Raw genomic sequence first — 55,444 nt, forward strand, 5'->3', positions numbered from 1 at the left:
GTATGCCCGTCACTGTCATGCGCTGGTGGCGGTGGCGCAGGAGGCGGACTCCATGATCGCCGAGCGGCGCGGCAAGGTGAGCGGGGTGCTCCATCTCGGGGTGGGCCAATCATTTGGTCGTCTGCACGTGATTCCTCATCTCAAGGCGTTTCAGGATCGCTATCCCGAGCTGGAGCTGGAGGTCTCGCTGTTCGACCACAGAACCAATCTGGTGGATGAGGGGCTGGATCTCTGGCTCACCACCTATGAGGACAAGCCGGAAGGGCTGGTGGGACAGCGGCTGGCCGACATCGGCTTCGTGGTGGCGGCTTCGCCGGATTACCTGCTGAGCCACGGTACGCCGCTTCATCCCAAGGATCTGGCCCAGCACAACTGCATCACTTACCAGAGTCGGGAGCGGCGCTATCACCAGTGGTCGTTTCGCCAGGGCAAGGAGCGCCAGACGGTGCAGGTGGCGGGCAACTATCGGGTGGATATGGCGGAGGCGGTGCGGGATGCTGCACTGGCCGGGCTCGGCATCGCCTATATCGCCAACTACTTGCTGGACAAGGAGTTACAGAGCGGCAAGCTGATCCCGGTGTTGCCAGGGTGGCGACCGAACCAGCAGATGGCGGTACACGCCGTTTATGCCCGTCGCGAACATCTGGATCCCAAGATCCGTCTCTTCATCGATTTCCTCAAGGCCCGCTTTGGCCCCGAACCCTATTGGGAGCAGCGACTGGCCCCCTGGCTCGGGGGTAAATTGTCCGGCGGTGAGGAATGATTGTTTCCATATAAGAACTCTCGATTTCTCCTGATACTAAAATCGAACCAAATCAGCCAGTTGGCGCAACCGATATCGTGCAAACGTTTTTTCTAACAGGGTTGTAACCAAGCGGACTTGCAGTGACGGGGTGAGAGGCGCAGAATCCGCGCCCATCTTTTGCCCCACCTGATGGAGTCCCTATGATTGCCCTGCTCGGCATCCTGAGTATCCTGGCGCTTGCCGTCATCTGCTCTGATAATCGTCGTCGTATCCCGTTGCGAACAGTTGGCCTTGCCCTCTGCCTGCAAATCATGTTTGCCGGTCTGGTGCTCTGGTTGCCTGCTGGTCAGCATGTGCTGAACGGGGTCAGCGAGAGCGTAAGCAGCGTGATCGGTTATGGTCAGGAGGGGATCGCCTTCCTGTTCGGTGATCTGGCCAAGTTCAAGTTGGGCTTCATCTTTGCCTTCAACGTGTTGCCGGTCATCATCTTCTTCTCTGCGGTGATCGCCATCCTCTACCACATCGGTATCATGCCGCGGGTAATCGCCCTGCTGGGTGGTGGCTTGCAGAAGCTGCTGGGTACCGGCCGTGCCGAGAGCCTCTCCGCGACCGCCAACATCTTCGTCGGCATGGTGGAAGCGCCGCTGGTGGTCAAACCCTACCTCTCCAAGATGTCCGATTCCCAGTTCTTCGCTGTGATGAGCTGTGGTCTCGCCTCCGTCGCCGGTGGCACCCTGGTGGGTTATGCCAGCCTAGGGGTTGAGCTGAAATACCTGATCGCGGCAGCCTTCATGTCGGCCCCTGCCGGTCTGGCGATGGCCAAGATCCTGGTGCCGCCGGGAGCTGAAGAGGTCGATCACCATCAGGATGTAGAGATCCCCCGCGCCACCAACGTGATTGAGGCGGCGGCCGATGGTGCCATGTCCGGCCTCAATATCGCGGTGGCAGTCGGTGCGACCCTGCTGGCCTTCGTTGGGGTGATCGCCATGCTCAATGGTCTGCTGGGTTGGGCTGGCGGTCTGGTGGGGCTGGATCTGAGCTTCCAGATCATTCTGGGCTGGCTGTTTGCCCCCGTCTCCTGGCTGATCGGGGTACCCTGGGATCAGGCGCAAGCCGCTGGCGCCCTGATCGGCACCAAGATCGTGGTCAACGAGTTTGTCGCCTTTATCGGTCTGGTGCAGGATCAGACCCTGAGCGAGTCGAGCAAGGCCATCGTGACCTTCGCCCTGTGCGGCTTTGCCAATATCTCCTCCATGGCGATCCTGATCGGCGGTCTGGGCTCCATGGTGCCGGAGCGCAAATCCTTCATCGCCCGTTACGGCATGCGCGCCATTCTCTCCGGCGTGCTGGCGAACCTGATGAGCGCCTGTCTGGCCGGTCTGTTCCTCGCCCTGTAACAGTCGCGGTACGGAATAGATGTAACAAGGGCGCCCTCATGGCGCCCTTGTCATATGGATAAAATGAAGCCCCGACCTTGATCGGGGCTTTTTGTTGGTGCTCAGTCTACGTAGAAGGTCTGCTGGAAGCTGAGGTTCTGTTGCTGCCCACCGCCCATGATCTTCAGGGTGAACTGATAGGTGTCTTCGTTGCGGTAGGGGAGGGTCGCCAGATAGTAGATGGCATCCCCCTCTTTTACCTCCTGAAAGTTCAGGGTGCGGATGGTGCCGGTCAGGTTCTTGGCCTCACCGGTGATCCCCACGGCTTGCGCCACTTTCTGCTTGTCCTGTACCGCGATATTGATGATGGCGTTGTAGCGGCTGCGCTCCAGTCCATACGCCTTGGCGACTTCTGGTGTAAGGAAGCTGGAGTTGAAGGCGTTGTAGTGCACCAACCAGGGCCCCAGCTCCTTCATCTGTTCTGCCTTGAGCGGCAGGGTCATCAGCAGTGCCAGCAGGCCACTCATCCAGGCTGTTTTCATCTGTCATCCCTCTCATATCTACGGTTGGCGCAGGCCGATTCATTCAGCCTTGCGTGTCATTCAGCAGCGCACTCACTTCTTGCGGCAACTGTTTGGGGCTGTCGATGGCGACGGTTTTGTGCCGCCCCAGTTCGCCCCGCACTATGGTTACCTGGCCCTTGGCCACCTTGAACTGCTTGGCCAGAAACTTGATCAGATGGCTGTTGGCCTGGCCATCAACCGGCGGCGCCGTGATGGCCACTTTCAGCTCTTCACCATGCAATCCGATGATCTGATCCCGACTCGCCTTGGGCTGGATCACCAGATGTAGTACCAGTTCATCCCCTTGTTGCAGGACGGCTGGCATCAAATCATCCACCACAGCTGGCCGAACAGGTCACCCAGCAGGTAGTTGATGGCTTGCAGGCCGATAAAGGCGACCAGCACCGAGAGATCCAGCCCGCCCAGTGCCGGCAGTACGCGGCGGATAGGGGCGAGGAATGGTTCGGTCAGCTGATGCATCACGTATTCGATGGGGTTGCGGCCCTGGCTGACCCAGCTCAGGATGGCGCGGATCAGCAGTACCCAGAAGATCATCGAGCCCGCTTTCTTCAGCACGGTCAGCGCGGCAAACAGGCTGATGCTGAGCCAGTCCGCCAGCAGCACGTTCATGCTCTTGAGCAGGGCCAGCTTGAGGAAGGCGACAGCCAGCGCCAGCACCACGGAGGCGAGATCGATGCCGCCAAAGCCAGGGATAACGCGGCGCAGCGGGATCACCAGCGGATTGGTCAGCTTGACCACCATCTGGCTCATCGGGTTGTAGAAGTCGGCACGGGCCCACTGCAGCCAGACGCGCAGCAGGATCACCATCAGGTAGAGATCGAAAACGGTGTTAATCAGAAAGTAAGCAGTGTTCATCTGGGCTCCTGTTAGAAGAGGGTTTCCATTTCGGTGGCGCGAGCAACGGCCGCCTGCATGGCTTGCGCAGTCAGCGGCATCAGCCCCTGCTGCTGGAATGTCTTGATGGCTTCGGCTGTGGTGCCGCCCTTGCTGGTCACCTGCTCACGCAGGGTCTGCAGCGCTAGCTCCGGGTTTTGCTCCACCATGGCGGCTGCGCCCAGCGCGGTCTGCTGCACCAGCAGGCGTGCCTGATCGGGCGAGAAACCCATCGCCTCCGCCTCTTCGGCGATCGCCTGCATAAAGAGGAAGAAGTAGGCCGGAGCACTGCCCGCCGCGGCGATGACGCCGTTGATGCCGGACTCCTGCTCCACCCAGAGGGTCTTGCCGACCGCCTGCATCATCTGCTCGGCAAAGTCGCGATCCGCGGCGGCAATATGTTCGGGTGCATAGAGACCGGTCATGCCCAGACCCAGCAGGGCAGGGGTATTGGGCATGGTGCGGATGATGCGGTCGTGGCCACCGGCCATCTCGCCAAGGCGCGCCACCTTGATACCGGCCGCGATGGAGATGAGCAGCTTGCCTTCAAGGGAGCCCAGCTCTTCAACCAGTGCTGCCAGCATGCCGGCCATCAGCTGCGGTTTGACCGCCAGCACGATCACCTCGGCGCCTCGGGCCGCCTCGGCATTACTCTGGGTGATGCGAATGCCATGTTCGCTCGCCAGCGCCTCCAGCTTGGGTAGACTGGGGTTGGCAGCAGTGATCTGCCCGGCGGGATAACCCGCCTTGACCAGTCCGGCGATGATGCTGCGGCTCATGTTGCCCGCGCCGATAAAGGCCAGCGTTCTATGCTGCATCAGATGCTCCTGTAGCACATGGGGTCGCGGCGGGGTGGGTGCTGCCTGCACCACCAGACGCCAGAATTCGGTGTTCCATCAAACGCTCCTGTTGATGAAGTCGCGGCAAGAGGCGGACGTATGGGTTATCCGCGGGCCTTGCCTATGAGTAGTCACGGGCGCCGAAGATGGCGGTGCCGACCCGCACCATGGTGCTGCCGTGGGCTATCGCCAGTTCAAGATCCTCGGTCATGCCCATCGAGAGGGTATCCACCGTGGGGTATTGTCGCGCAAGCTCGGTGAACAGAGTCTGCATGCGGGTCATTTGGGCGGCCAGTACGCTCTCGTCACTGGTGTGCTCGGGAATGGCCATCAGTCCCCGCAGCACCAGTCGCTCACTTTGAGAGACCTGCTCGGCAAGGCGGAAAATCTCTTGTTCCGACGTTCCGGATTTACTGCTCTCTCCGCTAATATTGATTTGCAGACAAACATTTAGCGGTGCCATTGTAGTTGGGCGCTGGTTGTTGAGGCGGTCGATCAGCTTGTCCCGATCCACGCTCTGCACCCAGTCAAACCGTTCGGCGACCAGTTTGGATTTGTTCGATTGCAAAGGGCCGATAAAGTGCCACTCTATGTCGCTATATTCCGGCTGCTGGCGCAAGGTATCGATCTTGGCCGCTGCTTCCTGAGCGTAGGATTCGCCAAAGCAGCGCTGACCTGCGGCATGGGCGGCCATGATGGCCTCGACAGGCTTGGTCTTGCTCACGGCCAGCAGGCGGATCTGCTGTAGGTTGCGGCTCGCCCGTTCGACGGCCTGGGCAATACGTTCCTTTACCTGAAACAGGTGCTGGGCAATCTGGTTCATATTTCGTTAGTGATCTTGTGATGGGAGAATGACAAGTCTATGGATATCACAGAGTTATTGGCTTTCAGTGTAAAGCATAAAGCCTCGGATCTACACCTCTCGGCCGGGGTTCCCCCGATGATCAGGGTTGATGGTGAGGTTCGCAAGATCAATTTGCCCGCCCTGGAACACCGGGAAGTGCATGCCCTTATTTACGACATCATGAACGACCATCAGCGCAAGGAGCTAGAGGAGAACTTCGAGGTCGACTTCTCGTTCGAGGTACCCAATCTGGCCCGTTTCCGGGTCAACGCCTTCCAGCAGGCACGCGGCTCGGGCGCGGTATTTCGTACCATCCCCAGCACGGTGCTGAGCCTCGAGGATCTCGATGCGCCGGAGATCTTCCGCAAGATCGCCGAGTTCCCGCGGGGTCTGGTGTTGGTGACCGGCCCGACCGGCTCGGGTAAGTCGACCACTTTGGCGGCCATGGTCAACTACATCAACGAGAACTTCCATCACCATATCCTCACCATCGAAGACCCCATCGAATTCGTCCACGAGAACAAGCGCTGTCTGGTGAACCAGCGGGAAGTGCACCGCGATACCAAGAGCTTCAGCAATGCTCTGCGCTCGGCACTGCGGGAAGACCCGGACATCATTCTGGTGGGCGAGATGCGCGACCTTGAGACCATTCGTCTGGCCATGACCGCCGCCGAAACCGGCCACCTGGTGTTTGGCACCCTGCACACCTCGTCGGCGGCCAAGACCATCGACCGTATCATCGACGTCTTCCCAGGCGCGGAGAAGGACATGGTGCGCTCCATGCTCTCCGAATCCCTGCGAGCGGTCATCTCCCAGACCCTGCTCAAGCGCATTGGCGGCGGCCGGGTGGCGGCCCACGAGATCATGATGGGCATTCCGGCGGTGCGTAACCTCATCCGGGAGGACAAGATTGCCCAGCTCTACTCGGTGATCCAGACCGGGATGACCCACGGCATGCAGACCATGGATCAGAGTCTCAAGCAGCTGGTGAGTCGCGGCGTAGTGGCATCCCTCGATGCTAAGGCCAAGGCCGTTGATCCCAACAGCATTTAAGCGACTCGCACCCAGGGAGGGATAGATGATGAATCTGGATGATCTGCTGAGCGAGCTGGTCGAGCGAAAGGGATCGGATCTGTTTGTGACGGTGGGCTCGCCGCCCACCCTCAAGGTGAATGGCCATCTTGTGTCGCTGGGGGGGGAGGCGCTCGACAAGAAGGGGGCGCTGACGCTGGTCAGGGATACCCTCAGCAGCGATCACTTCGAGCGCTATATCCGCACCAAGGAGGCCAACTACGCGATCTATCGCGAAGCGCTTGGTCGTTTTCGGGTCAGCGCCTTCTGGCAGCAGGAGCTGCCCGGCATGGTGGTGCGGCGTATCGAGACCCGCATTCCTACCTTTGAAGATCTGCAGCTACCCAAGATCCTGCAAGAGGTGGCGATGGCCAAGCGGGGGCTGGTGCTGTTTGTCGGCGCCACCGGGGCGGGCAAATCGACTACCCAGGCGGCGATGATCGGCTATCGCAACCAGCATGCCGATGGCCACATTCTGACGGTGGAAGATCCGGTGGAGTTCGTCCATCAGCATGGTCGTAGTCTGGTGACCCAGCGAGAGGTGGGGATCGACACCGAGTCGTTCGATGTGGCGCTAAAAAGCTCACTGCGTCAGGCGCCGGACGTGATCCTGATCGGCGAAATCCGAAGTCAGGAGACCATGGAGTTTGCCCTGCAGTTCGCCGAGACAGGCCACCTTTGTCTCGCCACTTTGCATGCCAACAATGCCAACCAAGCGCTGGATCGCATCCTCCATCTGGTGCCGCAAGACAAACACCGCCAGTTCCTGTTCGATCTCTCTTTCAACCTCAAGGCTATCGTCGCCCAGCAGCTGGTGCCGAGTATGGATGGCAAGCGGCGCTGCGCTGCGTTCGAGATCCTGCTCAATACCCCGCTCATCACCGACATTATCCGCAAGGGAGAGATGCATCGCCTCAAGGAGGTGATGACCAAATCCACCGAGCTGGGTATGCAGACCTTCGATCAGGCGCTTTTCAGCCTGTTCTGCGCCGGCCAGATTGGCTACAGTGAGGCCCTCGCCCACGCCGACTCGGCCAACGACCTGCGACTGCTGATCAAGCTCTCCGGTCGCGAACGGCTCGGCACCGGTACGCTGGACAATGTGACGCTGGATGAATGAATCATGGGGCCGCTCTGCCGTTCGGCCCCTCGCCATAAAGGAACGTTATGCTGATTGTGGTTTCCCCGGCCAAGACGCTGGATTACGAGTCACCGCTGGTGACACCCCGTTTCACCCAACCCGAGCTGCTGGATCACTCCGCCGAACTGATTAGCCGTGCCCGCCAGCTGAGCCCTGACCAGATCGCCACTCTGATGAAGATCAGCGACAAGCTGGCCGGTCTCAATGCCGCCCGTTTTGCCGAGTGGCAGCCAGATTTCACCCCCGCCAACGCCCGTCAGGCGCTGCTGGCCTTCAAGGGGGATGTCTACACCGGTTTGGCGGTAGAGGATTTCAGCGAGGCCGATTTTGACTTCGCTCAGGCACACCTGCGGATGCTCTCAGGCCTCTACGGCGTGCTTCGCCCCCTCGACCTGATGATGCCCTATCGACTGGAGATGGGGACCAAGCTCGACAATGCTCGCGGTAAGGATCTCTACCAGTTCTGGGGGGAGGTGATCACTCACCACCTCAACGACGCGCTGGCAGCGCAGGGGGATGAAGTGCTGATCAATCTGGCCTCCGACGAGTATTTCAAGTCGGTACGACCCAAGAGCCTGAAAGGGCGGATTGTCACGCCGGTGTTCAAGGATGAGAAGAACGGCCAGTTCAAGATCATCAGCTTCTACGCCAAGAAGGCGCGCGGCATGATGGCTCGCCATATCATCAAGCACCGTCTGACCGAGGTGGAGCAGCTGACCGGTTTCAACGCCGAGGGCTACTACTTTGTGCCGGAAGAGTCGGACGCCAATACCCTGATGTTTAAACGCGCCGAAAATTAATTACAAAAAGAGGGAACCAATCTTTCGACCCGCGGGTCTGAATATGTGAATCCTCTGTTGTAAGCACTTTTTATTCGCCGACGTTTGATACGTCGGCTTTTTTATTGCCGTTTTTATTGTCCATCGATTGCCTTCGCCGGGACTATGTGGTTCAGATAGACTCAAGACAGGGAGCGAGTCGTCGTGAGGTGAATATGGAACAGAAAAATGCCATTCGGCAGGTTGCCGTACCTTGGGCTCCGTCCCGCCAGCTACCGCCCGGTCTGGTTGTGGCCGAGCTGCATCAGGATCTCTGGAGCGACTCTCTGACCATCATGCTGGGGCGGGCACGCAGCATCGATCTGCCCCCGCAAATCCTCTGCCGGGTCTATTTTCGCCATATCTACGCCCTGCGGGTCATCGAAGATTGCGATCTGGCCGAGGGGAAGGATAGTCATGCCATCGAAGAGCAGATCCAGCTCATCACTCCATCCCGTTTTGCCAGCTGGTTCCATCAGGAGTCGGACGGCCTGCATCTGGATGAAGATCTGCAGCACTATCGCATCTCGACCTGGGATTATTGCGCCGATGTGCTGACCTCCTCGGCGCCGGAATTGCAGTTCCTGCCTCAGAGCGAGTAGCCAGCTGTTACGTCAGAGGCGAAGGATGATCCTTCGCCTCTGGGTTTTTGGGCGGGTGCAGATTTTGTGGCGCTCAGGCCACTCAAGCCGGGTGGTGGCCTGTTGTGTTGCACAAAAAAAGCGCCTCAGAGGAGGCGCGGGGAAAAAGACAGATTGGAAGCGTCACATGGGTGCTACTTGAATCAGCGAATGAGCCGTGCCATTCAAGTATGGAGCCATCATGCCAAGCTCAATCTGAAGTAGTTCTGAGGCGATTCTTCATTTTCTGTTCATCTTGTCAGCAAAGCGTGGTCACTGACTGAAAGCCTTTTCATTTTGGCCACGATATTGTCCCGTCCCTCTCCGAGGCGCTCATCGTCTCATGGGGCCAGTTCGAATGCTGTGCCTACCTGTTCCAGTGCCAGCAACCAGCGCTTGATGGGAATGCCGCCAGCATAGCCGGTCAGCTCGCCGCTGCGTCCGATCACCCGATGGCAGGGCACTATGATGCTCAGCGGATTGCGGCCATTGGCAGCGCCTACCGCCCGCACCGCCTTGGGATTGCCGATAGCCCGGGCAATCTCGAGATAGCTCACGGTCTCGCCATAGGGGATATCACACAAAGCGTTCCACACCGTTTGCTGGAACGGGGTGCCCTTCGCTGCCATGGGCAGATCGAACTGCTGTAATTTTCCGGCAAAATAGGCGGTGAACTGCTCGACGAAAGGAGCAAGAGCCAGGTCATCACGCTGCCACTCATCGGTCGGAGTTACCGGCTGCTCCCCCCGCACGAACTCCACATAGCGCAGACCATCCTGATTGATGGCAATGAGCAGGGGGCCGCGGGCGCTGTCGCAAAAACTGTATCTCATCGGCTGGCATCCTTTGGGGGCTGGGGGTTGGCTCAGTCCAGAACCGGTTTGCCGCGGGCGGACTTGATATCCCCCTTGCGCTTCTTGGCATCGACCCGTTTGCGCTGGGAGCTGCGGGTCGGCTTGGTGGCATGGCGAGCTTTGGGGCGCCAGGCTGCTTTCTTCAGCAACTCCACTAGACGGCTCATCGCCTCCTTGCGGTTCATGTCCTGGCTGCGATGGCTCTCGACCCGGATCAGGATAAAGCCATCGTGTACCCGGCTGTCGCTCAGCTTGTCGAGACCCTCCTTGTAGAGGGGCGTCAGGCTGGGAGAGTTGCGGTAATCGAAGCGCAACCAGACGGCGGAGTCGGTCTTGTTGACGTGCTGTCCACCGTTGCCCTGTGCCCGCATGGTCTGAAATTGCAGCTCATGCCAGGGAATCGTGACGCTGTTGGAGATAACTAACATGCTGTTTTGCTCTTGTTTGGTGCATACCCGCTGACCGCTGCAGCATGGTGCCTCATTATGGGGCGTGCTGGCCAGTTATGGGGATGTGCCTGGCGAATGGCGCCGAGATTAAACTCTATCTATATGAAATAAAACAATAAAAATACTTGGCATAAGAATTGAAACCCGATTCATGACACACCATGGATTGGGAGCAACCAGATGAAGCTGATTAGTGCGATTATCAAACCGTTCAAGTTGGACGATGTCCGCGAGGCTATTGCCAACCTGGGGGTGGAAGGGCTGACCGTGTCCGAGGTCAAGGGATTTGGCCGCCAGAAGGGACACACCGAATTATACCGGGGAGCCGAGTATCAGGTCGACTTCCTGCCCAAGGTGAAGCTGGAGATTGCCACCGCTGATGATAACGTGGAAGGGGTGATCGAGGCGATCTGCAAGGCGGCCTATACCGGCAAGATCGGCGACGGCAAGATTTTTGTCTACGACTTGCTGCAAGCGGTGCGCATCCGCACCGGCGAGAGTGACGACGAGGCGCTGTGATGAACCGCATCCGTGACGTACAGATCTGTTGACCTCCCGATCTCGGGGAATCCCGATGTCGTGAGCGCTTATTGAAGCCTGATCAACATAACGTTTTGCTCAGAAGAGGTCGAATGGGATTCCATCCGGCCCTTTTCATTTATGGGCGATTAAATATGTGATGTGGCGACGGCGAGCTTTCTTGATCCGCTTATAAGATGTATGCAGAATGCAAACGGAAATCGTTATCACTCTGTATAGCTAATCAAGGAATGGATGATGAAAATGAAGATGTTGGCACTGGCTTTCTCTGCGTTGGCAGCTCAGTCGGCATTGGCGGCCGGGGAAGTGAATGTCTACTCCAACCGGCAGGATGAGCTGATCAAGCCCATCATCCAGCAGTTCGAGAAGGAATCTGGCATCAAGGTGAACGTGGTGTTCGCCAAAGAGGGGTTGAACGAGCGTCTGGAGCGGGAAGGCAAACTCTCTCCGGCCGACCTGATGCTGACCGTCGATATCAGCCGTCTGACCGATCTGGTGGACAAGGGGCTGGTGCAGCCGGTAGACAGCAAGATCCTGCAGGAGAACATCCCCGCCATCTATCGTGATCCGGAGAATCGCTGGTTCGCGCTGACTACCCGGGTTCGCGCCATCTACTCCAGCAAGGATCGCCTCGGCAAGCTCGATACCATCAGCTACGAAGATCTGGCCAAACCGGAATTCAAAGGGAAAATCTGCACCCGCAGCGGCAAGCATGAGTACAATGTGGCGCTGGTCTCCTCGATGATCGTCCATCACGGCATGGCTGAGACCAAAACCTGGTTGGAAGGGGTCAAGGCCAACCTGGCGCGCAAGCCGCAGGGTAACGACCGGGATCAGGTCAAGGCGATCAAGGATGGTATCTGTGACGTGTCACTCGGCAACAGCTACTATCTGGGCGCCATGTTGAAAGATCCTGCGCAGAAGTCCTGGGCGGATGCGGTCTATATCAACTTCCCGAACCAGGCTGACCGCGGTGCACACGTCAACGTGAGTGGCGTGGCCATGACCAAGTATGCCAAGAACAAGGCCGAGGCCCAGAAGCTGATGGAGTTTCTGGCTGGCGACACCGCCCAGCACATGTATGCGGACGTGAACGCCGAATATCCGGTCAAGGCCGGAGTCGAGCCTTCCGCCATGGTCAAGTCCTGGGGCAGTTTCAAGTCTGACGCACTACCGGTCAGCGATTACGCCAAGCACCGCAAGGACGCCTTGCAGTTGCTGGATGAAGTGAAGTTCGACTTGTAATCAGATGGGGCCAACGGCCCCATCAACATCTGTGGTCTCATGAAAAATTTTGGATGGATGACCGGCAGCTGGGCTACCGCCCTGCTGCTGGGTTTACCGGTTATAGCCCTGCTTTTCTCTGCCTTCTCGGCTGAGGGGGCGCTGTTTCGCCACCTCGCCGATACCGTGCTGCTCAATTATTTGGGCAATACCCTGGGGCTGGTGGTCGGCGTGGTGCTGCTCAGCCTGCTGTTTGGCGTACCCACCGCCTGGCTGGTGGCCATGTGTCAGGTACCGGGGCGCCGTGCCCTGCAGTGGGCTTTGATGCTGCCAATGGCCATGCCCTCCTATATCGTCGCCTACGTCTATACCGACCTGCTCGACTATTCGGGCCCCCTACAGGCCGGGTTGCGAGCACTCTTTGGCTGGAACAGTCCAGCCGATTACTGGTTTCCGGCCATTCGCTCCCTTGGCGGCGCCGCCTGGGTGCTGGCGCTGGTGCTGTTCCCCTATGTCTATCTGCTGACCCGCGCCTCTTTTCTCGAGCAGTCAGTCAGCCTGATCCATTCCAGCCGCCTGCTCGGTTGTACCCCGTGGCAGAGCTTTCGTCGTCTCAGTCTGCCGCTAGCGCGCCCCGCCATCATGGTGGCGGTATCGCTGGTGGCCATGGAGACGCTGGCCGATTTCGCCACCGTCCACTTCTTTGCCATCAACACCCTGACCACGGCGGTCTACGACACCTGGCTCGGCTACGGTAGTCTGGCCACCGCGGCCAAACTCTCCTGCCTGATGCTGCTGGCTGTGGTGCTGCTGATCGCGCTGGAGCGCCGCTCGCGCAGTCGGCAGCAGGTGTTCCAGAAGTCCATGGGCCATGAGCAGCCGCTGCGCTATCCGCTCAAGGGGATGAGTCGCGCTCTGGCCGGTCTCTGGTGCTGGGGGCTGGTGCTGGCCGGTTTCGGCCTGCCGTTTGTCATCCTGCTCGATTACGGGGTGCGCTACTTCGAGTTGTCGTGGACACCGGAGTTCGTTCGTTTTGCCGGTAACAGTTTGCTCATCTCGGCGTTGACCGCCCTGCTGGCGATGGGCATCGCCCTGCTGCTCGGCTTCTTCCGCCGTCTCGATGGCGGGATAAAGAGTCTGCTGCCGCTGCGCATCGCCGCCATGGGCTACGCCATGCCGGGTACCGTGCTGGCCATCGGGGTGCTGGTGCCGCTCACCGCCCTCGACTTTGCCATCAACGATCTGGCCGAGTGGCTCGGGCGTCAGGGGCCGGGCTTGCTGCTGACCGGCACCATTACCGCCATCGTGTTCGGCTATTTGGTGCGCTTCGTGGCCATCGCCATCGGCTCGGTGGAGAGCAGCATGGGCAAGATCTCCCCCAGCCTCGACATGGCGGCCCGCTCCCTGGGGCAGGGGGATGGCGGCATGCTGCGGCGGGTCCATCTGCCGCTGGTGCGCCGTGGCCTGTTTGCCGGTGCCATGCTGGTATTCATCGAATCCATGAAGGAGCTGCCCGCCGCCCTGCTGCTGCGGCCGTTCAACTTCGATACTCTGGCGACCCACGTCTACCAGTTTGTCTCGGACGAGATGCTGGAGCGCGGCGCGCTGGGGGCCATCGTCATTGTGCTGGTGGGGCTGTTGCCGCTGATCTGGGTCAACCGCACTCTGGACAGTCCGGGCCACTGAGTCGCCGCGTCGGTCAATGAAATTGCATGCGGTGTGCTGAACCGAAAGGCAGCGCGTCGCCAGAAACGAGAGGAAGTCAGCCTTGTCCTGTTTGCAGGTTGAAAATGTCAGCTGCCGTTACAACGGCCGCAATGTGCTGGAGCAGCTCTCCCTGACGGTGGCAGACAACGAGATCGTCTGCCTGCTGGGGGCCAGTGGCTGCGGCAAAACCACGCTGCTCAAGGCCATCGCCGGGCTGCTGCCGCTGGCCGATGGCTCGATTCGCCTCGGCGATACCCTGCTCGACGGCCCCGGTGCCAGCGTGCCGCCCGAGGCGCGCAACATTGGCATGATCTTTCAGGATTACGCCCTCTTCCCCCACCTGACGGTGGCCGACAATGTTGGCTTTGGCCTGACCAAACTCGATCGCCGTGCCCGCCAGCAGCAGGTGGACGAGGCGCTGGCGCTGGTCAATCTGCAGGGGCTGGGGGATCGTTATCCGCACCAGCTCTCCGGCGGCCAGCAGCAGCGGGTGGCTATCGCCCGGGCGCTGGTGTGCAAGCCGCGGCTGATGCTGTTGGATGAACCCTTCTCCAACATCGATAGCCAGGTGCGGATGAAGCTGATCCTCGAGATCCGCACCCTGCTCAAGCAGCAGGGGATTGGCGCCATCTTCGTCAGCCATAGCAAGGAGGAGGCGTTCGCCTTTGCCGATCGGCTGGCGCTGTTTCGCGCCGGTCACATCGAGCAGGTGGGCCAGCCGGAGCAGCTCTATCGCCGCCCGCAAAATCGCTTCGTGGCGGAGTTTCTCGGCGGGGTCAACTATCTGGCTGCCGAGGTGGTGGACAGCCACTGCGTGCAGACGGCGCTCGGGGTCATCTGTGGCAGCGAGCCTCATGGCCGCGCGGTGGGCGAGCCGTTGCAGCTGATGCTCAGACCCCAGCAGTTGTTGCTGGAGAGCGCCGCAGATGGGGAGCTCAAGGTGGTGGAGCAGCAGTTCCTCGGCCACCACTGCCGGGTGCTGTTCGAGTGTGGCGATCTGCAGCTGGAGGCGAGCATTGGCGAGCCCCTTGATGGGATGCGGGCACGGATCAAGGTCGCTCCCCATGGATTGGTGTTGTTTGACCCTTTGCCCTGAACGCGTGATATCGTCGTGAAATCAAAGAACTGGATCCACTCTGGTTTATAATCGCGCAACGCAAATAGCCCGTAACGCTAACGCCTATTCAGGGGAGAGATATATGAAAGCCCAAGCCGGGATCTGCGCAGAGCCGAATCTGCACGCCCTCTATCTGATGTTCAATCGCACCGGCGACGCCGCCGAACTGGTCGGCCGTCTGGCCAAACTGCCCGCCCTGTGGCAGGCTGTGGCCGCCGATTTCCCCGATGCCGGGTTCAGCGGTCTGGTTGCCGTTGGCGCCGATGCCTGGGATGGTCTCTACCCTGCCGCCCGTCCGCCCCAGTTCCGCAGCTTTATGGCGCAATCCGCCAACGGTCAGGAAGCCCCCAACACCCCGTTTGATCTCTTTATTCAGCTGCGCGCCGATCGGGTGGATGTGCTGCACCACGCCGGTCACCGTGTGATGGCGCTGCTGGCCGGACTGGTCGAGCTGGCCGAAGAGGTGCGCGGTTTCCGCAATCTGGATTTCCGTGACCTGACCGGTTTCGTTGACGGCACCGAGAACCCGCAGGATGAACACCGTGCCGAAGTGGCGCTGGTGGCCGATGGCGAGTTTGCCGGTGGCTCCTACATTCATGTCCAGCGCTGGGTACACGCCATGAGCGACTGGGAGAAGCTGGCGCAAAAAGAGCAGGAAGACATTATCGGTCGCACCAAGCCCGACAACATCGAGTATGAATCTGCCGCCAAGCCGCTGACCGCCCACATCAAGCGGGTCAATCTCAAGACGCCGAAAGGGGAGTCCATGGAGATCCTGCGCCAGAGCATGCCCTGGGGCACCATGACCGAGCAGGGGCTCTACTTCATCTCCTGCTGCCGCACTCCGCAGCACTTCAACGCCATGCTGGCCAGCATGTACAAGGGGGAGGGTAGCCACTTCGACCACCTGCTGCGCTTCACCAAGGCAGTTACCGGCGCGGCTTTCTTCGCCCCATCGGAGGGTTTTCTGATGGCGCAGGGCAAATAAGCCCGCCTGACGAAGCTACCGAAAACAAAAATCCCGGCCTTGGCTGGGATTTTTCGTTCTGGCGTGACCGCTATGACGCGGTAGCGGCCATTACGGCGTCTGTTCGAACAACTCGAGGGCGGAGAGGTAGAGCTCTTCGATATCGGTGTCGCTGGTCGGGGTGATGAAGATGGTGTCATCACCGGCGATGGTACCGAGGATCCCCTCTGCCTTGCCGAGGGAGTCGAGCAGGCGGGCGATCAGCTGGGCTGCGCCCGGGCTGGTGTGGATCACCACCAGTGCGCCGTTGTGATCGACGTCCAGCACCAGATTCTTGAGCGGGCTGGAGGTGGTGGGCACGCCCAGTTCCACTGGCAGGCAGTAGACCATCTCCATCTTGGCATTGCGAGTGCGAACGGCGCCGAAGCGGCTCAGCATGCGCGATACCTTGGACTGGTTGATGTTCTCAAAGCCCAGCTCTTGCAGGGCGGTGACGATTTCTGCCTGGGAGCCAAAGCGCTCTTCTTTCAGCAAGGCTTTAAAGGCCTTGGCCAGTTTTTCTTGCTTGTCGTTGTGTTTCATCTTGGTCTCACGAATGAGGAGGTGTGGCGGCCTGTGCGATACAGGCGGCAGATACGAACAGCGAGGCCATTTTGCATTCATATGCCGTTTTTTGCAAGGAAGCGGCGCTTGTTCTGCATATTGATTCAAAAATGGCTTGCATCAACCTTTATTAGGGATAGAATCGGGATGAAATTTTGAAAACTTATTCAATTGGGCTGTATGGGTATTGAATTAATAAGCATCGAGAAGTCCTGGCACAAGGTGCCGGTTCTGCAACAGGTCAGCTTTCGGACGTCTCCCGGTGAAACCTTGGTGTTGCTGGGCCCGAGCGGTGCTGGCAAGAGTTCCCTGCTACGGATGATGAACCTGCTGGATACCCCAGATGCGGGTGTTCTGCGGATTGGTGAAAGTGAATTTTCTTTCCCGAACTCCCTCTCTGCTGCCGAATTCAACCGCCAGTCCCAACTGCTGCGTCGCAAGGTGGGCATGGTGTTCCAGCAGTACAATCTCTGGCCACATCTCACTGTGATGGAGAATCTGATTGAAGCGCCGGTCAAGGTGCTCGGCATGAGCAAGGAGGCCGCCATCGAGAAGGGGGCCTACCTGCTGGCCCAGCTGCAACTGGCCGACAAGCGCGATGCCTGGCCGGCACGTCTCTCCGGCGGTCAGCAGCAGCGGGTGGCCATTGCCCGTACCCTGATGATGGACCCGGAAGTGTTGCTGTTTGACGAGCCGACTGCTGCCCTCGATCCCGAGATCACCAAGGAGGTGGCTGAGATCATCCGCAACCTGAGCCAGACCGGCATTACCCAGGTGGTGGTGACCCACGAGGTCGACTTTGCCCGCAAGGTGGCCAGCCAGGTGATTTATCTGGAGAAGGGGCGGATCATCGAATCCGGCACCGCCGCCATTTTCCAATCCCCGCAAACCAGCCGGTTTGCCGAATTCTTGATGCATTGATATTGAATCGATAAGGAAGCTGTCATGAAAAAGAGTCTGTTGTTGGTTGCTGCCATGGGCCTGTTGAGTACCTCCGTCATGGCCAAAGAGATCAAGTTCGCCACCGAGGCCACCTACGCACCGTTCGAATACCTGGATGACAAGAACGAGTTTCAGGGTTTTGACATCGATCTGGCGCGCGCCATCTGCGAGCAGGCCAAGCTGGAGTGCAGCTTCCATAACCAGGCCTTTGACAGCCTGATCCCCAGCCTTAAATTCCGTCGCTATGATGCAGCCATCGCCGCCATGGACGTGACCCCGGAGCGCTCCGCTCAGGTCGATTTCTCTGACATCTATTACGAGAACTCGGCAGTATTCGTCGCCAAGAAAGGGGCCTTCAAGGGGCCGGAAGAGATGGTCGACAAGACAGTCGGTGTGCAGAATGGTACCTCTCACCAGTCCTATCTGGTGGATAACTGGGTGAGCAAGGGCCTGCTGACCGTGCCGTACGCCAGCTACCAGAGCGCCTTCCTCGACATGATGAATGGCCGTACCGACGGTGTCTTTGCCGATACCGCCGTTGCTGCCGACTGGCTGAAGCAGCACAAGGAGTATGCGGTGGTGGGTGCGCCGGTGACCGATGCCAAGTACTTCGGTACCGGCTTTGGCATTGCGGTCGCCAAGGGCAATCAGGAGCTGCTGACCCAGCTGAACAAGGGGCTGGCCGAGATCAAGGCCAACGGCACCTATCAGAAAATCTTCGACAAATACTTCGCGCAGTAAGCCATGTTGAGCCTGTTGTTGGATGCAGCCTGGATGACCCTCGGGCTGGCCTTGGCATCACTGGTCGGGGGCATGGTATTGGCACTGGCGTTCAGCGCCGCCGAGCTCAGCAAGCAGCGTGCATTGGTGTGGCCGGTGGCCACCCTGACCACGCTGATCCGTGGCCTGCCCGAGTTGCTGGTGGTGCTGTTCATCTACTTCGGCTCGACCCAGGTGCTGTTCCTCATCACCGGTGAGTATGTGGAGTTCAGTCCGTTCGCCTGTGGCGTGCTGGCACTCTCCCTGCTGTTCGCCAGCTATGCGACCCAGACCCTGCGGGCGGCGCTCAATGCGGTGCCTTCAGGTCAACGGCTGGCGGCGCTGGCGCTGGGGTTGAGCAAGAGCCACATCTTCTTTCGCATCGTGTTGCCGCAGGCGTGGCGTCACGCCCTGCCGGGCCTCGGCAACCAGTGGTTGGTATTGCTGAAAGATACCGCGCTGGTGTCGCTTATCGGGGTGAACGAGATGATGCGTCAGGCGCAGATGGCCTCGGCCAGTACCTATGAGCCTTTCACCTGGTATGCCGCCGCGGCCCTCATCTATCTGGCCATCAGTCTGGTGAGTGAATATGGCCTCGGGCTGGCTGCCCGCTACACCCGCCGCTACGGAGGCTAACTGATGCAAGAGTATCTCGTTACGTTGCTGGGCGGTCTTGTCACCACGCTGGAGCTGACCCTGTTCAGCCTGCTGCTGGGGATTGTGCTGGCGGCCCTGATGACCTGGGTGCTGGAGCTGCGCCTGCCGGTAGCGACCCAGCTGGTGCAACTGTGGGTGCTGCTCTTTACCGGGACGCCGCTGCTCATTCAGATCTTCCTGATTTACTATGGGCCGGGCCAGTTCGAGTGGCTGAAAGCCAGCCCGCTCTGGCCGTTGCTCAAGCAGCCCTGGTTCTGCGCCGTGCTGGCGCTGGGTCTCAACACCGCGGCCTACTCCACCCGGTTGTTCAAGGGGGCGCTCGATGCTATCCCGGCCGGTGAAGTAGAGGCGTGTCGTGCGCTTGGCTTTAACGGCCGCCAGACCTTGTGGATGAAGGTGCGCCACGCCGCCCGTCATCTGGTGCCTGCCTACTCCAACGAGGTGATCCTGGTGCTCAAGGGGAGCTCCCTCGCCAGTACCATCACCATCATGGACATTATGGGGCTGGCGCAGGGGTTGAACGCCCAGACCTACGATACCCTGGCTGTGTTCGGGGTCGCTGGCGGGCTTTATCTGGCGATGAACGGATTGTTAACAATTGGTTTTCGCTGGTGTGAAAAACGGGCGTTGGCATTCCAATCCTGAGACCTTCAAACCTACCTCTTTATGGTAAGGAGAAGTGTAGAAAAACTGTGCTTATCCTCCAACTTTTTGTATTTCCCTCCAATTTTTGCTCCCGCATGTTTCGTGGCTCACAGAACCCGTGACTGCAACTGTTATCAGATTGTTTTTTATAGGGGGATCCATTAAGGTTGGGCGCACAACAACAAACAACCTTAAACCTACGCTTAAACATGGAGTTGATCATGAAAGTTGCCGTTCTGGGTGCCGCTGGTGGCATCGGTCAAGCCCTCGCTCTGCTGTTGAAAAACCGTCTGCCGGCTGGCTCCGAGCTGAGCCTGTATGACATCGCCCCGGTTACTCCGGGTGTGGCCGTTGACCTCAGTCATATTCCTACCGACGTCGCCATCAAGGGCTTCTGCGGTGAAGATCCGACTCCTGCGCTGGTTGGGGCCGATGTGGTGCTGATCTCCGCCGGTGTGGCACGCAAGCCGGGAATGGATCGCTCCGACCTGTTCAACATCAACGCCGGTATCGTCAAAAATCTGGTCGAAAAGTGCGCGGCCACTTGCCCGAAAGCACTGATCGGCATCATCACCAACCCGGTCAACACCACTGTGGCTATCGCCGCCGAAGTGCTGAAGAAAGCCGGTGTCTATGACAAGCGTCGCCTGTTCGGTGTCACCACCCTGGACGTGATCCGCGCCGAGACCTTCGTGGCCGCTGCCAAAGGGTTGAACATCGACAAAGTACGCGTCAATGTGATCGGTGGTCACAGTGGCGTCACCATCCTGCCGCTGCTCTCCCAGATTGAAGGCGCTTCCTTCACCGCTGAAGAAGTGGCAGCCATGACCAAGCGCATCCAGAATGCCGGTACCGAAGTGGTGGAAGCCAAAGCCGGTGGCGGTTCTGCGACCCTCTCCATGGGTCAGGCGGCTTGCCGTTTCGGTCTCTCCCTCATCAAGGGTCTGCAGGGCGAAGCCAACGTCATCGAGTGCGCCTACGTGGAAGGCAACGGCGAGCACGCCACCTTCTTCGCACAGCCGGTACTGCTGGGCAAGAATGGCGTCGAAACCGTACTGGATTACGGCAAGCTGAGCGCCTTCGAGCAGGAAGCGATGGAAGGCATGCTGGCTACCCTGAAAGCCGATATCCAGCTGGGTGTCGATTTCGTCAAGTAAGCGGGTCAACCGTGCCAACAAGGGAGCTTCGGCTCCCTTTTGTATTGATGAGAGCCACCCGGCAGGCTAAGGGGATGGGGCTTGGTGCCGATAACAGAGTGCAGCAGGAGATCCTTATGATGAAACCCCTTACCCTTCTCGTTCTTGTCGGTGCATTCACCGCGCCCCTCTATGGTGCCGAGGCGGTATCGGCTGCCGTATCGAGCGATGCGCCTGCAGCAAGTGCATCGGCACCGACCGCAAGCAGTGCTGCGGTGGCAACGGCCCCTGTCTCTGCTACGTCTGCGCCCTCTGAGGCCGTCCCCGTCTTGCTTCCGGCCGAGCCAGTCACGCCTGTTGCCAGCAGTGGCGAGGGGGCCGCACCGCTGCCAAAACCGGCTGAACCTGCTGCTGTGGTGGCGCCTCCCGTGCCACTGGCCGCTGGCGAGTTGCAGGCGGTGCCGCTCTATCGTCAGGACGAGCTGCTCAACTGGATTGAGCAGGGGCGCCACCTCACTCAGGTGAAGCAGGATCGCTGTCAGCTGACTCAGGATATCGAAGCACGTGCCTCGGTGATGAAGATCCCGGCCTATCAATTCCTCTGGGGGGATATGCTGGCGTGGGGTGTCTGCACCAAGTCCAATGCCGAGCTTGGCGTGCAATATATGTGGGAGGCGGCCAATCAGGGGTTGGCACCGGCGCTGGAGCAGCTGGGTCGCTACTACTGGAAAGGAACCCTGGTGCAGAAGGATCTGGTGCGAGCCGAGACCCTGATGCGCGAGGCAGCCAGCCTCGGTTTTCTGCGGGCTCGCATCGAGTGGGTCGAGATGCTGTTGCAGGGGATGGGCAGTCCGCTCGATTATGAAGACGCCTATCGTTGGCTCCATGGCGCTGTCATCGGTGACAAGGCGCTGCACCAGAAGGCGGCGAGTCTGCTCAGCCGTCTTGGCAACAGGATGCCGGCCAACGTGGTGGCCCGCGCCAAGGCGATGCACTGATCCAAAAAAAATGACCCACAGATCTGCACCTGTGGGTCCGGTTCCAGCCGCCGTGCCATGACAGGCCGGAACCTCCCTCTGTTATATGGCTGCCCGCGCCTTAGAGATCTTGATGGGGGCCAAAAACTTCGTAATGGAGCTGCCCCGCTGGCACCCCAGCCGCCAGCAGCTGCCGCTTGATCTCTTGCATGAAGCCGACAGGGCCACAGAAGTAGTAGTGGGCCTGCGGCGTGATGCGCTCCTTCACGGCAGTCAGATCCATGGTGCCGGCCAAGTCGTAATCTTGACCTTGTACGTCACAGGCCTCCGGCTCCCGATACCAGATCCGGCTCAGCAAGTTGGAATGCTGGCGGGATTTTTGCTGAATATCCTCCCGAAAGGCGTGTACAGCGCCCTGTTCGCAGGCGTGCAGCCAGGTGACATCAGCCTGATGGCCGTTCGCCAGCAGCTGGTTGAGCATGCTCATCATCGGTGTCACGCCGACACCGGCTGAGAGCAGTACCACCGGGGTCTGGCTGTCGGCTTTCAGGTAGAAATCGCCGGTAGGGGGCATCACCTCGATCTTGTCACCCGCCTGCATGTGATCGTGCAGCAGGTTGGAGACCTGACCCTGCGGCTCACGCTTGACGCTGATGCGGTAATCCTGCCCGTTGGGGGCATCGGAGAGGGAGTACTGGCGGATTTCCTGATATTCCAGCTCGGGGTGAACCAGCTTGATGCTGAGGTATTGGCCCGGTTTGAAGGTCAGTACCGGCTTGCCATCTTCCGGCGTCAGCAGGAAGGAGGTGATGAGGTCGCTCTCGGCTCGCTTCTCCTGGATGATGAAGGTGCGGGTACCTTGCCAGCCGCCATCCTGATTGGCCTTCTCCTGATAGATCTCTCGCTCGCGACCGATGAAGATGTCGGCCAGCACGCCATACGCCTTGCCCCAAGCCTCCAGCACCTCGTCGGTGACCGCACTTCCGCCCAATTCTTTGAGCGTGGCCAAGAGATGACTACCTACAATGTGATATTGTTCCGGCTGGATCAGGAATCCGGTATGTTTGTGCGCAATCCGCTCGACCGCACCGGCGAGCGCTCCCAGATTGTCGATATTCTGTGCATACGCGGCGACTGCATTGAACAGGGCCAGCGGCTGGCCGCCACTGCGTTGGTGGGCCAGGTTGAAGATATCTTTCAGCTCCGGGTTATGGCTGAACATCCGCTGGTAGAAGTGCTGGGTGAGGGCAGGACCTGCCGATTCGAGCAGCGGAATGGTGCTTTTGATGACGGCAACGGTGGTTTGATCTAGCATAGGGGCCTCGTTCTAATTGAACATATAAAATGCCATTTAATAAGTGGCATCCTAGATGTTTATTTGATTTGAATCAATACTCCACTTTTCGCATCGCGCTAATCAGGTTTTATGAGACTAACCAGTTATACAGATTTTGGATTGAGAGCCCTGCTCTATCTTGCCACCCTGCCGGAAGGGGAGTTGTCGAGCGTTGCCAAGGTATCGGCCCTGTATGGCGTTTCCCGCAACCACATGGTGAAGGTGGTCAATCAGTTGGTGAAGCTGGGCTATCTGCAATCCCAGCGTGGCAAGAATGGCGGTATTCGCATGGCTTGCGATCCCGCCACCATCAATATCGGGCAGGTGATCAGGGCGCTGGAAGGCAATCTGGACGGCATTGACTGCGGCTCGCCCGCTTGCCACATCGTCTCTGTCTGTTTGCTCAAGAGTGCGCTGAAAGAGGCGATGGATGCGTTTCTGGCGGTGATGGACAGCTATACGCTGCAAGACCTGCTGGCCAACCGTGACGAGCTACAGAGGGTGTTTGGCGAGTTGATCCCGACGCTGGTGCTGGAGCCGGATGATGAAGATGAACAGTGACGATGAGCAATAGAAAAGGGCTGCCACTGGCAGCCCTTTTTCAATCTTGCGGATCCGACTCCGCCCGGTACGATGCCGGCATGATCCGCGCCATCTTCACCATGTTGTTCTCCACATCGAGGATCTCGATAGGATAACCGGCCAGCCGGATCCCGATGTTGGGCTGGGGTATCTCCTCCAGATATTCGAGGATCAGACCGTTGAGGGTACGCGGGCCGTCGATGGGCAGGTGCCAGTTCATCTCCTTGTTCAGCTCACGAATATTGGCTGAGCCTTCGACCAGATAAGAACCATCTGACTGGGGATGGATCTCGTCGCTCGGCGCTGGCGTCATGGAGGTGGTGAAGTCGCCCACGATCTCTTCCAGAATGTCGTCCAGAGTGATTAGACCCTGAATATCGCCGTATTCGTCGACGATCAGGCCAATTCGCTCCTTGTTACGCTGGAATTTGGCCAGCTGCACGTTGAGCGGCGTTCCTTCCGGAATGAAGTAGATCTCGTCCACTTCCCGCAACAAACTCGATTTGTTGAACTGGTCCCTGGCTACCAGCCGCAGGGCATCGCGCGCGTGTAAAAATCCGACAACGTCGTCGATATTGTCGCGATAGAGCAGGATCTTGGTGTGAGCGCAGTGGGCCAGCTGGCGCTGGATGCTCTTCCAGTCATCGTTGATGTCGATGGCGTAGATATCGCTGCGTGGCACCATGATGTCCTCGACCAGCATCTTGTCGAGATCCAGAATGCTCAGCAGCATCTCCTGATGACGCTGGGGGATCAGGTTACCCGCCTCATTGACTATGGTGCGCAGCTCCTCGGTGTTGAGGGAGTCATCCTTGCTGGGATTGATCTTCAGCATCTTGAGCAGGCCGCTGGTGATGCCGTTGATCAGCCAGACCAGCGGTGAGAGCGGCCCCATCAGTCCCTTGAGGATCCAGGAGGCGGGATAGGCGATCTTCTCCGGAAACATGGCGGCCAGGGTCTTGGGGGTCACTTCACCGAATACCAGCACCACCAGGGTCAGACCGAAGGTGGCGATGGCGACCCCGAGATCACCAAACAGCCGGATACAGACGATGGTGGCGATGGCGGAGGCGAGGATATTGACCAGATTGTTGCCGATCAGGATCAGCCCCAGCAGGCGATCGGGGCGGGCGAGCAGTTGCTCGACGCGACGTGCGGCTTTGTGTTTGGTCTGTGCCAGATGCCGCAGTTTGTAGCGGTTGATGGACATCAGGCCGGTTTCGGCACTGGAGAAAAAGGCGGAAAGAAGGATCAAGATAACGAGAACAATCAGTAATGTACTCGTTGAGATGCTGTCCAAAAAGGGCTCCTGTTGGATGGTATGGCTAAAAAAGTATAGGTGTCAGCTCAACAGCACTTCTTTGACGAAGCGGCTGCCAAAGTAGGCAAGAGTCAGGATGAAGCTGCCAATCAGACTGAGCGTGATGACTTTGCGGCCGCGCCAGCCATAGGTGTGATGACCCCACAGCAGCAACACGTAAACACACCATGCCAGGATGGAGAGCACTGCCTTGTGAGACTTGCCCTGAGCGAACATATCTTCGAGGAAGAACAGGCCGGAGGCGATGGAGAGTGTAAGTAGCAGCACCCCTGCAGAGATCAACTGAAACAGTCGTTTCTCCACCGTCATCAGTGGCGGCATGGCTGGCAGGTTGCTGATTTTTCGAGATTTAAGCTGCTTGTCCAGACAGGCGAGCTGCAGCGCAAACAGACAGGCGATCATCAATACCGAGTAGGCCATCAGGGCGAGGCCGATGTGCAGCAACAGCTGGGGATGGGCCTCCAGATGGGTTATGTAGCGACCCGGGATCAAGGCGCTGGCAGCCAGCAACAGGGCCGAGAAGCTGTAGACCACCGGCAGCAGGATCCAGCCGTTGAAGCGGCGGGTCACGCAGGTCATGAAGCAACTGATGATGAGGCTGACCAGCGAGGCAACGTTGAGCATGCTCAGGTTCTGGCCGTAACTCTGCAATACCTCTGAACCGAGGGCGCTGGCGTGGGCGATCAGGGCCAATCCGATACAGGCAAACAGGGAGCGCTGTCCCACCGGCTTGGCGCTCAGTAACAGATGCAGGGAGGCGATGATGGCCAGCAGATAAAACGCCAGGGCCAGAACAGAGATTACGATCATAACCAGGTCGTTGTTGCACAAGCTTTTGAGGGTAAGAGAGGCAGTATACCTTGCACGAGAAGTGCTCGCCAGTTGTGCAACGGCCGATCTGCCCATATATAGGGAGAAGGTCCCTGCTGCTGCGGTGCGGTGAATAATCGTCCTCGCGCCCGCTCTGGGTTATAATGCCCCCAATTTATTACGCCAAGAACCGGAATCCGTCATGTTTGAGAATTTGACTGAACGACTCTCGCGCACCTTGCGCAATGTCAGTGGCCGTGGTCGCCTGACCGAAGACAATATCAAGGAAACCCTGCGTGAAGTCCGCATGGCGCTGCTCGAGGCGGATGTCGCCCTGCCGGTCGTGCGTGATTTCGTGGCGCGTGTCAAAGAGCGCGCAGTCGGGCAGGAAGTGGCCAAATCCCTGAGCCCGGGCCAGGCATTCATCAAGATTGTGCACGGTGAACTGGTCACAGTAATGGGTGAGGCCAACGAACAGCTCAACCTGGCTGCCCAGCCGCCTGCGATCATCCTGATGGCCGGTCTGCAGGGGGCCGGTAAGACCACCACAGTTGGCAAACTGGCCAAGCTGCTCAAAGAGCGCAGCAAGAAGAAGGTGCTGGTGGTCAGTGCTGACGTTTATCGCCCAGCAGCGATCAAGCAGCTGGAGACCCTGGCGAGCGACATCGGCGTCGACTTCTTCCCGAGCGATGCCAGCCAGAAGCCGGTCGATATCGCCACCGCAGCCATCGATCAGGCGCGCAAGAAATTCTATGATGTGGTGATCGTCGATACCGCCGGTCGTCTGCACGTTGATAGCGAGATGATGGCCGAGATCCAGGATCTGCATGCCACCATCAAGCCGGTCGAGACCCTGTTCGTGGTGGATGCCATGACCGGCCAGGATGCCGCCAACACCGCCAAGGCGTTCAATGAAGCGCTGCCGCTCACCGGTGTCATCCTTACCAAGGCGGACGGCGATGCCCGTGGTGGTGCTGCCCTGTCGGTGCGTCACATCACCGGCAAGCCGGTCAAGTTTATCGGTATGGGTGAAAAGACCGATGCGCTGGAGCCGTTCCACCCGGATCGTCTTGCCTCCCGTATCCTCGGTATGGGCGATGTGCTCTCTCTGATCGAGGAAGTCGAGCGCAACGTCGATAAAGAGAAAGCGGCCAAGCTGGCCAGCAAGGTCAAGAGCGGCAAAGGCTTCGATCTGGAAGATTTCCGCGAGCAGCTGGCCCAGATGCGCAACATGGGCGGCATGATGGGGATGCTCGACAAGCTGCCCGGCATGTCCGGGCTGCCGGATAACGTGAAAGATCAGATGGATGACAAGCTCACCGTGCGGATGGAGGCCATCATCAGCTCCATGACGCCCAAGGAGCGTGCCCACCCCGATCTCATCAAGGGTTCCCGCAAACGCCGTATCGCCGCAGGCTCCGGCATGCAGGTGCAGGACGTGAACAAGCTGCTCAAGCAGTTCACCGAGATGCAGCGCATGATGAAGAAAATGTCCGGTAAAGGCGGCATGCGCAAGATGATGAGCCAGATGAAGAACATGATGCCCCCCGGTTTCGGTGGCGGTCGCGGCCCGTTCTGATCCGGCCTGCGTGTTGATGGGGGTCTGTTGCGGCAGGCCCCTTTTCATTGCCGCTCTGCGCAAAAAATGGCTGGCTTGGTTGCAATTATTACGAATCCAAGTAGAATTACGCGGCTTATTTTAAGCTAGGGTCCGCGTGTTTGCGGGCCTTGTTCATTAGATGTTAATGAGGACGATATGGTAACCATTCGTTTACAACGTGGTGGCGCGAAAAAGCGTCCGTTCTACCAGGTAGTAGTTTCTGACAGCCGTTGCGCCCGTGACGGTCGCTTCATCGAGCGCGTTGGTTTCTTCAACCCGGTTGCTGCTGGTCAAGCTGAAAAGCTGAACCTGGACCTGGCTCGTATCGAGCATTGGGTTGCTACTGGTGCCGCTGTTTCTGACCGCGTTGCCAAGCTGATCAAAGACGCTAAAAAAGCTGCTTAATCAGCCCAACGGTAAGGAGTTAAGGTGGAAAAACCTGTAGTTCTGGGCACCCTGGGTACCGTTTATGGCATCAAGGGCTGGCTTAAAGTGAACTCCTTCACCGATGTTGCCGAAGCGATTTTCGATTACAACCCCTGGCTGATTAATCAGAACGGGGCGTGGCGTGAAATTCGGGTTTCATCCTGGAAACGTCACAACAAGGGTCTGATCTGCAAACTCGATGGTATCGATGTGCGCGAAGATGCCCTGGCATTGACCAATGTCGAGATTGGCGTACCCGCCGATCTGTTGCCTGCGTTGCCTGAAGGTGAGTTCTACTGGCGTGACCTGATTGGTTGCTCCGTGGTGACCACCAAGGGATACGACCTGGGCAAGGTGACCGAATTGATGGAAACCGGCTCCAACGATGTGTTGGTGGTTGAGGCCAATGTAAAAGATGCCTTTGGTGCAAAGGAGCGGTTGATTCCGTTCCTGGAAGAGCAGGTGATCAAGAATATTGATCTGACTGCTCGAACAATCGAAGTTGATTGGGATCCTGGTTTCTAGTTTCCCGCGCTAACACGGGTGCCGGAGGTTTCTTATGTGGATTGGGGTTATTAGCCTCTTCCCTGAAATGTTCCGAGCCATTACCGAGCACGGGGTAACGGGTCGGGCCGTCAAGAGTGGCCTGCTGCAGATTGAGTGCTGGAACCCCCGGGAGTTTACCCACGATAAACACCGTACGGTTGATGATCGTCCTTATGGTGGTGGGCCCGGCATGTTAATGATGGTTCAGCCGCTGCGTGACGCGATTCATGCAGCCAAGCAAGCAGCGGGAGACGGGGCGAAAGTCATCTATCTCTCTCCTCAGGGACGCAAGCTGACTCAAGCGGGCGTAACCGAGTTGGCGACGAATCAGAAACTGATTCTGGTAGCCGGTCGATACGAAGGTATCGATGAACGCGTGATACAAACCGAAGTCGACGAAGAGTGGTCTATCGGGGATTACGTGTTAAGTGGTGGCGAGTTGCCTGCCATGACCCTGATCGATGCGGTTTCGCGTCTGGTCCCCGGGGTTTTGGGCGATCAGGCCAGTGCCGAGCAAGACTCCTTTACGGATGGCTTGCTGGATCATCCCCACTATACTCGGCCGGAGGTGTTGGATGGATTGGCGGTGCCCGAGGCGCTGACAAGCGGCAATCACGAAGTGATTCGACGCTGGCGTCTCAAGCAATCGCTCGGACGAACCTGGCAAAGAAGGCCGGAACTTATTAACAACCTAGCTCTGACTGACGAGCAAGAATCACTTCTTGCCGAGTATGTCCGCGAAGTGCGTGACAGCGTTAAGTAGAGTTTTCAGTTTATCCTAGGTAAGGAAAGACAATGAGCAAGATTATTCAGCAGCTTGAACAAGAGCAACTGCGTACCGACATCCCGGCTTTTGCCCAGGGCGACACTGTACGTGTTCAAGTTCGTGTTAAAGAAGGTGGTAAAGAGCGTCTGCAGGCTTTCGAAGGCATCGTTATTGCCAAGCGTAACCGCGGTCTGCACTCTGCTTTCACCGTTCGCAAGATCTCCAACGGCGAAGGTGTTGAGCGTGTATTCCAGACTCACTCTCCGCTGATCCACAGTGTAGAACTGAAGCGTCGTGGTGATGTTCGCCGCGCCAAACTGTACTACCTGCGCAACCTGTCCGGCAAAGCTGCTCGTATCAAAGAGAAGCTCAACTAATTCGATTCGAATTGGTGTCGGTATGTCGGCAAATAGCTCGACAGGTAGTGAAAAGGCTCGCCAATGGCGAGCCTTTTTTGTATCCGTCAATTGGTTATCTTGCTGCCATTACTGGATCACTCGCACCACCGAGTTGTCACGCCCGAAGGGGCCTGGCACATAGTCGTCTGCTGCCCAGTCATTCTCGTAGAGGGTTTCCCCTGCCGGGGTGATGAGCTGGTAGCAATATTCGAAGTAACCCGGGCCGTCGGTCGGCAGATTGAGGGTGGCTTTGAATTCGCCGCTCTTCATGCGTTTCAGCTCGACCGGTTGCCACTGGGTGAATTCGCCGATCAGCATCACCTGTTCCGCTCCTGCAGCCGCCTCTTTCTCTACGGCAAAGGTCACCTTGACCTCGGGCTTGGACTTTAAAAACTGTTTGATCAGTGGCATGACGCCTCCTTGTCTGTGAGTTAAAAATGGCTCCTGTCTATTTTTATACCACCATATGACAAAGATGTTGATAAGGCAGATCAAGTCGGCAAGGCAAAATAGCGTTGCAGCAAACTGTGGGTAAAGTCGATCTTGAGATAGAAGCCACGGGGCAGGGTCATGATGGGTTGACCATCGCGGCCGATAGCGCGAGTCAGCGCCTTGTTGTTGGCCGCCTTGGGCCGCAGTTGCATCACCTGGCCGTGGCGGGCGCTGATCTGCTCCACTTCTCCCAGCACTATCATGTCCATCAGCTCCTCCCAGTCCTGACGCAGTAGCCGATCTTCCTCTTCATTCGGGCTCCACATCAGCGGCATACCGACCCGCCGCTCGCCAACCGGGATCTCCCGACTGCCTTCCACCGGGATCCAGAGCACCCGGGAGAGCTTGTTGCGCACGTTGGACTCCTCCCAGCGCTGGCCGCTGACGCCGATCAGCGGGGCAACGCAGACGAAGGTTGTCTCCAGCGGTTTGCCCTGAGGATCCACGGGGATCGTCTTGAGCTCGATCCCCAGCTCCGGGAAGTCCTGCTCCGGCTTGCTCCCGGCGCTGGCCCCCAGTTGCAGTTCGATCAACTGGCCGACCCACCCCTTGTCACGGCGCAGGTCTTTGGGCACCACAACGCCAGCCTCGGCGGCCAGCTGTGCCAGCGTGAAGCCGGCCATGGCATAGGCGCGGCTCAATAACTCCTGCTCGGATTGGGGATTGCTTGGCATAGTTGGCTCCATCTTGCTCGCCATATTCTAACAGGGGAGGATCCCGAGAAGGATCGCTGTTTTTATAACCGATCCTGAGTGGATAAGATCAAATGCAGAGAATTTGGGGGCTATCAGTTCATCCTTGTGATTTTAAAGGATTTTGTCTGTTTTATCGAGCAGTAAGCCAGGTCTGGTTTGACCTCGAAATAGTTGTCCAAGGGTTTGTGCATGATGTTACACACAGTTATCCACAGAAATCTTGGATAAGTGGATGAAAGTGGTTGGAGTCGCTGATATGTTACAAAAAATTGTGAATGCCCCCCCATTTTTACCGGGTAAACGGGGTAGATATTGTGCCACTCCTGTGGATAATTTCGCCGCGGTGGATCTTTGAGCAGTTGAACTTGTTCACAATCCGGATCATGGATCTGACTCTTGGTGGAACATGGATCTAGATCCAGTTGTTTTATCTCAAGTTTATAAAAAATAATGATTTTTTATATTTTGTGCCGAGTGGTGATACGGAGAGGCACTTTTCGCGTACAGTTAAAAAGTACTGTATATACCCGTTTGCTAACAGCTTTATGCACAGCCTGGGTGGGCAACTTGGGGGCGTGGATCCTTGGATTTGTTTATAAGTATGTTTGAAATTGAAAGTTATTCATGAAACAGGGGATTCACTCCTTGTTTGCTGCCACGGAGTGAATGTGGAACAATCTCCTTATAGATTCAGCCTTTATAAGGTGATCACGTGATTGATGGCGACGGATTTCGTCCCAATGTCGGTATCGTGATCTGTAACCGTGAAGGACAAGTGTTGTGGGCTAAACGCTATGGGCAGCACTCCTGGCAGTTTCCGCAGGGGGGGGTTGATGATGGTGAAACGCCAGAGCAGGCCATGTATCGAGAGCTGTATGAGGAGATTGGCCTCAAGCCCGAAGATGTGACCATCATGGCCACCAGTCGTAACTGGCTAAAATACCGTTTACCCAAACGTCTTGTCCGCTGGGACAGTTCACCGGTCTGTATTGGCCAAAAACAAAAATGGTTCCTGTTACAGCTGAATTCGGGCAAGGAGTCGCGGATCCAGTTCGGCTGTCATGGCCATCCCGAATTTGACGACTGGCGTTGGGTCAGCTTCTGGTACCCGGTACGTCAGGTCGTCTCGTTCAAGCGGGAGGTTTACCGCCGGGTCATGAAAGAGTTTGCCCCGCTGGCGATGCCAGTGCCGGCAGTGCAGGTCAACAAGAAAGATGGGCGGCGCAACCGCGCCCGTTAAGGAGCACAGATTAGTTGTTAACGGAACTGAGACGTATCGTCGAGAGCATGGCCGAGGCCAATACCCTCGAGCAGGCCTTGCAGGCATTGGTGAGCCAGACCCGGCACGCCATGGCAGTGGACTGCTGCTCCGTCTATGTCTCGGAACCCGAGGTGCGCCGCTATCGCCTGGCGGCTACCGACGGCTTGGCCCCGTCCGCAGTCGGCAAGGTGACCCTGCCTTACGAGCAGGGCATCGTCGGTCTGGTGGGTCAGCGGGAAGAGCTGATCAACCTGGCTGATGCCCCCGCGCATCCCAGTTTCAAATTCCTGCCCGATGTCGCCGAAGAGGCATTCCGCTCCTTCCTCGGCGCTCCCATCATGCATCAGCGTCAGGTGGTCGGCATTCTGGTGGTGCAGCAGAAGGAGAGTCGCCGCTTCGATGAGGGGGAAGAGTCCTTCATGGTCACCCTGGCGGCCCAGCTGGCGGCGCGGATTGCCCAGGCGCAGGCCAAGGGGTGGTTGCAGAAGACCGACTGGAGCAAGCCACTGCGTGGTATTGCCGGTGCCAGCGGCATCGCCATGGCCAAGGCCTGGGTGTGGCGGCCCCGTAAGGCGCTCTCGTCCATTACCCCGCGCAAGGATGAAGACCATGCCAGCCAGCTGGCGCGGCTGGAGCTGGCGGTTGAGGAGGTGCGCCACGATCTGGAGAGTCTGGCGCTGCGTTTTCGCGAGAGCTACAGCCAAGATTCGGTGGCGATCTTCGATATCTACCTCCATCTGCTGAACGATCCCGGCTACATCAAGCCGATTCGCAACAAGGTGAGCAAGGAGCACTGGACTGCGGTCTCTGCGGTCAAGCTCATCAGTGATCGCTTGATCGAGCAGTTCAAGGGGATGAAGGATCCCTACTTGCAGGAGCGCTCCACCGACGTGAAGGATATTGCCCAGCGGCTGATCAGCCGACTGGTGCAGAATGAACCGGAACATATCTCCATCGGCGAGCCGGTGGTGCTGGTTGCCGACGAGGTGACTGCTACCATTCTGGCGGAAGTGCCCCGCGAGTATCTGACCGGGGTGGTATCGCTCAAGGGGGGAACCAACTCCCACGCGGCCATTCTGGCCCGCGCGATGGGGGTGGCCGCCATCATGGGGGTTGATCTGCCCCTTGGTGACATAGGTGGTCGCATGCTGGTCGTCGATGGCTACAGCGGCGATCTCTTCATCGAACCCAATCAGGTGATCCTGACCGAGTATCGTCAGCTGCTGAGCGAAGAGCGGGCGCTCGATACCCTGGTGCGCAGCGTCGACAACCTGCCATCCGAGACGGCCGACGGCACCAAGGTCTCTCTGCTGCTCAACGCCGGGCTCAGTGCCGATACCGAGATCTCCCTCAATCAGCTGGCGGACGGGGTGGGCCTCTATCGCACCGAGATCCCCTTTATGCTGCAGGAGAGCTTCCCCTCAGAGTGGGAACAGACTGCCCGTTATCGCGGCATTCTGGAGACCTACCGCAACCGGCCGGTCTGCATGCGGACGCTGGATGTGGGCGGCGACAAGCCGCTACCCTATTTCCCCATCGTCGAGGAAAACCCCTTCCTTGGCTGGCGGGGGATCCGGATCACCCTGGATCACCCCGAACTGTTTCTGGTGCAGCTCAAGGCGATGCTGAGGGCCAGTGAAGGGCTGGACAATCTGGCCATCATGCTGCCGATGATCAGCAGCGTCAGTGAAATCAAGGCCTCCCGTCGTCTGCTGGATCAGGCGTGGCGAGAGGTATCGGAAGAGGCGGCGAGCCGCGATGCAGTGATCCGCTACCCCAGCCTCGGGGTGATGATCGAGGTGCCCTCAGCCCTCTTTATCTTGCCGGAGATGGCGCCGCTCATCGACTTCTGGTCGGTGGGCAGTAACGACCTGACCCAGTACCTGCTGGCGGTAGATCGCAACAATGCCCGGGTTGCCAACATCTACGATGCCTTCCATCCTGCGGTGATCCGCGCCCTGCAACAGCTGGTTGATGCCTCCCATCGCTACCAGAAGCCGGTGTCGGTGTGTGGCGAGCTGGCCGGTGATCCGGTCGGCGTACTGTTGCTGCTTGCTATGGGTTATCGCCGCTTCAGTATGAACACCCACAACATTGCCCGGATCAAGTACGTGCTGCGTCAATCCACCCTGAGCGAGTTGACCGAACTGATGGCCGATGGCCTCAAACATGACAACCCCCATGTACTGCGCGGCCTGTTTGCTCGCTACCTGGAAGAGCACGGTCTCGGCGGTTTGCTGCGAGCCGGTCATAAATCGAAACAGAGTGATTGATAATCATGCCTTGTCCCTGCTGACGAATGATCGGAAAATGCGGCTTTTATTTTGACTGGGGCCGCATATGCAGCACGATGGATATTGGGTTTTCTCGCAGATTGATCCCGTAGCATTCAGTTTGGGACCACTATCGGTACGCTGGTATGGTCTCATGTACCTGTTCGGTTTTGCGTTTGCCATGTGGCTGGCTGGCCGTCGCGCCGATGCACCGAACAGCGGCTGGACCCGCAACGAGGTGTCGGATCTGCTGTTCTATGGTTTCCTCGGGGTGATCCTCGGTGGCCGTGTCGGTTACGTGCTGTTCTACAACTTCGATCTCTTCCTCGCGGATCCCACCTATCTGTTCAAGATCTGGACCGGCGGTATGTCGTTCCACGGTGGGCTGATCGGGGTGATCACCGCGATGATCTGGTTTGCCCACAAGACCAAGCGCCACTTCTTCACCGTGGCCGATTTTGTGGCACCGCTCATTCCGTTTGGTCTCGGCGTCGGCCGGATCGGCAACTTCCTCAACGGCGAGCTGTGGGGCCGGGTCACCGATGTGCCCTGGGCCATCATTTTCCCGGAGGCCGGCCCTGAGCCTCGTCACCCCTCCCAGCTCTACCAGTTCGCGCTGGAAGGGGTGGTGCTGTTCATCATCCTTAACCTGTTCTGGCGCAAGAACCCGCCGCGCGGTGCCATCTCCGGCATGTTCCTGCTGTTCTACGGCCTGTTCCGCTTCCTGGTGGAGTTTGTGCGCCAGCCGGACAGCCAGCTTGGTCTCTACTTCCAGGAGATCAGCATGGGCCAGATCCTCTCCACCCCGATGATTATCGCCGGAGCCCTGATGATCTGGGCCGCCTACAAGCGTCCGCAGTTGTTCGGTAATGCCGTGAAGGAGGCGAAATAATGCGAGCTTATCTCGACCTGATGCAGAAAATCCTCGATGAGGGGACCGTCAAGTCAGACCGTACCGGCACCGGTACTGTCTCCCTGTTCGGCCATCAGATGCGCTTCAATCTGGCGGAAGGTTTCCCGCTGGTCACCACCAAGAAGTGCCACCTGCGCTCCATCATTCACGAGCTGCTCTGGTTCCTCAATGGCGATACCAATACCGCCTATCTGAAGGAAAATGGCGTCAGCATCTGGGATGAGTGGGCCGACGAGAATGGCGATCTGGGGCCGGTTTACGGTGCTCAGTGGCGCTCCTGGCCTGCCGCTGACGGGTCTGTCATCGACCAGATCCAGAAAGCGGTGGATGACATCAAGCACAACCCCGATTCGCGCCGCATCATCGTCTCCGCCTGGAACGTGGGTGAACTGGACAAGATGGCGCTGGCTCCCTGCCACGCCTTCTTCCAGTTCTATGTGGCGGACGGCAAACTCTCCTGCCAGCTCTACCAGCGCAGTTGTGATGTGTTCCTCGGCCTGCCGTTCAACATCGCCAGCTACGCCCTGCTGACCCACATGATGGCCCAGCAGTGCAATCTGGAAGTGGGTGACTTCGTCTGGACTGGCGGTGATGTGCACCTCTACTCCAATCACATGGAGCAGACAGCCCTGCAGCTATCCCGCGAGCCGCGCCCGCTGCCGACCCTGGTTATCAAGCGCAAACCTGACTCCATCTTCGACTACAAGTTCGAGGATTTCGAGATCGAGGGTTATGACCCCCACCCCGGCATCAAGGCGCCCGTCGCCATCTGACAGAAAGGCGCCATGAGGCGCCTTTTTTTATATATAAAAGCATTTAAAAATCTCATTATTGGCTAACTTAGTTGTGAATATGACGCAGGCAAAACCTGTTCTAGGTAGGCCAGTTCTATTTTGCTTTCGATTTTTCCGAGGTTTTTGGCTGCAAGAAACGATTTTCCATTGGTTGTTGCAGGCTATAGACTTAAATTCAAGTAATTTTGTGGAAAAATTAACCATGAGTGACGTAATCAAAAAGTTCCTGAAGCTGGAGGCCGCCTCCGGAATTATTCTGATCATGGCTGCCATGCTGGCAATGATTTTAGCCAATACCGCGCTGGCTGGCGGGTATCAGGCGTTTCTCGACACGCCGGTGCAGGTGCGCATCGCGGCTCTCGACATCAACAAGCCGCTGCTGCTCTGGATCAACGATGGCTTCATGGCGATCTTCTTCCTGCTGGTTGGCCTGGAAGTGAAACGAGAGATGCTGGAAGGGGCGCTCTCGACCCGGGTTCAGGCGACCTTCCCGGCCATCGCGGCGGTGGGCGGCATGCTGGCTCCGGCCTTGATCTACGCCTTTTTCAACTATTCGGATGAAGTGGCGCGCGCTGGCTGGGCGATCCCGGCTGCGACCGACATTGCCTTTGCCCTCGGGGTGATGGCGCTGCTCGGCAAGCGGGTGCCGGTGAGCCTCAAGGTATTCCTGTTGGCGCTGGCCATCATGGATGACCTGGGCGTCATCATCATCATCGCGCTTTTCTATACCCAGCAGCTGTCGCTGGAGGCGTTGGCCATCGGTATTCTGGCAACCCTCACCCTGCTTTGGATGAATCGCCGTGGTGAGGACAGGATCAGCCTCTACATGCTGGTCGGGCTGGTGCTCTGGGTTGCGGTGCTGAAGTCTGGCGTCCATGCGACCCTAGCGGGTGTAGTGGTGGGCTTTATGGTTCCGCTTAACGGCAAGCGTTACGCCTCTCCGCTCAAGTATCTGGAGCATCAGCTGCACCCCTGGAGTGCCTATCTGATCCTGCCGCTGTTTGCCTTTGCCAACGCAGGGGTATCGCTGGAGGGGATTGGTCTCTCCTCCCTGCTGAGTCCGGTACCTATGGGGATCATGCTGGGGCTGTTTATCGGCAAGCCGCTCGGGGTGTTCACCATTAGCTGGCTGTCGGTCAAGCTGGGCATCGCCCAGTTGCCGCCCGGGGTCAACTTCAAGCAGATTTTTGCGGTCAGCATCCTCTGTGGCATCGGGTTCACCATGTCGATGTTTATCGCGTCGCTTGCCTTCGAGCACGGTGGGCTGGATTACGGCAGCTACTCTCGCCTCGGGATCCTGGTGGGCTCCACCATGGCGGCGGTAGTCGGCTATCTGGCCTTGCGCATGGCCCTTCCCAAGGGTGAAGGGGAACAGAGTACGGAGGGACTATGAAGCTGCATACAGGGTTGTTGATGCTGTTGTTGAGCCCCGCGGCCTGGGCTGGCGGGCTGGAGGATTGCAAGCAGGACGCCGCTTCGGCGAACTGCTCTGCCTATCTGAACGGAGTGGTAGACAGTGCCCTGCTGCTGGGGGACAAGCAGGCCAAGGCGCGCTTTGGCGAGACCTTCTCCGAGCGGGCGCTGAGCAGCCGGGCTGGCGAGATGGTCAAGCGCTCCAACAAGCGTTATTGCGCTGACCGGATGCCGGACAAGGCACGCCTCAAGGCTACTCTGATGGAGCAGTTTGGCGCGAACAAGGTTGACTCGGTCAGCGACATGTATGACATTCTGGCGGTTGAACTCAGCTGCTACCGGAGTCCGCGTCAAGCGGGAACCCCATCGGATGTCACACCTTAACTACAACCATCTCTACTATTTCTGGATGACTCAGAAGAAGGGCTCCGTTACCCAGGCAGCGGAAGCCCTTTTTTTGACCCCGCAAACCGTCACCGGTCAGATCAAACTGCTGGAGCAGCGCCTCGGTGGCAAGCTGCTCAAGCGCAAGGGACGCTCCCTTGAGGCAACCGAGCTGGGCCAGCTGGTATTTCGTTATGCCGACAAGATGTTCAGCCTCTCCTACGAGATGCTCGATATCGTCAACTACCGCAAGGAGAGCCAGATCCTGTTCGACGTCGGCATCGCCGATGCCCTCTCCAAGCGCCTTGCCAGCCGCGTGCTGCTCTCTGTCATCCCCAATGATGGTTCCATCCATCTGCGCTGTTTCGAATCGACCCACGAACTGCTGCTGGAGCAGCTGAGCGAACACAAGCTCGATATGATCCTCTCCGACTGTCCAGTGGACTCCAGCCAGCATGCGGGGCTGCTCTCCAAGCGGTTGGGCGGCTGTGGCGTCAGCTTCTTCTGCAAGGCGCCATTGCCCGAAAAGCCCTTTCCCGCCTGTCTGGAAGAGCGCAAGCTACTGATCCCCGGTCGCCGTACTGCCATGGGGCGTCAGCTGACCCAGTGGTTCGAGCAGCAGGGTGTCTCCCCCAGCATTCTTGGCGAGTTTGATGATGCCGCTTTGATGAAGGCGTTTGGCTTCTTCAATCAGGGCATCTTCATGGCTCCTACCATCTATCGGGAGGAGATCCTCGAGGGGGAGGGGGTGATGCTGATCGGAGAGACCCAGGATCTGATGGAGGAGTATTACGTCATCTTCGCCGAGCGGATGATCCAGCATCCGGCGGTGAAGCGGGTCTGTGAGAGCGATTTTACCTTTCTCTTTTCCGGCCAGGAGAACTTCTCCGCCATCCAGCCGGCCACCCTGTCGTTTTAAAACGACCCGTCACCACGTATCATCGGCGATGAGTGGTAGAGGAGAGATGTGATGCAACTTGAAGAGATGGAAGCCAATGCGAGTAAAGCGGTGGCCTTGCTCAAGGCGCTGGCCAACGAGCGGCGGCTGTTTATTCTGTGCCAGTTGCTGGAGCGCGAACTGTCAGTGGGGGAGCTCAACGAGCGGTTGGGATTGAGTCAGTCGGCCTTGTCACAGCATCTGGCGCTGCTGCGGCGGGATGAGCTGGTGACGACGCGTAAAGAGGCCCAGACGGTCTACTATTCGCTGCGCAGCCATGAGGTGCGTGAAATGATCAGTTTGCTGCATCGACTTTATTGCAGCGCAGATAAATAAAAAACCGGCACTAAGGCCGGTTTTTTCAGCTTTGATCAGCAGACGCTGATTAAGCCATAGCTTTGATCTGGGCAGACAGGCGGCTCTTGTGACGAGCAGCTTTGTTCTTGTGGATCAGGCCTTTGGTCGCCATACGATCCATGATCGGCTGAGCAACAGCGAAAGCGGCAGTCGCAGCAGCTTTGTCGCCAGAGGCGATAGCAGCAATGACTTTCTTCAGGTAGGTACGGGTCATGGAACGACGGCTGGCGTTGTGCTGACGGCGTTTTTCTGACTGAAGAGCGCGCTTCTTAGCAGATTTGATGTTAGCCAAGGTAAAACTCCTAAAACTGTCTTAGCGAGTGTATTGAAAAGGCCCGGAAATATGCCCTTCCAACCACATATTGTCAAATGATTTGTGCAAATAAACACCGCCTCCCGGTGGTGTGTCAGTAGGGAGACGGTTAAACTGTCGGCCGATTCTAGCAGCATTCTTTTCATTCTGACAGTTCCAGAGGCCTCGTCTTGAGTAAGAAATTGATCAAATCCGGCATGATAGTGTCCGGAATGACGCTGGCATCCCGCGTAATGGGCTTGGTTCGCGATGTGGTCATCGCAAATCTGCTCGGTGCCGGGGTGGCCGCCGACGTCTTCTTTTTTGCCAATCGCATTCCCAACTTTCTGCGTCGTTTGTTCGCCGAAGGTGCCTTCAACCAGGCCTTTGTTCCCGTGATGACGGAGTACAAGAAAAATGGCGACGAGGGGGAGGTGCGTGAATTGCTGGCGGCGGTAGCGGGCACGCTGGGGGGGATAGTGACTGTGGTCACCCTGCTTGGTGTGCTGGGGTCGGGTGTGCTGACCGCGCTGTTTGGCTGGGGCTGGTTCTGGGACTGGCTGCACGGCGGCCCTGCGGCCGAGAAGTTCGAGCTCGCCAGTCTGATGCTCAAAATCACCTTCCCTTACCTCTGGTTCATCACCTTTACCGCCATGGCGGGGGCTATCCTCAACACCTTCGGCCGCTTTGCGGTCTCGTCGTTTACGCCGGTGTTTCTCAACATCACCATGATTGCGGCGGCCTGGTGGATTGCGCCACTGATGGACAAACCTGAGATCTCGCTGGCGATTGGTGTCTTTTTGGGCGGTTTGGTGCAGTTTTTGTTCCAGTACCCCTTTTTGCGCCAAATCAACATGCTGGTATGGCCCAAGTGGGGATGGAATCACCCTGGGGTAGTGAAGATCCGCACACTGATGATCCCGGCCCTGTTCGGGGTCTCGGTCAGCCAGATCAACCTGCTGGTCAACACCATGCTGGCTTCCTTCCTGGCGACTGGTGCCATCAGTTACCTCTACTACTCGGATCGCCTGCTGGAGTTCCCCCTCGGGCTGTTTGCGGTGGCCATCAGTACCGTGATCCTGCCTGCGCTGGCGAAAAAGCATGTGGATGCAGACCCTGCCGACTTTTCCCGCACCATGGATTGGGGGGTGCGGATGGTGATGCTGCTCGGCCTGCCCGCCATGATAGGCATTGCGGTGATGCGCGAGCCCATTTTGCGAGTACTGTTCATGCGCGGCGAGTTTGGCCTGCATGAAGTGAGCATGTCGAGCGCGAGCCTGCTGGCCTCCACTACCGGTCTGCTCTCCCTGATGCTGATCAAGGTGCTGGCGCCCGGTTACTATGCCCGTCAGGACACCAAGACGCCGGTGCGGATCGGGGTGATGTCGATGATTGCCAACATGGTCTGCAACCTCATCTTTATCTACCCGCTCGGTTACGTGGGGCTGGCGCTCTCGACCGCCTGCTCGGGCACTCTGAATGCGGCCTTGCTGTTCAAGGGGTTGTACCAGCAGAGCGTCTATCGTCCCTCCCGCCATACTGGCGTGTTCTGCCTCAAGCTGCTGGTCGCCAGCGTGCTGATGGGGGGCGTGCTCGCCTATCTGTCGCCGGATCTGGCCCAGTGGGGCGCATGGAGCATGGGTAAGGCCAGTTTGCAGCTGACCATGCTGCTGTCGCTGGGGGCTGCGGTCTATGCAGTGGTACTGCTGCTGCTGGGCATTCGGCCGCGTCACCTTAAATCGGGGCAGCAGTAGTCGTGATCCTGCGGCGCCATGGGGATAGTGCCCCATGGCGCCGCAGGGGGCGTGATTGGGCCCGGATAGTTGAAATCAGGCTATGAGGGCTGACCCTGCCTGCTGCCTGATATATAATCCGGCGATTTCGACAGCAGCAACGCACAAGGCAGCGATGGAGCTTATTCGCGGTATTCACAATCTCAAGCCCCGTCACCGGGGATGTGTATTGACCATTGGCAACTTTGATGGGGTTCATCAGGGTCACCATGCGGTACTGGCACGTCTCAGGGAGAAAGCGGCCCAGCTGGGATTGCCCGCCTGCGTCATGCTGTTCGAGCCGCAGCCGCTGGAGCTGTTTGCCGGTAGCGAGGCGCCGGCACGCCTGAGCCGCTTGCGCGAGAAGTATGAAGCGCTCAAGGGGTTGCAGATCGACCGCATGCTCTGCGTACGCTTCAGCCACCGCTTTGCCAGTCAGGCGGCTGCTACCTTCATCGAGCAGCTGCTGGTCGAGAAGCTTGGCGTGCGCTATCTGGTGGTCGGCGACGATTTTCGCTTCGGCAAGGGGCGGGAAGGGGACTTCCACCTGCTGGAGGCGGCGGGCCAGCGCTTCGGTTTCGAGGTGATCAGCACCCAGAGCTTCCAGCTATCCCGTCAGCGGGTCAGCAGCACGTTGGTGCGCGAGGCGCTCAAGGCGGGCCGTATGGCGGAGGTTGAGCTGATGCTCGGCCGCCCCTATACCATCAGCGGCCGGGTGGCCCACGGCGACAAGCTGGGGCGCACCATAGGTTTTCCCACCGCCAATCTGGCCCTCAAGCGTCAGGTAATCCCGGTCGGTGGCGTGTTTGCGGTGGAAGTGATATGTTCCGGCAAGACCTTCCCCGGTGTAGCCAATGTGGGTGTACGGCCGACCTTGAGCGGTACACAAGCCAGATTGGAAGTACATCTGTTTGATTTTTCTGGTGACCTTTACGGTCAACAGGTCAAGGTGCTGCTTCGCCACAAGCTGCGCGAAGAGCAGAAGTTTGCCTCTTTCACTGCCTTGAAAGAGCAGATCGAACGAGATGCCCTGGCGGCCCGAGCCTGGTTCGGGCTGCCGCAATTTCATTTACCCAGCACTCTTTTAGAAAAGAAGGGAACCCAGGACTGATGAGCGACTATAAACACACCCTGAATCTTCCGGAAACCGAGTTTCCGATGCGTGGCGATCTGGCCAAGCGCGAACCCAACATGCTGAAACGTTGGTACGATCAGGATCTCTACGGCGCTATTCGCCGCGCCAAAGCGGGCAAGCCTTCTTTCATTCTGCACGATGGCCCCCCCTATGCGAACGGCAACATTCACATCGGTCACTCGGTCAACAAGATCCTCAAAGACATCATCATCAAGTCCAAGGGCCTCTCCGGTTTCGATTCCCCCTATGTGCCGGGTTGGGATTGCCACGGTCTGCCTATCGAACTGAAAGTAGAAGGCATGGTCGGCAAGCCGGGCGAGAAGGTTTCCGCTGCCGAATTCCGCGCCGAGTGCCGCAAATACGCCAAGACCCAGATCGAAGCGCAGAAGACCGACTTCATCCGTCTGGGCGTGCTGGGTGACTGGGAACATCCCTACCTGACCATGGATTTTGGCACCGAAGCCAACATCATCCGCTCCATGGCCAAGATTGTTGAAAACGGCCACCTGCACAAAGGCTCCAAGCCGGTGCACTGGTGTACCGATTGCGGCTCCGCGCTGGCTGAAGCCGAGGTTGAGTACTACGACAAGAACTCCCCCTCCATCGACGTGCGCTTCAAGGCCGTCGACGAGGCCGCTGTTGCCGCCAAGTTTGACTGCGCCGAAGGCCACACCGGCAAAGGCACCCTCTCTGCCGTGATCTGGACCACTACCCCGTGGACCTTGCCGGCCAACCGCGCCATCGCCATGCACGCCGATCTGGACTACGCACTGGTTCAGGTTGAAGGGGAGAACCCCGAGCGTCTGATCCTGGCCGCCGAGCTGGTCAAGGATGTGATGGATCGCGCCGGTATCGAGCACTACCACAACCTGGGCTACGCCAAAGGTGCGGCTCTGGAGCTGCTGCGCTTCAACCACCCCTTCTACAGCTTTGATGTGCCGGTGGTACTGGGCGATCACGTCACTCTGGATGCCGGTACCGGTGCCGTTCACACCGCCCCTGGCCACGGTCAGGAAGACTTCGTAGTCGGTCAGAAGTACGGTCTGGAAGTGGCCAACCCGGTTGGCAGCAACGGCGTCTATCTGCCGGATACCGAACTGTTTGCCGGCCAGCACGTATTCAAGGCCAACGCAGCGGTTGTCGAGGTGTTGACCGAGCGTGGCGCCCTGCTGCACCACAAGGTGTTCAACCACTCCTATCCGCACTGCTGGCGTCACAAGACCCCGATCATCTTCCGTGCCACCCCGCAGTGGTTCATCAGCATGGAGCAGAAGGGTCTGCGCAAGCGCGCTCTTGAAGAGATCGAGCGTATCGAGAAAGAGGGCATTGCCCAGCACGGTCAGAGCGGCTGGGTGCCGGCTTGGGGTAAAAACCGCATCCAGGCGATGGTCGAGAACCGTCCGGACTGGTGTATCTCCCGTCAGCGTACCTGGGGTGTGCCCATCTCCCTGTTCGTTCACAAGGATACTCAGGCACTGCATCCGGAATCTGTACGCCTGATGGAAGAGGTGGCCAAGCGGGTCGAGCAGTCCGGCATCCAGGCCTGGTGGGATCTGGACAAGGCCGAGCTGCTGGGCGCCGATGCCGACAACTACGAGAAAGTGCCTGACACCCTCGACGTCTGGTTTGACTCCGGTTCTACCCACGCCTCCGTGGTCGATGCCCGTCCCGAGTTCAACGGCAAGCCAGCCGACATGTATCTGGAAGGTTCTGACCAGCACCGTGGCTGGTTTATGTCCTCCCTGATGATTGGTGTGGCCATGAAAGACAAGGCTCCCTACAACCAGGTGCTGACTCACGGCTTCACTGTGGATGGTCAGGGTCGCAAGATGTCCAAGTCCATCGGCAACGTGGTGAGCCCGCAGGACGTAATGAACAAGCTGGGTGCAGACATCCTGCGTCTGTGGGTAGCGAGCACTGACTACACCGGCGAGATGACTGTCTCCGACGAGATCCTCAAGCGCTCTGCCGATGCTTATCGTCGTATTCGCAACACTGCCCGCTTCCTGCTGGCCAACCTGAACGGCTTCAATCCGGCGACCGACATGGTGGCACCTGCCGACATGGTAGTGGTGGATCGTTGGGCTGTGGGTCGTGCCAAAGCGGTACAGGCCGAGATCATGGCGGCATTCGACGAGTACAACTTCCACGGTGTAACCCAGAAGCTGATGCAGTTCTGCTCCATCGAGATGGGCTCCTTCTATCTGGATGTCATCAAGGATCGTCAGTACACCGCCAAGGCTGACAGCCTGGCACGTCGCTCTTGCCAGACCGCCCTTTATCACATCGCCGAGGCCATGGTGCGCTGGATGGCGCCGATCATGAGCTTCACCGCTGATGAAATCTGGGCCCTGCTGCCGGGTGAACGCTGCGAGTTCGTCTTCACCGAAGAGTGGTACGACGGCCTGTTCGGGCTGGAAGCGGGTGAAACCCTCAACGACGAGTTCTGGGCCGAGATCCTCACCGTGCGTGGTGAAGTGAACAAGGCGCTGGAAGTGGCCCGTGGCGAGAAGCGTATCGGCGGTTCCCTGCAGGCCGAGCTGACCCTGTTCGCCAAGCCGGAGCTGGCCGCTCGTCTGAACGCGCTGGCCGATGAGCTGCGCTTCGTGCTGCTCACCTCCAAAGCCAAGGTTGTGGAGGCTGACACTGCGCCGGAAGGCTCTGTGGCGACCGAGCGTGATGACCTGTGGTTGAGCGTGGCCCAGTCTGCTGCCGCCAAGTGCGACCGCTGCTGGCACCATGTAGAAGATGTGGGCACCATCGCGGGTCACGAAGAGATCTGTGGTCGCTGTGTGACCAACGTTGAGGGTGACGGCGAAACTCGTCAATTTGCCTGATGAACATGACTCAACATAAAAGCGGCCTGCGTTGGCTGTGGCTGGCAGTGCTGGCCTTTGTACTGGACCAGGCGAGCAAGCTCGCCGTGGTCAAGTTGCTGCCATTTGGTTACCCGGGGGTGGAGATCACCCCCTTCTTCAATCTGGTTCACGTCTACAACAAGGGCGCCGCATTCAGCTTTCTGGCTGATCAGGGGGGCTGGCAGCGCTGGTTCTTCGCGGTGCTGGCTTTTGCCATCTGTGGATTGCTGATCCACTGGCTGCGCAAGCAGTCGGTGACCCAGCGTTGGAGCGGTATCGCCTATTCACTCATCATCGGCGGCGCCCTCGGCAACGTCTTTGATCGACTGGTGCTGGGCCATGTGGTCGATTTCCTCGACTTCTACTGGCAGCGTGCGCACTGGCCGGCATTCAATCTGGCTGACAGCTTTATCTTTATCGGGGCCGCCATGATTGTGCTGGACGGTTTCCGTGGTGAGAAAAAGGAGCAGGCATGAGCCAGCAGATCACCGCTAACAGCAGCGTGCTGTTCCACTTCTCCATCAAGCTGGAAGATGGCTCGGTTGCCGACAGCACTGCGCTGCACGGCAAACCTGCCCGCCTGCGGATGGGCGATGGCAGCCTGACTCCCACCTTCGAGCAGTGTCTGCTGGGGCTGAGCGAAGGGGAGAGCAAGAGTTTTACGCTGGCGCCGGAAGAGGCCTTTGGTCTCTCCAATCCCGACAACATCTACCATCTCGACCGTGCCAAATTTGGCGCCGATGTGGAGCCAAAAGTCGGCACCATCATCCTGTTCGATCAGCCCAATGGCAGCGAGCTGCCGGGCATCATCCGGGCGGTAGCCGGGATGTCGGTCACGGTCGATTTCAACCACCCGCTGGCCGGTCATACCGTCACCTTCGAGGTGGAGATCCTGGGCGTTGATGATGAGGAGAAGGTGCATTAATGGATATTCTGCTCGCTAACCCTCGCGGTTTTTGCGCCGGTGTCGATCGCGCCATCAGCATTGTCGAGAGCGCGCTGGAGAAGTTCGGGGCCCCCATCTATGTCCGCCACGAAGTGGTGCATAACCGTTATGTGGTGAACAAGCTGAAAGAGGCGGGCGCTGTCTTCGTCGAGGAGCTGGACGAGGTGCCGGATGACAGCATCGTCATCTTCTCTGCTCACGGCGTGGCCAAGACAGTGCGCGAGATGGCCAAGTCCCGCGCCCTCAAGGTATTTGATGCCACCTGTCCGCTGGTGACCAAGGTGCACATGGAGGTTCATCGCGCCAGCCGCAAGGGCTCCGAGGCTGTGCTCATCGGCCACGCCGGTCACCCCGAGGTGATCGGGACCATGGGACAATACGAGAACCGTGAGGGTGGCATGTATCTGGTGGAGACACCGGAAGATGTGGCCAAGCTCAAGGTGAAGAATCCGGATGACCTCTGTTTTGTCACCCAGACCACCCTGAGCGTGGACGAGACCTCTGATGTTATCGATGCGCTGCGCAAGCACTTCCCCAAGATCCAGGGGCCGCGTAAGGATGATATCTGCTACGCCACCCAGAACCGTCAGGATGCGGTGCGGGAGATGGCGGGGCTGGTGGACGCCATGCTGGTGGTAGGGTCTCGCAATTCCTCCAACTCCAACCGTCTGCGGGAGCTGGCCGAGAAGGTGGGCGCCAGAGCCTATCTTATCGACGATGCGTCGATGATCGAGGCGAGCTGGTTGGAAGGGGTGAAGGCGATCGGCGTCACTGCAGGTGCATCAGCCCCCGAGGTGCTGGTGCAAAACGTGATTGCCCGCCTGCGGGAGCTGGGTGGCAAGGTGGTCGCTGAGCATCCTGGCCGTGAAGAGAACGTAGTCTTTGAGGTTCCTCCCGAACTTAGAATAATTTGAGTGCAGCCAGGAAGGCTTAAGAATAAAGTGTGTTGATAATGACGCCGGGTTTGTTCATGAGACAGGCTCGGCGTTAAACTTATGAAGCAGTCTGTCACCAAGGATGGGATATGATTGGATACTTTCGTGGCTTTTCTCTTATTGAGTTGATGATTGTCATCGCCATCGTGGCGATTCTTGGCACCATCGCTTATCCCGCCTATCAGCAATATGTGCTGACCAGTCATCGTGTCGAAGCCAAGAGCATGCTGCTCAATGCAGCCAATCGGCAAGAAACCTATTTTATGGATTTCAATCAGTATGCATCCTCTGCTGCTGCTCTTGGTATCAGTAGTGCATCTGAGAATGGCCTGTATCAATTATCCATTGCCGTATCAGGCAACACCTACACCTTGTCAGCCAGTGCTGGCGCGACGACAGCCCAAGCCAAAGATACCGATTGCACGGTGTTTTCCATTAATCAGTTGGGTGTCAAAAGTGCCTCTGGTGCAGCTAGCAATAGCTGTTGGGAATAGCCATGGCCATTCGTGTTTCATCACATGAGAGGGGATTCAGCCTGCTGGAGGTGATGATCACCGCTGTCATCCTGTCGCTGGGGCTGCTTGGTCTGGTTGCTTTGCAAACCCATTCCAAATTTGCCAGTTATGAAGCTCGTCAGCGTACTATTGCCAGCTGGCTGGCTAACGATATGGTTGAACGAGTACGGATAAATCGCGATAGCTGGAGTGCATCCGGTGCAGTGACCGTCAATCTTGCCGCCAACTTGCCACGTCCGACATGCGCCGCTGCTGATGGCACAATCAGCGCGTGCAGTGCTGCAGATTTACGTAATGCCGACCTTCACTACTGGCAACAAGCCTTACTTGGGGCCAGTGTGTCGGGGGCGTCATCTTCCTTGAATTCACCGATAGGCTGCGTGGTGCGGCGGGCCAATAATGTATTGGCTGTCGGGATATTCTGGGCTGGCAAGCAAGATATATCTGATGGGGGGGCTGCTGCCGCCGCAGCAACGCTGATCAATGAGTGTCAACTCTCGACAGCAAATAATCTTTCGAGGCGCCAGTTTATTCTGACGACGACTTTATGAATTCTCGCGGTTTCACGCTGGTAGAGTGGCTGGTCGCTATGCTGCTCGGTCTATTTTTGTTGGCGGGGGTATTCACAGTTTTTGTTATGTCTCGCTCCAGCTCTGAAGATGCCTTTGATCAAAGTGAATTACAGGAAAATGGTCGATTGGCCATTCGACTGATTAGCCAGGATATCAAATGGGCTGGCTTTTTTGGAGCTTATACCGGTCAGTCAACGCAAGTTGGCCCCTCTCTGACCCTCAGTGCTGGTAGCATTGTTCCTGCCAGTAGCGATTGTCTGGATGAGCGTTCTGTCGGTAGTTTGCCATCAAATGCTGGTCCCATCAGGGGGCTATGGGTAAGCCGGGTATCAACCTCCAAAGGATTGGCTGGATTCGCTTGTATTCTCGCTGCTGATCGGGTGGCAAACTCGGATGTTATCAGTATCAAGCGATTGGTAGGGCGTCCTATACCCGCATCAGAGGGATTGGATACAAACCGCTTTTATATGGCAACCAATAGTCAGGAGGCGAGAGTCATCAAGGGAAGCGAAACCAGACCACTCTTTGGTGCCAATAATGAGAGCCAGATCTGGGAATACCAGCACTACATTTATTACCTATCACAAGAAGATGGCATTCCTGTTTTACGCAAGCGCTATTTGACCGTCAATGGTGGTTCTTCTCTGATTGGTGGCGCCATGGCGGAAGGGGTTGAACATATGATACTGATGTTCGGTATTGATGATTCAGTGATCCCCGATGGGCATATCGATAGATATCTTTCAGCTGACCAGATGGCTGCTCAGAGTTGGAATGAAGGTCGGGTATTGGGGGTGCGGTTATTTTTATTAATTAGAGCGGCGAAAGAGTCTGCACGTTACAAAAATAATAACACCTATCAACTTGGCAATCTGCCCCCGATAAAAGGCAATGGCGATGGCTATCGCCGCCTATTGCTGGAAAGCAGCATCGCATTGCGTAACCCGCAAATTGTTACTCGGAGTGGCACATGAGATCGTTTCAACAACAGCAAGGGATTGCACTGATAGTCGCACTGGTTATTCTGGTTCCTTTGACTCTGATTGCGGTAGTTGTCATGCAATCCAGTGGTATGAGTCTGAAGATGGCGGGTTCCAGTGCCAGTTTGCAACGGGCAGAGCACGAAGTTGAAGGTACTCTGGAGTCTGCATTGAGCGATACTTCTCTCTCAACACAAATTGCTACACAGGCAATTGGGGTTTCAGCTGCAATAGGCACGACTACTTCATCGACGACTCTGACAGTCAATACAGAAAGTGTATGTAAACGCAAATTTGAAGCCAGTAGCCAGAATGTAACGCCAGCTTGTCGTTATGCTGAAGCCACCACATCCAGTGCTTATGGCAAGGTGAATAGCCAAATGACCTTTACTGCTGGGGTAGAACAACCCTTGCTCAGTGCCAATTAGGGAGCGGGTGATGAACATAAGGAACTGTTTGTTTACAAGCTTGCTGGTATTGTGTTGCGGAATATCAGGGGGATCTTTGGCGGTAGGTACTGGTTATTCCGACGATACCGAGTTGTTTATTTATGACTTTGCCAAGGCGGGGGACTTCCGCCCTAAGGTGCTCTTTATTTTCGATAACTCGGGGAGTATGAAAAATACAACCGAAGTTGCTAAAGAGCCTTATGACTCATCGATAAGTTATCCATCATTGGCTAATGATCCAGATGTTAACAATAGTAATCGCTTCATCTATTTCTCCAGTGATGGAAAAGTTCCCACTATCAACAGTACCAAACGTTTTAGTGAGAATTTAAATGCATGTGCGACATCTAAAGGCCCTCTAAATAATGTGGGTCGATTTCAGTCACGAGTTTGGGGATATGAAATATATGATAAAAATAGAAAGGGGCGTTGGCGTTCTCTAAATGATTTTGATATTTACAGTATAATAATTGCAGATTGCCAGCAAGATATTGATGAGCAAAACGCAAACAATCAATATTCAGGTCCATATTCAACATATATTGTTGATGGTTATCCCGTTGACAAGCCAAATCGTACAACGGGAAGCTGGTTTTACACATCAAACGTAGCCAATGCTCTTGCTAGTGGTAGTTCTACCCAGATCTCATTATTTACGGCAAATTATGTCCGTTGGTATTACGGTAGTGCAGGTGTGTCAACACAAACTCGATTGAAAGTTGCTCAGGATGCAGTCAAAGAACTGGTTTTGGCTACGCCAGCTGTCGATTTTGGTCTGGCTGTTTTTAACTACAATGATGGCAATGAACCAGGTAGTAGAAATGGCGGAAGAATAATCCGCAATATTGTAGGTAACGATGCCATCCTCACCTCTGGTAAAAGCGGTGCGCAGGATTTGATTGACAAGGTAAATAGTTTGAGCTCTGACACTTGGACTCCCTTGTGTGAAACATTATATGAATCATATAGATACTTTGGCGGTTTGGGGGTGTACTTTGGTGACGATGATGTAAATCGTACTCCCAAGCGTGATAGCAATGCTGAAGTAACATCGGGTATATATAAAAATCCCTATGATAAATGTTCCAATAATGGTTATATCATCTATATGACAGATGGTGAACCAACCAATGATAAAGCAGCAGATTCCCTTGTTGCCAACCTGATCAGTACGTTATCTACAGAGGATAAGGTTGCTTATGACGGCTTGGTTAGTTATGGCTCTTCTGGTGAAAAAAGCTATCTTGCTGCACTTGCCGGATATATGAAAAACAATGATGTAAACACCTCGGCTATTGGCAAACAAACAGTCACAACATTCACCGTGGGTTTTGGAGATGAAGCAATTAAGGGGGCTGGTGCATTATTGGCAGAGACCGCTCGTCGTGGTGGGGGTAAATACTATCCAGCAACCGATGCAACCCAACTTAACGAAGCATTAAAATCATCATTACTAGCTATCTTGAAAATGAATACCTCGCTGGTATCTCCCGCCATTGCCACTAATAACTTTGACCGTACTCGCAGCCTGAATAATATTTATTATGCAATGTTTGAGCCTGGTTCTGGTCCACGATGGAAGGGAAATCTTAAAAAGCTGGTTCTGAATCCAGATAAGGGTTATGTAGTCGATCAGAGCGGCTTACCTGCGATATCCAGTGATGGAACAATTCTTGAGTCAGCAAGAACCTATTGGTCATCCACCAGTGATGGTAACAAGGTTGCCGAGGGTGGGGTACAAGAGATGCTGGCAGCTAAAACCAATCGCAATCTTTATATTATTCCCCCTTCCACTAATACATTAACTCCCTTTAGCAAGTCTGCTCTTGAGGGTATGGCAGGCGGGGCGACGCAGCTACGCACTGTCATGAAGCTTGATAGTGCTGATAGCATGGATGACCTGCTTAATTGGACCAAGGGGATAGATGCGTTTGATGAGAATCAGGATGGTGATAGATCAGATAGTCGGGAGCATATTCTTGGTGACCCGTTGCATTCACGGCCGTTAGTGATCAACTACGGTTGTACAACGTCGACAGGACAGACTACATGTACACCTGACTTGCGCATTATGATGGGAAGTAATGCCGGCTTCTTGCATATGTTTAAAGACAGTGGCACCACGGTTGATGAAAGCTGGGCCGTTATGCCTTATCAATTTATCGCGAATCAGAAAGCGCTGCGAGAGAACCTGGACTCATCAGTGCATCTCTATGGTGTGGATGCATCGCCTACAGTGCTGGTCAATGAGCAAGTAAAAGATGGTCATATCAAGTCGTCACAAGGTGACAAGGTGTGGTTATTTACCGGGCTGCGGGGTGGTGGCAAGGCCTATTATGCGTTGAATATATCCAATCCGGACTCCCCTTCGCTGATGTGGCGGTTGGATAAAAACAGCGCCGGTTTCAACAAACTGGGCGAGACCTGGTCGATCCCCGAGGTTGCGTTTATTCCCGGTTATTACACCGAAACCAATGGTAAAAAAACCTATAAGCCAGTCCTGATATTCTCTGGAGGTTATGATCAGGCCAAGAGCTATTTGGGCCAGGGGGCTGAAGACAGTGAAGGGGTGGGTATTTATATCGTGGATGCTGAGGCCGGCACGCTGTTGTTCAGCTTTACCCCGGATGCGGCCAGTGCAACCAACAAACAAGTTGCAGGCATGGTTTATAGCATGCCTGGCTCTGTCTCCGTGCTGGATAGTGATGGAGATGGTATTTCAGACCGAATCTATGCAGGAGATACCGGTGGCCAGATCTGGCGCATCGACATGAAGGGGACAGAAAAATCCAAATGGACGGCCATCAAATTTGCCAGTTTGGGTAATGCCCATTTAAGTGAGGGTGATAAGAAACTGGCAGACGACCGTCGCTTCTTTACTCAGCCCGTATTGGTGCGCACCATCAATAAAGGTTGGAAGTATGATGGTACAAATTATCTTTACAGTGAGCGTCCGTTTGATGCCGTATTGATAGGCAGTGGTGATAGAAATCGTCCTTCCTCAGAAGCGACAACCCAAAATGTGTATGTGATGCTACGTGACTACAATGTTAATCCAACCTTGTTTGGGGCAACGTCTGAACCAGCGGTGCCATCAAGTATCACACTGAACGATCTCTACGATGTGACCAGCGATCCCTTTACGGGTTTGAATGAAGAGCAGATTGTAAACACCACCAAGGCGTTGACCAGCAAGCTAGGATGGAAATTCTGGCTCAATGAAAGCGGTGAAAAATCGATGGGGGCTGGTTTGGTGTTGCAAGGCAAGCTCTATTTCACTTCCTTCTTGCCTCAGGTACAGGACTTCCAACAATGTACGATTCAATCGATCGGTGCCATGCGCCAATATATGATTGATATGCACTATGGCACTTCTTTCAAATATATACTGGATAGCAACAATCAGGAAGTTATTCAGCGTTACGTAGAGGTGCAAAATAAGGTTGCTGATGATCTGGTTATTCATGGTGGGGATGATGGTCGGATCAGGATTATAGGGGGTGCTCCGGGCAAGGAGGTCATCCTCAAAGATGATGGGAAGGGAGAGCCTGAGCGCTGTACCGGTGAAGGAGAATGCTCACAAGGTGCGGAAGAGGCAAAAATGGATATGTCTCCCAAGAAAATCTATCTCTATGAAGGAGAACAGGGATGAAACGCATGCTGCTCTGGTGTGTGGGCTTGCCCTTGTTGGTTCATGCCCAAACGGAAGACATAAAATGTTATGTCACTCTGGAAGGTGGCGTGCAGATGGTGTTGCAGCAACCGGTAACTGATACGAGCAAGGCAAGTCTGGTCAGGGTGTTTAAACAGAAAGGTTATGAGATTGATGGGGTGGTGCATCTTGTCACAGAGGTAATCGAGTGCGTTCCTTTGGCGGCCACCTTTTCGCTGGCTGATGCAAAAAAACAAGATGAAATCCAACCCAGATAACGTTGGTTATTGAGTAGGGTAAAGGGGCTAAGAACAACTCAGCCCCTTTTTTTCGCTTCTGCTTCTGCCGGATGGGGAAACGATGATATCGACTCGAGGTGCTTGGTCGATACAAAACCGGAGTGTCATGTTGGTGCCAATCGCAGTGCCATCTGGACTAAATCGCACAAATTGTCGATTAGCCGTCACGGTATGTTTTTCAAGAAAGGGTTCTGTTGCTGATAACAAGATATCGCCACTTGCAATATCGAATTGGCGATCCTGATTGGTGTCGATAAAGACAAGCATGCGCTGGGCGCCGGTTTGATTTGCGAGTACACAGCCTTCTTTTGTGGAGTTTCTGACAGGCATGGCAAGACATGCTGTGACGGGTTGCTGCTGTGTGATGGCTTGCCGTTGGCCGAAGATCAGGTGGTCCTGCAGGTTTCTTGTGTAGATGTCGCTGTCGGTAGATGTCAGCAGATTTGCCAATGACGGCAGTCCCAAGGTCAGCAGGATGGTTGTCAGGCTTGCAGATATTAAAAACTCAAGCAGGGTAAATCCATTTCGTGCCATAGCGTATGAGTCCTTGTTCAAAGGAGACTCTAAGCATAGCCATTGGATTGAAATGGATCCTTTTGTGCTCGTGTGTGTTTCGCGGTAGTTAACGCAGGTCATGGACATACAGCACCACTTGCCTGGCTATGGGCACGCCCGGCAGGCATAACTGCAATCTCAATGCCCTTTTCACCGCTTACACAGAGTGAAAAAATGACCTCGCTATCAGACGTAATGGTGCCATCAGGGGTGAAGCGAAGCGCCTGTGCATCTGCAGAAATGGCCAGTTCTGCAGGAAACTCGGGACTTGCCGTCAGAGTTGTTTCGCTGCCATTGAGCTTCTGATCGCTATTAGTATCGATAAAAGCGATCTGCCGGGTCGCTCCATTTTGATTGGCAGTAACGCACTCTTCTACAGAATTATTGATAGTGGTCAGGCAGAGAGTAACCGTTTGCTGGTTAGAGATAGCCTGTTGTCTGGCATAGTTTAAGTGGTTGAGAAGGCTTTTTTCCTGGGTCGCCAAATTATTGCTGCCAAGCAGGTTAGAGAGGGAAGGAATACCAATCCCCAACAGAATGACGCCCAGCGCAATGGCTATCATCAACTCCATTAGGGTAAATCCGGCGTTTTTCATATCTGCGAAGGCCTGTCGTTCCGTGACTATCTACAGCTTATCCTTCCCGCAGGTTGCTGTCACACGGTTACGCCTGTCTTGAACTGGCAGATTGCCCACCTTTTCTTTATCATTCCCCATCATTTTCGAATTCAAGATGCATCGCCATGGCAAAAGCCCTCTCTCTGATGCTTGCCCAGTTGAATCTGACGGTAGGCGCCATCGAAGATAACACTGACAAAGTGCTCGCTGCGGCAGCTCAAGCCGGACAGCAAGGTGCCGATCTGCTGGTCTGCTCCGAGCTGGCCCTGACCGGCTATCCACCGGAAGATCTGCTGCTGCGCGCCGATCTGATGATGCGGGTCGAAGCCGCGTTGGCTCGTGTTGCCGAATGGCAGGGCAACTGTGCCATTTTGGTGGGTCATCCCTGGCGTGAAGGCGAGGCGCTCTACAACGCGGCGTCACTCTATGAGCAGGGTAAGCTGATTGCCCGTTACTTCAAGCAGGACTTGCCCAACTACGGCGTGTTTGATGAGAAGCGCTACTTCACCGCGGCAACCGAGACCTGCGTGGTGCCGTTCCGTGGTCACCAGCTGGGGCTGCTCATCTGTGAAGATCTGTGGCAGCCGGGTCCGGCGCTGGCCGCCAAGGCGGCAGGGGCCGAACTGCTGCTCACCATCAACGCCTCGCCCTATGATCAGGAAAAACCCTGGATCCGCCGCGAGCTGATGGCCGAGCGCTGCGATCAGACCGGTCTGCCGCTGGTCTACCTCAATCAGGTGTGCGGTCAGGACGAGCTGATTTTCGACGGCTGCTCCAAGGTGTTCAGTAGCCAGGGCGAGTTGACTCACAAGCTGGCCCCGTTTGCCGAAGAGCTGGCGCTGGTACGTTTTGCTGATGGCCAGCCGGTGAAAGAGTGTGAACCGGCTGCGCCGCTTGAGCCGTTGGCAGAGACCTATCAGGCGCTGGTGCTGGCAGTGCGCGACTACGTTACCAAGAACGGCTTCCACGGCGCTGTGCTGGGTCTCTCCGGTGGGATCGACTCGGCGCTGACGCTGGCCATCGCGGCCGATGCCATCGGGGCCGACAAGGTGCAGGCGGTGATGATGCCGTTCCG

60 protein-coding genes (1 of these 60 cut by a window edge) are annotated in these 55,444 nt (G+C 56.9%); 44 read left to right on the forward strand and 16 right to left on the reverse strand.

Annotated features, from left to right (window positions below; genetic code table 11):
- On the forward strand, positions 1-763 hold a 763-nt coding region (locus tag AB5Y92_RS05910; protein ID WP_368225943.1), incomplete at its 5' end, for a substrate binding domain-containing protein.
- Positions 764-945: 182 nt separating this feature from the next.
- The gene (locus AB5Y92_RS05915; protein WP_005348874.1) at positions 946-2,142 is read left to right on the forward strand and encodes a NupC/NupG family nucleoside CNT transporter; all 1,197 of its coding nucleotides are present in this window, start codon (positions 946-948) and stop codon (positions 2,140-2,142) included.
- A gap of 101 nt (positions 2,143-2,243) precedes the next feature.
- Here AB5Y92_RS05915 and AB5Y92_RS05920 read toward each other — a convergent pair whose 3' ends face one another.
- The 5 genes from AB5Y92_RS05920 to AB5Y92_RS05940 form a co-directional block, all read right to left on the reverse strand.
- A complete protein-coding gene (locus tag AB5Y92_RS05920) occupies positions 2,244-2,663 on the reverse strand; it encodes a DUF4426 domain-containing protein (protein WP_005340339.1) in 420 nt (139 codons plus the stop codon).
- Between the two features lie 43 nt (positions 2,664-2,706).
- The gene (yggU, locus tag AB5Y92_RS05925) at positions 2,707-3,009 is read right to left on the reverse strand and encodes a DUF167 family protein YggU (RefSeq protein WP_021230942.1); all 303 of its coding nucleotides are present in this window, start codon (positions 3,007-3,009) and stop codon (positions 2,707-2,709) included.
- Positions 3,009-3,560 (reverse strand): YggT family protein, encoded by a 552-nt coding sequence (locus AB5Y92_RS05930; RefSeq protein WP_005340343.1) that lies wholly within the window; start codon positions 3,558-3,560, stop codon positions 3,009-3,011. Before AB5Y92_RS05930 ends, yggU begins: the two co-directional genes overlap by 1 nt.
- An 11-nt stretch (positions 3,561-3,571) precedes the next feature.
- Positions 3,572-4,396 carry a pyrroline-5-carboxylate reductase gene (gene proC / locus AB5Y92_RS05935; protein ID WP_368225945.1) on the reverse strand — a complete coding sequence of 275 codons (825 nt, stop codon included), beginning with the start codon at positions 4,394-4,396 and terminating at the stop codon, positions 3,572-3,574.
- Positions 4,397-4,538: 142 nt separating this feature from the next.
- Complete coding sequence (locus tag AB5Y92_RS05940) at positions 4,539-5,240, reverse strand: YggS family pyridoxal phosphate-dependent enzyme (protein ID WP_042053317.1); 702 nt, start codon at positions 5,238-5,240, stop codon at positions 4,539-4,541.
- 39 nt (positions 5,241-5,279) lie between these two features.
- On the opposite strand from AB5Y92_RS05940, the gene tapT reads away from it, so the two are divergent.
- The 4 genes from tapT (at position 5,280) to AB5Y92_RS05960 (ending at position 8,893) form a co-directional block, all read left to right on the forward strand.
- Positions 5,280-6,314, forward strand: coding sequence for a type IVa pilus ATPase TapT (gene tapT / locus AB5Y92_RS05945; protein WP_005340354.1), 1,035 nt, complete (start codon positions 5,280-5,282; stop codon positions 6,312-6,314).
- A gap of 28 nt (positions 6,315-6,342) precedes the next feature.
- Positions 6,343-7,452 (forward strand): type IVa pilus ATPase TapU, encoded by a 1,110-nt coding sequence (gene tapU / locus AB5Y92_RS05950; RefSeq protein WP_005340356.1) that lies wholly within the window; start codon positions 6,343-6,345, stop codon positions 7,450-7,452.
- A gap of 47 nt (positions 7,453-7,499) precedes the next feature.
- Positions 7,500-8,273 carry a peroxide stress protein YaaA gene (yaaA, locus tag AB5Y92_RS05955; protein ID WP_368225948.1) on the forward strand — a complete coding sequence of 258 codons (774 nt, stop codon included), beginning with the start codon at positions 7,500-7,502 and terminating at the stop codon, positions 8,271-8,273.
- Positions 8,274-8,467: 194 nt separating this feature from the next.
- Positions 8,468-8,893, forward strand: coding sequence for a hypothetical protein (locus tag AB5Y92_RS05960; RefSeq protein WP_005340360.1), 426 nt, complete (start codon positions 8,468-8,470; stop codon positions 8,891-8,893).
- A gap of 359 nt (positions 8,894-9,252) precedes the next feature.
- On the opposite strand, the gene AB5Y92_RS05965 is transcribed toward AB5Y92_RS05960, so the two are convergent.
- Both AB5Y92_RS05965 and arfB read right to left on the reverse strand, forming a co-directional pair.
- Positions 9,253-9,744: a methylated-DNA--[protein]-cysteine S-methyltransferase gene (locus tag AB5Y92_RS05965; protein ID WP_338453876.1), complete on the reverse strand. Its 492-nt coding sequence runs from the start codon at positions 9,742-9,744 to the stop codon at positions 9,253-9,255.
- 32 nt (positions 9,745-9,776) lie between these two features.
- A complete protein-coding gene (gene arfB, locus AB5Y92_RS05970; protein WP_021230947.1) occupies positions 9,777-10,193 on the reverse strand; it encodes an alternative ribosome rescue aminoacyl-tRNA hydrolase ArfB in 417 nt (138 codons plus the stop codon).
- A gap of 201 nt (positions 10,194-10,394) precedes the next feature.
- Here arfB and glnK point away from each other — a divergent pair, with 201 nt between their 5' ends.
- The 5 genes from glnK (at position 10,395) to AB5Y92_RS05995 (ending at position 15,790) form a co-directional block, all read left to right on the forward strand.
- A complete protein-coding gene (glnK, locus tag AB5Y92_RS05975) occupies positions 10,395-10,733 on the forward strand; it encodes a P-II family nitrogen regulator (protein WP_005341406.1) in 339 nt (112 codons plus the stop codon).
- Positions 10,734-10,991: 258 nt separating this feature from the next.
- Complete coding sequence (locus AB5Y92_RS05980; protein WP_368225990.1) at positions 10,992-11,999, forward strand: Fe(3+) ABC transporter substrate-binding protein; 1,008 nt, start codon at positions 10,992-10,994, stop codon at positions 11,997-11,999.
- A gap of 39 nt (positions 12,000-12,038) precedes the next feature.
- On the forward strand, positions 12,039-13,664 hold the full coding sequence (locus tag AB5Y92_RS05985; protein WP_368225950.1) for an ABC transporter permease: 1,626 nt from the start codon (positions 12,039-12,041) through the stop codon (positions 13,662-13,664).
- An 82-nt stretch (positions 13,665-13,746) separates the two neighbouring features.
- Complete coding sequence (locus AB5Y92_RS05990; protein WP_368225952.1) at positions 13,747-14,781, forward strand: ABC transporter ATP-binding protein; 1,035 nt, start codon at positions 13,747-13,749, stop codon at positions 14,779-14,781.
- A 103-nt stretch (positions 14,782-14,884) separates the two neighbouring features.
- Positions 14,885-15,790: a Dyp-type peroxidase gene (locus AB5Y92_RS05995; protein ID WP_005340377.1), complete on the forward strand. Its 906-nt coding sequence runs from the start codon at positions 14,885-14,887 to the stop codon at positions 15,788-15,790.
- Positions 15,791-15,880: 90 nt separating this feature from the next.
- On the opposite strand, the gene argR is transcribed toward AB5Y92_RS05995, so the two are convergent.
- On the reverse strand, positions 15,881-16,351 hold the full coding sequence (gene argR, locus AB5Y92_RS06000; protein ID WP_005340378.1) for a transcriptional regulator ArgR: 471 nt from the start codon (positions 16,349-16,351) through the stop codon (positions 15,881-15,883).
- Between the two features lie 201 nt (positions 16,352-16,552).
- Between argR and AB5Y92_RS06005 the strand changes: the two genes are divergently transcribed.
- The 6 genes from AB5Y92_RS06005 (at position 16,553) to AB5Y92_RS06030 (ending at position 21,509) form a co-directional block, all read left to right on the forward strand.
- Positions 16,553-17,293 carry an ATP-binding cassette domain-containing protein gene (locus tag AB5Y92_RS06005; RefSeq protein ID WP_204382206.1) on the forward strand — a complete coding sequence of 247 codons (741 nt, stop codon included), beginning with the start codon at positions 16,553-16,555 and terminating at the stop codon, positions 17,291-17,293.
- 24 nt (positions 17,294-17,317) lie between these two features.
- Positions 17,318-18,055, forward strand: a complete 738-nt coding sequence (locus AB5Y92_RS06010) for a transporter substrate-binding domain-containing protein (protein WP_019445594.1) — start codon at positions 17,318-17,320, stop codon at positions 18,053-18,055.
- A 3-nt stretch (positions 18,056-18,058) separates the two neighbouring features.
- Positions 18,059-18,709, forward strand: a complete 651-nt coding sequence (gene artQ, locus AB5Y92_RS06015) for an arginine ABC transporter permease ArtQ (protein WP_043826111.1) — start codon at positions 18,059-18,061, stop codon at positions 18,707-18,709.
- A 3-nt stretch (positions 18,710-18,712) separates the two neighbouring features.
- On the forward strand, positions 18,713-19,375 hold the full coding sequence (gene artM / locus AB5Y92_RS06020) for an arginine ABC transporter permease ArtM (RefSeq protein ID WP_005348902.1): 663 nt from the start codon (positions 18,713-18,715) through the stop codon (positions 19,373-19,375).
- A 221-nt stretch (positions 19,376-19,596) separates the two neighbouring features.
- Positions 19,597-20,532, forward strand: a complete 936-nt coding sequence (gene mdh / locus AB5Y92_RS06025; protein ID WP_069554449.1) for a malate dehydrogenase — start codon at positions 19,597-19,599, stop codon at positions 20,530-20,532.
- Positions 20,533-20,924: 392 nt separating this feature from the next.
- Positions 20,925-21,509 (forward strand): tetratricopeptide repeat protein, encoded by a 585-nt coding sequence (locus AB5Y92_RS06030; protein ID WP_368225993.1) that lies wholly within the window; start codon positions 20,925-20,927, stop codon positions 21,507-21,509.
- Positions 21,510-21,609: 100 nt separating this feature from the next.
- Here AB5Y92_RS06030 and hmpA read toward each other — a convergent pair whose 3' ends face one another.
- Entirely contained in the window at positions 21,610-22,803 is a 1,194-nt protein-coding gene (gene hmpA / locus AB5Y92_RS06035; RefSeq protein WP_368225954.1) for an NO-inducible flavohemoprotein, read from the reverse strand.
- 111 nt (positions 22,804-22,914) lie between these two features.
- Here hmpA and AB5Y92_RS06040 point away from each other — a divergent pair, with 111 nt between their 5' ends.
- Complete coding sequence (locus tag AB5Y92_RS06040) at positions 22,915-23,385, forward strand: Rrf2 family transcriptional regulator (protein ID WP_005340388.1); 471 nt, start codon at positions 22,915-22,917, stop codon at positions 23,383-23,385.
- 40 nt (positions 23,386-23,425) lie between these two features.
- On the opposite strand, the gene AB5Y92_RS06045 is transcribed toward AB5Y92_RS06040, so the two are convergent.
- Positions 23,426-24,706 carry an HlyC/CorC family transporter gene (locus AB5Y92_RS06045; protein WP_245131944.1) on the reverse strand — a complete coding sequence of 427 codons (1,281 nt, stop codon included), beginning with the start codon at positions 24,704-24,706 and terminating at the stop codon, positions 23,426-23,428.
- A 42-nt stretch (positions 24,707-24,748) separates the two neighbouring features.
- The gene (gene ccsA, locus AB5Y92_RS06050; protein ID WP_005340390.1) at positions 24,749-25,537 is read right to left on the reverse strand and encodes an inner membrane protein YpjD; all 789 of its coding nucleotides are present in this window, start codon (positions 25,535-25,537) and stop codon (positions 24,749-24,751) included.
- 202 nt (positions 25,538-25,739) lie between these two features.
- Between ccsA and ffh the strand changes: the two genes are divergently transcribed.
- The 5 genes from ffh to rplS all read left to right on the forward strand — a co-directional run bounded on the left by ffh (position 25,740) and on the right by rplS (position 29,252).
- The gene (ffh, locus tag AB5Y92_RS06055; protein ID WP_005340391.1) at positions 25,740-27,116 is read left to right on the forward strand and encodes a signal recognition particle protein; all 1,377 of its coding nucleotides are present in this window, start codon (positions 25,740-25,742) and stop codon (positions 27,114-27,116) included.
- 177 nt (positions 27,117-27,293) lie between these two features.
- Positions 27,294-27,542, forward strand: coding sequence for a 30S ribosomal protein S16 (rpsP, locus tag AB5Y92_RS06060; RefSeq protein ID WP_005340392.1), 249 nt, complete (start codon positions 27,294-27,296; stop codon positions 27,540-27,542).
- Positions 27,543-27,566: 24 nt separating this feature from the next.
- Complete coding sequence (gene rimM, locus AB5Y92_RS06065; protein ID WP_005340394.1) at positions 27,567-28,088, forward strand: ribosome maturation factor RimM; 522 nt, start codon at positions 27,567-27,569, stop codon at positions 28,086-28,088.
- A gap of 34 nt (positions 28,089-28,122) precedes the next feature.
- Positions 28,123-28,872 carry a tRNA (guanosine(37)-N1)-methyltransferase TrmD gene (gene trmD, locus AB5Y92_RS06070; RefSeq protein ID WP_005340400.1) on the forward strand — a complete coding sequence of 250 codons (750 nt, stop codon included), beginning with the start codon at positions 28,123-28,125 and terminating at the stop codon, positions 28,870-28,872.
- A 32-nt stretch (positions 28,873-28,904) separates the two neighbouring features.
- The gene (gene rplS, locus AB5Y92_RS06075; protein WP_005313505.1) at positions 28,905-29,252 is read left to right on the forward strand and encodes a 50S ribosomal protein L19; all 348 of its coding nucleotides are present in this window, start codon (positions 28,905-28,907) and stop codon (positions 29,250-29,252) included.
- Between the two features lie 108 nt (positions 29,253-29,360).
- Here the strand turns inward: rplS and AB5Y92_RS06080 are convergent, their stop codons facing one another.
- Together AB5Y92_RS06080 and mutH are read right to left on the reverse strand one after the other, a co-directional pair.
- Positions 29,361-29,684 carry an isoamylase early set domain-containing protein gene (locus tag AB5Y92_RS06080; protein ID WP_005348910.1) on the reverse strand — a complete coding sequence of 108 codons (324 nt, stop codon included), beginning with the start codon at positions 29,682-29,684 and terminating at the stop codon, positions 29,361-29,363.
- An 80-nt stretch (positions 29,685-29,764) separates the two neighbouring features.
- Positions 29,765-30,439 carry a DNA mismatch repair endonuclease MutH gene (gene mutH / locus AB5Y92_RS06085; RefSeq protein ID WP_338772584.1) on the reverse strand — a complete coding sequence of 225 codons (675 nt, stop codon included), beginning with the start codon at positions 30,437-30,439 and terminating at the stop codon, positions 29,765-29,767.
- Positions 30,440-31,172: 733 nt separating this feature from the next.
- Between mutH and rppH the strand changes: the two genes are divergently transcribed.
- The 8 genes from rppH (at position 31,173) to AB5Y92_RS06125 (ending at position 38,771) form a co-directional block, all read left to right on the forward strand.
- Entirely contained in the window at positions 31,173-31,700 is a 528-nt protein-coding gene (gene rppH, locus AB5Y92_RS06090) for an RNA pyrophosphohydrolase (RefSeq protein WP_005340421.1), read from the forward strand.
- A gap of 14 nt (positions 31,701-31,714) precedes the next feature.
- Positions 31,715-33,994, forward strand: coding sequence for a phosphoenolpyruvate--protein phosphotransferase (ptsP, locus tag AB5Y92_RS06095; RefSeq protein WP_164537729.1), 2,280 nt, complete (start codon positions 31,715-31,717; stop codon positions 33,992-33,994).
- 67 nt (positions 33,995-34,061) lie between these two features.
- Entirely contained in the window at positions 34,062-34,886 is an 825-nt protein-coding gene (gene lgt / locus AB5Y92_RS06100) for a prolipoprotein diacylglyceryl transferase (RefSeq protein ID WP_031227775.1), read from the forward strand.
- Complete coding sequence (thyA, locus tag AB5Y92_RS06105) at positions 34,886-35,680, forward strand: thymidylate synthase (protein WP_005340427.1); 795 nt, start codon at positions 34,886-34,888, stop codon at positions 35,678-35,680. The genes lgt and thyA overlap by 1 nt, the downstream gene beginning before the upstream one ends.
- A gap of 223 nt (positions 35,681-35,903) precedes the next feature.
- Positions 35,904-37,094, forward strand: a complete 1,191-nt coding sequence (nhaA, locus tag AB5Y92_RS06110) for a Na+/H+ antiporter NhaA (protein WP_005348917.1) — start codon at positions 35,904-35,906, stop codon at positions 37,092-37,094.
- Positions 37,091-37,498, forward strand: a complete 408-nt coding sequence (locus tag AB5Y92_RS06115; protein ID WP_021230961.1) for a hypothetical protein — start codon at positions 37,091-37,093, stop codon at positions 37,496-37,498. Before nhaA ends, AB5Y92_RS06115 begins: the two co-directional genes overlap by 4 nt.
- The gene (gene nhaR / locus AB5Y92_RS06120; RefSeq protein WP_005340434.1) at positions 37,485-38,417 is read left to right on the forward strand and encodes a transcriptional activator NhaR; all 933 of its coding nucleotides are present in this window, start codon (positions 37,485-37,487) and stop codon (positions 38,415-38,417) included. The genes AB5Y92_RS06115 and nhaR overlap by 14 nt, the downstream gene beginning before the upstream one ends.
- A 51-nt stretch (positions 38,418-38,468) precedes the next feature.
- Positions 38,469-38,771: a metalloregulator ArsR/SmtB family transcription factor gene (locus tag AB5Y92_RS06125; RefSeq protein ID WP_013724128.1), complete on the forward strand. Its 303-nt coding sequence runs from the start codon at positions 38,469-38,471 to the stop codon at positions 38,769-38,771.
- Between the two features lie 49 nt (positions 38,772-38,820).
- On the opposite strand, the gene rpsT is transcribed toward AB5Y92_RS06125, so the two are convergent.
- Positions 38,821-39,084, reverse strand: a complete 264-nt coding sequence (rpsT, locus tag AB5Y92_RS06130) for a 30S ribosomal protein S20 (protein WP_005308808.1) — start codon at positions 39,082-39,084, stop codon at positions 38,821-38,823.
- Between the two features lie 191 nt (positions 39,085-39,275).
- Between rpsT and murJ the strand changes: the two genes are divergently transcribed.
- From murJ to tapY2, 12 genes are all read left to right on the forward strand, one after another.
- Positions 39,276-40,838, forward strand: coding sequence for a murein biosynthesis integral membrane protein MurJ (gene murJ / locus AB5Y92_RS06135; protein WP_005348927.1), 1,563 nt, complete (start codon positions 39,276-39,278; stop codon positions 40,836-40,838).
- 154 nt (positions 40,839-40,992) lie between these two features.
- Positions 40,993-41,967 (forward strand): bifunctional riboflavin kinase/FAD synthetase, encoded by a 975-nt coding sequence (gene ribF / locus AB5Y92_RS06140; RefSeq protein ID WP_368225958.1) that lies wholly within the window; start codon positions 40,993-40,995, stop codon positions 41,965-41,967.
- Positions 41,967-44,828: an isoleucine--tRNA ligase gene (ileS, locus tag AB5Y92_RS06145; protein WP_368225961.1), complete on the forward strand. Its 2,862-nt coding sequence runs from the start codon at positions 41,967-41,969 to the stop codon at positions 44,826-44,828. Before ribF ends, ileS begins: the two co-directional genes overlap by 1 nt.
- Positions 44,828-45,325, forward strand: coding sequence for a signal peptidase II (gene lspA, locus AB5Y92_RS06150; protein WP_005340447.1), 498 nt, complete (start codon positions 44,828-44,830; stop codon positions 45,323-45,325). The genes ileS and lspA overlap by 1 nt, the downstream gene beginning before the upstream one ends.
- Positions 45,322-45,774, forward strand: coding sequence for an FKBP-type peptidyl-prolyl cis-trans isomerase (fkpB, locus tag AB5Y92_RS06155; RefSeq protein ID WP_005341354.1), 453 nt, complete (start codon positions 45,322-45,324; stop codon positions 45,772-45,774). The genes lspA and fkpB overlap by 4 nt, the downstream gene beginning before the upstream one ends.
- The gene (gene ispH, locus AB5Y92_RS06160; protein ID WP_058057986.1) at positions 45,774-46,709 is read left to right on the forward strand and encodes a 4-hydroxy-3-methylbut-2-enyl diphosphate reductase; all 936 of its coding nucleotides are present in this window, start codon (positions 45,774-45,776) and stop codon (positions 46,707-46,709) included. The genes fkpB and ispH overlap by 1 nt, the downstream gene beginning before the upstream one ends.
- Before the next feature lie 110 nt (positions 46,710-46,819).
- Positions 46,820-47,224 carry a type IV pilin protein gene (locus AB5Y92_RS06165; RefSeq protein ID WP_019445575.1) on the forward strand — a complete coding sequence of 135 codons (405 nt, stop codon included), beginning with the start codon at positions 46,820-46,822 and terminating at the stop codon, positions 47,222-47,224.
- Between the two features lie 2 nt (positions 47,225-47,226).
- Complete coding sequence (gene pilV / locus AB5Y92_RS06170) at positions 47,227-47,796, forward strand: type IV pilus modification protein PilV (protein ID WP_368225964.1); 570 nt, start codon at positions 47,227-47,229, stop codon at positions 47,794-47,796.
- Complete coding sequence (locus tag AB5Y92_RS06175; protein WP_150390241.1) at positions 47,793-48,791, forward strand: PilW family protein; 999 nt, start codon at positions 47,793-47,795, stop codon at positions 48,789-48,791. Before pilV ends, AB5Y92_RS06175 begins: the two co-directional genes overlap by 4 nt.
- Positions 48,788-49,225, forward strand: a complete 438-nt coding sequence (gene tppD, locus AB5Y92_RS06180; RefSeq protein WP_164537721.1) for a type IVa pilus pseudopilin TppD — start codon at positions 48,788-48,790, stop codon at positions 49,223-49,225. The genes AB5Y92_RS06175 and tppD overlap by 4 nt, the downstream gene beginning before the upstream one ends.
- Positions 49,226-49,235: 10 nt before the next feature.
- Positions 49,236-52,898: a pilus assembly protein gene (locus tag AB5Y92_RS06185; protein ID WP_368225967.1), complete on the forward strand. Its 3,663-nt coding sequence runs from the start codon at positions 49,236-49,238 to the stop codon at positions 52,896-52,898.
- On the forward strand, positions 52,895-53,176 hold the full coding sequence (gene tapY2, locus AB5Y92_RS06190) for a type IVa secretion system protein TapY2 (RefSeq protein WP_164537719.1): 282 nt from the start codon (positions 52,895-52,897) through the stop codon (positions 53,174-53,176). Before AB5Y92_RS06185 ends, tapY2 begins: the two co-directional genes overlap by 4 nt.
- A 27-nt stretch (positions 53,177-53,203) precedes the next feature.
- Here the strand turns inward: tapY2 and AB5Y92_RS06195 are convergent, their stop codons facing one another.
- Positions 53,204-53,731 (reverse strand): GspH/FimT family protein, encoded by a 528-nt coding sequence (locus AB5Y92_RS06195; RefSeq protein WP_005348947.1) that lies wholly within the window; start codon positions 53,729-53,731, stop codon positions 53,204-53,206.
- A gap of 98 nt (positions 53,732-53,829) precedes the next feature.
- On the reverse strand, positions 53,830-54,348 hold the full coding sequence (locus tag AB5Y92_RS06200) for a GspH/FimT family pseudopilin (RefSeq protein ID WP_019445570.1): 519 nt from the start codon (positions 54,346-54,348) through the stop codon (positions 53,830-53,832).
- A 146-nt stretch (positions 54,349-54,494) separates the two neighbouring features.
- Between AB5Y92_RS06200 and AB5Y92_RS06205 the strand changes: the two genes are divergently transcribed.
- Positions 54,495-55,444: the 5' portion of an NAD+ synthase gene (locus AB5Y92_RS06205; protein ID WP_368225971.1), read on the forward strand. The gene runs 673 nt beyond the window's last position; 950 of the gene's 1,623 nt are visible here — the first part of the coding sequence; the start codon lies at positions 54,495-54,497; its stop codon lies beyond the right edge, outside the window.

The sequence above is a fragment of the Aeromonas sp. R1-1 genome, from assembly GCF_040908495.1.
GTDB lineage: Bacteria > Pseudomonadota > Gammaproteobacteria > Enterobacterales > Aeromonadaceae > Aeromonas > Aeromonas veronii.

Bases quoted from the DNA above. Each gene is read 5' to 3' on its own strand.
- AB5Y92_RS06195 (WP_005348947.1), bottom strand. From the start codon at position 53,731: ATGGCACGAAATGGATTTACCCTGCTTGAGTTTTTAATATCTGCAAGC.
- AB5Y92_RS05960 (WP_005340360.1), top strand. From the start codon at position 8,468: ATGGAACAGAAAAATGCCATTCGGCAGGTTGCCGTACCTTGGGCTCCG.
- trmD (WP_005340400.1), top strand. From the start codon at position 28,123: ATGTGGATTGGGGTTATTAGCCTCTTCCCTGAAATGTTCCGAGCCATT.
- tapT (WP_005340354.1), top strand. From the start codon at position 5,280: ATGGATATCACAGAGTTATTGGCTTTCAGTGTAAAGCATAAAGCCTCG.
- ribF (WP_368225958.1), top strand. From the start codon at position 40,993: ATGGAGCTTATTCGCGGTATTCACAATCTCAAGCCCCGTCACCGGGGA.
- arfB (WP_021230947.1), bottom strand. From the start codon at position 10,193: ATGTTAGTTATCTCCAACAGCGTCACGATTCCCTGGCATGAGCTGCAA.
- rpsP (WP_005340392.1), top strand. From the start codon at position 27,294: ATGGTAACCATTCGTTTACAACGTGGTGGCGCGAAAAAGCGTCCGTTC.
- ffh (WP_005340391.1), top strand. From the start codon at position 25,740: ATGTTTGAGAATTTGACTGAACGACTCTCGCGCACCTTGCGCAATGTC.
- lspA (WP_005340447.1), top strand. From the start codon at position 44,828: ATGAACATGACTCAACATAAAAGCGGCCTGCGTTGGCTGTGGCTGGCA.
- fkpB (WP_005341354.1), top strand. From the start codon at position 45,322: ATGAGCCAGCAGATCACCGCTAACAGCAGCGTGCTGTTCCACTTCTCC.
- ileS (WP_368225961.1), top strand. From the start codon at position 41,967: ATGAGCGACTATAAACACACCCTGAATCTTCCGGAAACCGAGTTTCCG.
- mutH (WP_338772584.1), bottom strand. From the start codon at position 30,439: ATGCCAAGCAATCCCCAATCCGAGCAGGAGTTATTGAGCCGCGCCTAT.
- yaaA (WP_368225948.1), top strand. From the start codon at position 7,500: ATGCTGATTGTGGTTTCCCCGGCCAAGACGCTGGATTACGAGTCACCG.
- AB5Y92_RS05940 (WP_042053317.1), bottom strand. From the start codon at position 5,240: ATGAACCAGATTGCCCAGCACCTGTTTCAGGTAAAGGAACGTATTGCC.
- pilV (WP_368225964.1), top strand. From the start codon at position 47,227: ATGGCCATTCGTGTTTCATCACATGAGAGGGGATTCAGCCTGCTGGAG.
- ispH (WP_058057986.1), top strand. From the start codon at position 45,774: ATGGATATTCTGCTCGCTAACCCTCGCGGTTTTTGCGCCGGTGTCGAT.
- AB5Y92_RS06175 (WP_150390241.1), top strand. From the start codon at position 47,793: ATGAATTCTCGCGGTTTCACGCTGGTAGAGTGGCTGGTCGCTATGCTG.
- AB5Y92_RS06200 (WP_019445570.1), bottom strand. From the start codon at position 54,348: ATGAAAAACGCCGGATTTACCCTAATGGAGTTGATGATAGCCATTGCG.
- glnK (WP_005341406.1), top strand. From the start codon at position 10,395: ATGAAGCTGATTAGTGCGATTATCAAACCGTTCAAGTTGGACGATGTC.
- argR (WP_005340378.1), bottom strand. From the start codon at position 16,351: ATGAAACACAACGACAAGCAAGAAAAACTGGCCAAGGCCTTTAAAGCC.
- AB5Y92_RS06165 (WP_019445575.1), top strand. From the start codon at position 46,820: ATGATTGGATACTTTCGTGGCTTTTCTCTTATTGAGTTGATGATTGTC.
- AB5Y92_RS05995 (WP_005340377.1), top strand. From the start codon at position 14,885: ATGAAAGCCCAAGCCGGGATCTGCGCAGAGCCGAATCTGCACGCCCTC.
- artM (WP_005348902.1), top strand. From the start codon at position 18,713: ATGCAAGAGTATCTCGTTACGTTGCTGGGCGGTCTTGTCACCACGCTG.
- lgt (WP_031227775.1), top strand. From the start codon at position 34,062: ATGCAGCACGATGGATATTGGGTTTTCTCGCAGATTGATCCCGTAGCA.
- AB5Y92_RS06040 (WP_005340388.1), top strand. From the start codon at position 22,915: ATGAGACTAACCAGTTATACAGATTTTGGATTGAGAGCCCTGCTCTAT.
- artQ (WP_043826111.1), top strand. From the start codon at position 18,059: ATGTTGAGCCTGTTGTTGGATGCAGCCTGGATGACCCTCGGGCTGGCC.
- AB5Y92_RS05965 (WP_338453876.1), bottom strand. From the start codon at position 9,744: ATGAGATACAGTTTTTGCGACAGCGCCCGCGGCCCCCTGCTCATTGCC.
- ccsA (WP_005340390.1), bottom strand. From the start codon at position 25,537: ATGATCGTAATCTCTGTTCTGGCCCTGGCGTTTTATCTGCTGGCCATC.
- tapY2 (WP_164537719.1), top strand. From the start codon at position 52,895: ATGAAACGCATGCTGCTCTGGTGTGTGGGCTTGCCCTTGTTGGTTCAT.
- hmpA (WP_368225954.1), bottom strand. From the start codon at position 22,803: ATGCTAGATCAAACCACCGTTGCCGTCATCAAAAGCACCATTCCGCTG.
- nhaA (WP_005348917.1), top strand. From the start codon at position 35,904: ATGAGTGACGTAATCAAAAAGTTCCTGAAGCTGGAGGCCGCCTCCGGA.
- tapU (WP_005340356.1), top strand. From the start codon at position 6,343: ATGAATCTGGATGATCTGCTGAGCGAGCTGGTCGAGCGAAAGGGATCG.
- AB5Y92_RS06005 (WP_204382206.1), top strand. From the start codon at position 16,553: ATGGGTATTGAATTAATAAGCATCGAGAAGTCCTGGCACAAGGTGCCG.
- AB5Y92_RS05980 (WP_368225990.1), top strand. From the start codon at position 10,992: ATGAAAATGAAGATGTTGGCACTGGCTTTCTCTGCGTTGGCAGCTCAG.
- AB5Y92_RS06125 (WP_013724128.1), top strand. From the start codon at position 38,469: ATGCAACTTGAAGAGATGGAAGCCAATGCGAGTAAAGCGGTGGCCTTG.
- nhaR (WP_005340434.1), top strand. From the start codon at position 37,485: ATGTCACACCTTAACTACAACCATCTCTACTATTTCTGGATGACTCAG.
- proC (WP_368225945.1), bottom strand. From the start codon at position 4,396: ATGCAGCATAGAACGCTGGCCTTTATCGGCGCGGGCAACATGAGCCGC.
- AB5Y92_RS06010 (WP_019445594.1), top strand. From the start codon at position 17,318: ATGAAAAAGAGTCTGTTGTTGGTTGCTGCCATGGGCCTGTTGAGTACC.
- AB5Y92_RS06080 (WP_005348910.1), bottom strand. From the start codon at position 29,684: ATGCCACTGATCAAACAGTTTTTAAAGTCCAAGCCCGAGGTCAAGGTG.
- AB5Y92_RS06115 (WP_021230961.1), top strand. From the start codon at position 37,091: ATGAAGCTGCATACAGGGTTGTTGATGCTGTTGTTGAGCCCCGCGGCC.
- tppD (WP_164537721.1), top strand. From the start codon at position 48,788: ATGAGATCGTTTCAACAACAGCAAGGGATTGCACTGATAGTCGCACTG.
- yggU (WP_021230942.1), bottom strand. From the start codon at position 3,009: ATGCCAGCCGTCCTGCAACAAGGGGATGAACTGGTACTACATCTGGTG.
- AB5Y92_RS06185 (WP_368225967.1), top strand. From the start codon at position 49,236: ATGAACATAAGGAACTGTTTGTTTACAAGCTTGCTGGTATTGTGTTGC.
- AB5Y92_RS05930 (WP_005340343.1), bottom strand. From the start codon at position 3,560: ATGAACACTGCTTACTTTCTGATTAACACCGTTTTCGATCTCTACCTG.
- AB5Y92_RS05915 (WP_005348874.1), top strand. From the start codon at position 946: ATGATTGCCCTGCTCGGCATCCTGAGTATCCTGGCGCTTGCCGTCATC.
- AB5Y92_RS05985 (WP_368225950.1), top strand. From the start codon at position 12,039: ATGAAAAATTTTGGATGGATGACCGGCAGCTGGGCTACCGCCCTGCTG.
- mdh (WP_069554449.1), top strand. From the start codon at position 19,597: ATGAAAGTTGCCGTTCTGGGTGCCGCTGGTGGCATCGGTCAAGCCCTC.
- AB5Y92_RS05920 (WP_005340339.1), bottom strand. From the start codon at position 2,663: ATGAAAACAGCCTGGATGAGTGGCCTGCTGGCACTGCTGATGACCCTG.
- rplS (WP_005313505.1), top strand. From the start codon at position 28,905: ATGAGCAAGATTATTCAGCAGCTTGAACAAGAGCAACTGCGTACCGAC.
- thyA (WP_005340427.1), top strand. From the start codon at position 34,886: ATGCGAGCTTATCTCGACCTGATGCAGAAAATCCTCGATGAGGGGACC.